The sequence below is a fragment of the Nocardioides sp. Root1257 genome (assembly GCF_001425175.1).
Taxonomy (GTDB): Bacteria; Actinomycetota; Actinomycetes; order Propionibacteriales; family Nocardioidaceae; genus Nocardioides.
The window spans coordinates 230,179-286,313 of the sequence record NZ_LMDV01000012.1 but is presented as its reverse complement, the minus strand read 5'-3'; the positions used below and the strand labels follow the sequence as shown (position 1 = coordinate 286,313).

The 56,135-nt window shown below is 72.4% G+C and carries 52 protein-coding genes and 1 pseudogene (2 of these 53 only partly in view); 30 read left to right on the top strand and 23 right to left on the bottom strand.

The genetic code is table 11. The features are described from left to right. The 3 genes in view from ASC77_RS22920 to deoC are tightly spaced (at most 5 nt apart) and all read right to left on the bottom strand, a layout consistent with a single transcriptional unit that may run on beyond the window. On the bottom strand, nt 1-318 hold the 5' portion of the coding sequence (locus ASC77_RS22920; RefSeq protein ID WP_056158535.1) for an aldehyde dehydrogenase family protein. The gene continues 555 nt to the left of window position 1, outside the view; only the first 318 of its 873 coding nucleotides appear in the window; it begins with the start codon at nt 316-318; the stop codon falls past the left edge of the window. Beyond that, complete coding sequence (locus ASC77_RS22915) at nt 315-1,763, bottom strand: aldehyde dehydrogenase family protein (RefSeq protein WP_056158531.1); 1,449 nt, start codon at nt 1,761-1,763, stop codon at nt 315-317. Before ASC77_RS22915 ends, ASC77_RS22920 begins: the two co-directional genes overlap by 4 nt. Before the next feature lie 5 nt (nt 1,764-1,768). After that, nucleotides 1,769-2,743, bottom strand: a complete 975-nt coding sequence (gene deoC, locus ASC77_RS22910) for a deoxyribose-phosphate aldolase (protein WP_056158529.1) — start codon at nt 2,741-2,743, stop codon at nt 1,769-1,771. Between the two features lie 23 nt (nt 2,744-2,766). Here deoC and ASC77_RS22905 point away from each other — a divergent pair, with 23 nt between their 5' ends. After that, nucleotides 2,767-3,390, top strand: a complete 624-nt coding sequence (locus tag ASC77_RS22905) for a hypothetical protein (RefSeq protein ID WP_056158525.1) — start codon at nt 2,767-2,769, stop codon at nt 3,388-3,390. A 6-nt stretch (nt 3,391-3,396) separates the two neighbouring features. On the opposite strand, the gene ASC77_RS22900 is transcribed toward ASC77_RS22905, so the two are convergent. Continuing rightward, the gene (locus ASC77_RS22900) at nt 3,397-5,034 is read right to left on the bottom strand and encodes a phospho-sugar mutase (RefSeq protein ID WP_056158521.1); all 1,638 of its coding nucleotides are present in this window, start codon (nt 5,032-5,034) and stop codon (nt 3,397-3,399) included. An 18-nt stretch (nt 5,035-5,052) separates the two neighbouring features. Here ASC77_RS22900 and ASC77_RS22895 point away from each other — a divergent pair, with 18 nt between their 5' ends. Beyond that, a complete protein-coding gene (locus ASC77_RS22895; RefSeq protein WP_056158519.1) occupies nt 5,053-5,481 on the top strand; it encodes an SRPBCC family protein in 429 nt (142 codons plus the stop codon). A gap of 67 nt (nt 5,482-5,548) precedes the next feature. Beyond that, nucleotides 5,549-5,992, top strand: coding sequence for a ferritin-like domain-containing protein (locus ASC77_RS22890; RefSeq protein WP_056158515.1), 444 nt, complete (start codon nt 5,549-5,551; stop codon nt 5,990-5,992). Nucleotides 5,993-6,045: 53 nt separating this feature from the next. On the opposite strand, the gene ASC77_RS22885 is transcribed toward ASC77_RS22890, so the two are convergent. Genes ASC77_RS22885 through ASC77_RS22875 form a run of 3 tightly spaced genes read right to left on the bottom strand, consistent with a single transcriptional unit; the run spans nt 6,046 to nt 8,170 of the window. Further along, nucleotides 6,046-7,050, bottom strand: a complete 1,005-nt coding sequence (locus tag ASC77_RS22885; RefSeq protein WP_056158647.1) for an aldo/keto reductase — start codon at nt 7,048-7,050, stop codon at nt 6,046-6,048. 9 nt (nt 7,051-7,059) lie between these two features. After that, a complete protein-coding gene (locus ASC77_RS22880; protein WP_056158512.1) occupies nt 7,060-7,452 on the bottom strand; it encodes a MerR family transcriptional regulator in 393 nt (130 codons plus the stop codon). Between the two features lie 52 nt (nt 7,453-7,504). Continuing rightward, nucleotides 7,505-8,170: a heme oxygenase (biliverdin-producing) gene (locus ASC77_RS22875; protein ID WP_056158509.1), complete on the bottom strand. Its 666-nt coding sequence runs from the start codon at nt 8,168-8,170 to the stop codon at nt 7,505-7,507. A 131-nt stretch (nt 8,171-8,301) separates the two neighbouring features. Here ASC77_RS22875 and ASC77_RS26870 point away from each other — a divergent pair, with 131 nt between their 5' ends. From ASC77_RS26870 to ASC77_RS22845, 6 genes are read left to right on the top strand one after another with little or no spacing between them, the layout of a single operon-like run. Continuing rightward, the gene (locus tag ASC77_RS26870; protein ID WP_156391251.1) at nt 8,302-9,420 is read left to right on the top strand and encodes a heme/hemin ABC transporter substrate-binding protein; all 1,119 of its coding nucleotides are present in this window, start codon (nt 8,302-8,304) and stop codon (nt 9,418-9,420) included. Further along, nucleotides 9,417-10,493, top strand: coding sequence for a FecCD family ABC transporter permease (locus ASC77_RS26865; protein WP_056158503.1), 1,077 nt, complete (start codon nt 9,417-9,419; stop codon nt 10,491-10,493). The genes ASC77_RS26870 and ASC77_RS26865 overlap by 4 nt, the downstream gene beginning before the upstream one ends. After that, the gene (locus tag ASC77_RS22860; RefSeq protein WP_056158500.1) at nt 10,490-11,281 is read left to right on the top strand and encodes a heme ABC transporter ATP-binding protein; all 792 of its coding nucleotides are present in this window, start codon (nt 10,490-10,492) and stop codon (nt 11,279-11,281) included. Before ASC77_RS26865 ends, ASC77_RS22860 begins: the two co-directional genes overlap by 4 nt. Next, a complete protein-coding gene (locus tag ASC77_RS22855; RefSeq protein ID WP_056158498.1) occupies nt 11,266-12,330 on the top strand; it encodes a hypothetical protein in 1,065 nt (354 codons plus the stop codon). Before ASC77_RS22860 ends, ASC77_RS22855 begins: the two co-directional genes overlap by 16 nt. After that, a complete protein-coding gene (locus tag ASC77_RS22850) occupies nt 12,320-13,549 on the top strand; it encodes an HtaA domain-containing protein (protein ID WP_056158495.1) in 1,230 nt (409 codons plus the stop codon). The genes ASC77_RS22855 and ASC77_RS22850 overlap by 11 nt, the downstream gene beginning before the upstream one ends. Then, nucleotides 13,546-14,934, top strand: coding sequence for an HtaA domain-containing protein (locus ASC77_RS22845; protein WP_056158493.1), 1,389 nt, complete (start codon nt 13,546-13,548; stop codon nt 14,932-14,934). Before ASC77_RS22850 ends, ASC77_RS22845 begins: the two co-directional genes overlap by 4 nt. 4 nt (nt 14,935-14,938) lie before the next feature. Here ASC77_RS22845 and ASC77_RS22840 read toward each other — a convergent pair whose 3' ends face one another. Genes ASC77_RS22840 through ASC77_RS22820 form a run of 5 tightly spaced genes read right to left on the bottom strand, consistent with a single transcriptional unit; the run spans nt 14,939 to nt 19,227 of the window. After that, nucleotides 14,939-15,511, bottom strand: coding sequence for a TetR/AcrR family transcriptional regulator (locus ASC77_RS22840; protein ID WP_056158490.1), 573 nt, complete (start codon nt 15,509-15,511; stop codon nt 14,939-14,941). Nucleotides 15,512-15,521: 10 nt separating this feature from the next. Next, a complete protein-coding gene (locus tag ASC77_RS22835; protein WP_056158487.1) occupies nt 15,522-16,697 on the bottom strand; it encodes a sulfotransferase family protein in 1,176 nt (391 codons plus the stop codon). Further along, complete coding sequence (locus ASC77_RS22830; protein ID WP_056158484.1) at nt 16,694-17,728, bottom strand: NADPH:quinone oxidoreductase family protein; 1,035 nt, start codon at nt 17,726-17,728, stop codon at nt 16,694-16,696. The genes ASC77_RS22835 and ASC77_RS22830 overlap by 4 nt, the downstream gene beginning before the upstream one ends. 47 nt (nt 17,729-17,775) lie before the next feature. Beyond that, nucleotides 17,776-18,402: a TetR family transcriptional regulator gene (locus ASC77_RS22825; RefSeq protein WP_056158481.1), complete on the bottom strand. Its 627-nt coding sequence runs from the start codon at nt 18,400-18,402 to the stop codon at nt 17,776-17,778. 12 nt (nt 18,403-18,414) lie between these two features. Further along, complete coding sequence (locus tag ASC77_RS22820; protein WP_056158478.1) at nt 18,415-19,227, bottom strand: purine-nucleoside phosphorylase; 813 nt, start codon at nt 19,225-19,227, stop codon at nt 18,415-18,417. Between the two features lie 31 nt (nt 19,228-19,258). Here ASC77_RS22820 and ASC77_RS22815 point away from each other — a divergent pair, with 31 nt between their 5' ends. Together ASC77_RS22815 and ASC77_RS22810 are read left to right on the top strand one after the other, a co-directional pair. Next, the gene (locus ASC77_RS22815; RefSeq protein WP_056158476.1) at nt 19,259-19,651 is read left to right on the top strand and encodes a VOC family protein; all 393 of its coding nucleotides are present in this window, start codon (nt 19,259-19,261) and stop codon (nt 19,649-19,651) included. 156 nt (nt 19,652-19,807) lie between these two features. Then, nucleotides 19,808-20,776, top strand: coding sequence for a type IV toxin-antitoxin system AbiEi family antitoxin domain-containing protein (locus ASC77_RS22810; protein WP_156391249.1), 969 nt, complete (start codon nt 19,808-19,810; stop codon nt 20,774-20,776). A gap of 95 nt (nt 20,777-20,871) precedes the next feature. Here the strand turns inward: ASC77_RS22810 and ASC77_RS22805 are convergent, their stop codons facing one another. Then, a complete protein-coding gene (locus tag ASC77_RS22805; protein WP_056158467.1) occupies nt 20,872-21,324 on the bottom strand; it encodes a gamma-glutamylcyclotransferase family protein in 453 nt (150 codons plus the stop codon). A 59-nt stretch (nt 21,325-21,383) separates the two neighbouring features. On the opposite strand from ASC77_RS22805, the gene lpdA reads away from it, so the two are divergent. The 4 genes from lpdA to ASC77_RS22785 all read left to right on the top strand — a co-directional run bounded on the left by lpdA (nt 21,384) and on the right by ASC77_RS22785 (nt 26,690). Continuing rightward, a complete protein-coding gene (gene lpdA / locus ASC77_RS22800; RefSeq protein WP_056158462.1) occupies nt 21,384-22,775 on the top strand; it encodes a dihydrolipoyl dehydrogenase in 1,392 nt (463 codons plus the stop codon). A 2-nt stretch (nt 22,776-22,777) separates the two neighbouring features. Then, entirely contained in the window at nt 22,778-24,175 is a 1,398-nt protein-coding gene (locus ASC77_RS22795; protein ID WP_056158459.1) for an NAD(P)H-quinone dehydrogenase, read from the top strand. Between the two features lie 37 nt (nt 24,176-24,212). Beyond that, entirely contained in the window at nt 24,213-25,409 is a 1,197-nt protein-coding gene (locus tag ASC77_RS22790) for a SpoIID/LytB domain-containing protein (protein ID WP_162249854.1), read from the top strand. Between the two features lie 81 nt (nt 25,410-25,490). Continuing rightward, a complete protein-coding gene (locus tag ASC77_RS22785; RefSeq protein WP_056158453.1) occupies nt 25,491-26,690 on the top strand; it encodes a SpoIID/LytB domain-containing protein in 1,200 nt (399 codons plus the stop codon). On the opposite strand, the gene ASC77_RS22780 is transcribed toward ASC77_RS22785, so the two are convergent. Beyond that, nucleotides 26,671-27,870 carry an ATP-binding protein gene (locus ASC77_RS22780; RefSeq protein WP_056158450.1) on the bottom strand — a complete coding sequence of 400 codons (1,200 nt, stop codon included), beginning with the start codon at nt 27,868-27,870 and terminating at the stop codon, nt 26,671-26,673. The two genes, ASC77_RS22785 and ASC77_RS22780, sit on opposite strands and share 20 nt — an antisense overlap. A 94-nt stretch (nt 27,871-27,964) precedes the next feature. Continuing rightward, nucleotides 27,965-29,128, bottom strand: a pseudogene (locus tag ASC77_RS22775) (benzoate/H(+) symporter BenE family transporter); the annotation flags it as partial. Nucleotides 29,129-29,177: 49 nt separating this feature from the next. Here ASC77_RS22775 and ASC77_RS22770 point away from each other — a divergent pair. Further along, entirely contained in the window at nt 29,178-29,702 is a 525-nt protein-coding gene (locus tag ASC77_RS22770) for a helix-turn-helix domain-containing protein (protein WP_082575237.1), read from the top strand. A 15-nt stretch (nt 29,703-29,717) separates the two neighbouring features. Here the strand turns inward: ASC77_RS22770 and ASC77_RS22765 are convergent, their stop codons facing one another. From ASC77_RS22765 to ASC77_RS22755, 3 genes are read right to left on the bottom strand one after another with little or no spacing between them, the layout of a single operon-like run. Then, on the bottom strand, nt 29,718-33,104 hold the full coding sequence (locus ASC77_RS22765; RefSeq protein ID WP_056158441.1) for a pyruvate carboxylase: 3,387 nt from the start codon (nt 33,102-33,104) through the stop codon (nt 29,718-29,720). A 9-nt stretch (nt 33,105-33,113) separates the two neighbouring features. Continuing rightward, nucleotides 33,114-34,634 carry a PH domain-containing protein gene (locus ASC77_RS22760; RefSeq protein ID WP_056158438.1) on the bottom strand — a complete coding sequence of 507 codons (1,521 nt, stop codon included), beginning with the start codon at nt 34,632-34,634 and terminating at the stop codon, nt 33,114-33,116. Next, nucleotides 34,631-35,110, bottom strand: a complete 480-nt coding sequence (locus ASC77_RS22755; RefSeq protein WP_056158435.1) for a PH domain-containing protein — start codon at nt 35,108-35,110, stop codon at nt 34,631-34,633. Before ASC77_RS22755 ends, ASC77_RS22760 begins: the two co-directional genes overlap by 4 nt. Nucleotides 35,111-35,153: 43 nt before the next feature. Between ASC77_RS22755 and ASC77_RS22750 the strand changes: the two genes are divergently transcribed. Then, nucleotides 35,154-35,831, top strand: coding sequence for a response regulator transcription factor (locus tag ASC77_RS22750; RefSeq protein WP_056158433.1), 678 nt, complete (start codon nt 35,154-35,156; stop codon nt 35,829-35,831). An 18-nt stretch (nt 35,832-35,849) separates the two neighbouring features. Beyond that, a complete protein-coding gene (locus ASC77_RS22745) occupies nt 35,850-36,215 on the top strand; it encodes a response regulator transcription factor (RefSeq protein WP_056158430.1) in 366 nt (121 codons plus the stop codon). Here ASC77_RS22745 and ASC77_RS22740 read toward each other — a convergent pair. Continuing rightward, entirely contained in the window at nt 36,186-38,201 is a 2,016-nt protein-coding gene (locus ASC77_RS22740) for a GAF domain-containing protein (RefSeq protein WP_056158426.1), read from the bottom strand. The genes ASC77_RS22745 and ASC77_RS22740 overlap by 30 nt on opposite strands. 1 nt (nt 38,202) lies before the next feature. Then, nucleotides 38,203-39,504, bottom strand: coding sequence for a sensor histidine kinase (locus tag ASC77_RS22735; protein WP_056158423.1), 1,302 nt, complete (start codon nt 39,502-39,504; stop codon nt 38,203-38,205). A 206-nt stretch (nt 39,505-39,710) separates the two neighbouring features. Here ASC77_RS22735 and ASC77_RS22730 point away from each other — a divergent pair, with 206 nt between their 5' ends. Together ASC77_RS22730 and ASC77_RS22725 are read left to right on the top strand one after the other, a co-directional pair. After that, on the top strand, nt 39,711-40,493 hold the full coding sequence (locus tag ASC77_RS22730; protein ID WP_056158420.1) for an ABC transporter ATP-binding protein: 783 nt from the start codon (nt 39,711-39,713) through the stop codon (nt 40,491-40,493). A gap of 3 nt (nt 40,494-40,496) precedes the next feature. Beyond that, on the top strand, nt 40,497-43,043 hold the full coding sequence (locus tag ASC77_RS22725; RefSeq protein WP_082575235.1) for an ABC transporter permease: 2,547 nt from the start codon (nt 40,497-40,499) through the stop codon (nt 43,041-43,043). 58 nt (nt 43,044-43,101) lie between these two features. Here the strand turns inward: ASC77_RS22725 and ASC77_RS22720 are convergent, their stop codons facing one another. Continuing rightward, nucleotides 43,102-44,871 carry a biotin carboxylase N-terminal domain-containing protein gene (locus ASC77_RS22720; protein ID WP_200945112.1) on the bottom strand — a complete coding sequence of 590 codons (1,770 nt, stop codon included), beginning with the start codon at nt 44,869-44,871 and terminating at the stop codon, nt 43,102-43,104. A gap of 258 nt (nt 44,872-45,129) precedes the next feature. On the opposite strand from ASC77_RS22720, the gene ASC77_RS22710 reads away from it, so the two are divergent. The 8 genes from ASC77_RS22710 to ASC77_RS22680 all read left to right on the top strand — a co-directional run bounded on the left by ASC77_RS22710 (nt 45,130) and on the right by ASC77_RS22680 (nt 53,306). After that, complete coding sequence (locus ASC77_RS22710) at nt 45,130-46,821, top strand: PAS domain-containing methyl-accepting chemotaxis protein (RefSeq protein ID WP_056158404.1); 1,692 nt, start codon at nt 45,130-45,132, stop codon at nt 46,819-46,821. Between the two features lie 4 nt (nt 46,822-46,825). Continuing rightward, entirely contained in the window at nt 46,826-48,283 is a 1,458-nt protein-coding gene (locus ASC77_RS22705) for a chemotaxis protein CheW (RefSeq protein WP_056158400.1), read from the top strand. A gap of 22 nt (nt 48,284-48,305) precedes the next feature. Beyond that, on the top strand, nt 48,306-49,199 hold the full coding sequence (locus tag ASC77_RS22700; RefSeq protein WP_056158397.1) for a GAF domain-containing protein: 894 nt from the start codon (nt 48,306-48,308) through the stop codon (nt 49,197-49,199). A gap of 32 nt (nt 49,200-49,231) precedes the next feature. After that, nucleotides 49,232-50,416 carry an acyl-CoA dehydrogenase family protein gene (locus tag ASC77_RS22695; RefSeq protein ID WP_056158645.1) on the top strand — a complete coding sequence of 395 codons (1,185 nt, stop codon included), beginning with the start codon at nt 49,232-49,234 and terminating at the stop codon, nt 50,414-50,416. Between the two features lie 66 nt (nt 50,417-50,482). Further along, entirely contained in the window at nt 50,483-51,880 is a 1,398-nt protein-coding gene (locus ASC77_RS22690) for an OFA family MFS transporter (RefSeq protein ID WP_056158394.1), read from the top strand. Further along, entirely contained in the window at nt 51,877-51,978 is a 102-nt protein-coding gene (locus ASC77_RS27910) for an MFS transporter small subunit (protein WP_414813207.1), read from the top strand. Before ASC77_RS22690 ends, ASC77_RS27910 begins: the two co-directional genes overlap by 4 nt. A gap of 48 nt (nt 51,979-52,026) precedes the next feature. Next, nucleotides 52,027-52,695 (top strand): NADPH-dependent F420 reductase, encoded by a 669-nt coding sequence (locus tag ASC77_RS22685; RefSeq protein WP_056158391.1) that lies wholly within the window; start codon nt 52,027-52,029, stop codon nt 52,693-52,695. 26 nt (nt 52,696-52,721) lie between these two features. Further along, nucleotides 52,722-53,306 (top strand): GtrA family protein, encoded by a 585-nt coding sequence (locus ASC77_RS22680; protein ID WP_056158390.1) that lies wholly within the window; start codon nt 52,722-52,724, stop codon nt 53,304-53,306. Here the strand turns inward: ASC77_RS22680 and ASC77_RS22675 are convergent. Next, nucleotides 53,248-53,862 carry a Maf family protein gene (locus ASC77_RS22675; RefSeq protein ID WP_056158387.1) on the bottom strand — a complete coding sequence of 205 codons (615 nt, stop codon included), beginning with the start codon at nt 53,860-53,862 and terminating at the stop codon, nt 53,248-53,250. The genes ASC77_RS22680 and ASC77_RS22675 overlap by 59 nt on opposite strands. Beyond that, complete coding sequence (locus tag ASC77_RS22670; protein ID WP_082575232.1) at nt 53,859-54,452, bottom strand: TetR/AcrR family transcriptional regulator; 594 nt, start codon at nt 54,450-54,452, stop codon at nt 53,859-53,861. Before ASC77_RS22670 ends, ASC77_RS22675 begins: the two co-directional genes overlap by 4 nt. 77 nt (nt 54,453-54,529) lie before the next feature. Between ASC77_RS22670 and ASC77_RS22665 the strand changes: the two genes are divergently transcribed. Beyond that, nucleotides 54,530-55,957 (top strand): MFS transporter, encoded by a 1,428-nt coding sequence (locus ASC77_RS22665; RefSeq protein WP_056158379.1) that lies wholly within the window; start codon nt 54,530-54,532, stop codon nt 55,955-55,957. 39 nt (nt 55,958-55,996) lie between these two features. After that, nucleotides 55,997-56,135: the 5' portion of a hypothetical protein gene (locus tag ASC77_RS22660; RefSeq protein WP_056158377.1), read on the top strand. It continues 80 nt past the right edge of the window; the window shows 139 of its 219 coding nt (coding positions 1-139); it begins with the start codon at nt 55,997-55,999; the stop codon falls past the right edge of the window.

Here is a 56,135-nt window from a genome sequence, read left to right as displayed (position 1 = left end):
CTTCTCGGCCTTGCTGGCCGACAACCCCTCGGACTGCACGACGGCCTGCACGAACTGCGGGCGCCGGTCCTCCATGACCTCGGCGATCCGGTAGAGGATCTGCGCTCGGTTGTACGCCGTGCGCGAGGACCAGCCGCCGAACGCCTTGCGCGCGGCGATGACGGCGTCGCGCGCGTCCTTGCGGGACGCGAGGGCCGCGTTGGCCACGAACTTCCCCTTGGTGTCGGTGACCTCGTAGGAGTACGCCGACTCCGAGCGCGGGAACGCGCCGCCGATGTAGAGCTTGTAGGTCTTGCGGACGTCGATGCGGTCGCTCACTTGAGATACGCCTCCAGACCGTGGCGGCCGCCCTCGCGGCCGTAGCCCGACTCCTTGAACCCGCCGAACGGGCTGGTCGGGTCGAACTTGTTGAACGTGTTGGCCCAGACCACGCCGGCGCGCAGCTGGTTGGCCATGTGCAGGATCAGCGAACCCTTCTCCGTCCACACCCCGGCCGACAGCCCGTACGGCGTGTTGTTGGCCTTCTCGACCGCCTCGGACGGCGTGCGGAAGGTCAGCACGGAGAGCACCGGCCCGAAGATCTCCTCGCGGGCGATCCGGTGCGCCTGGGTGACGTCGGTGAAGAGCGTCGGCGGGAACCAGAAGCCGTGCGCCGGCAGGTCGCACGGCGGCGACCAGCGCCCGGCACCCTCGGCCTCGCCGATGTCGGAGAGCTCGCGGATGCGGGCCAGCTGCTCGGCGGAGTTGATGGCGCCGATGTCGGTGTTCTTGTCGAGCGGGTCACCGATGCGCAGCGTCGACATCCGGCGCTTGAGCTTGGCGAGCAGCTCGTCGGCGATCGACTCCTGGACCAGCAGCCGCGACCCGGCGCAGCAGACGTGGCCCTGGTTGAAGAAGATGCCCGTGACGATGCCCTCGACGGCCTGGTCGAGCGGGGCGTCGTCGAAGACGATGTTGGCGGCCTTGCCACCGAGCTCGAGGGTCACCTTCTTGTCGGTGCCCGCGACCGTGCGGGCGATCGCCTTGCCGACGTCGGTGGAGCCGGTGAAGGCGACCTTGTCGATGCCCGGGTGGCCGACCAGCGCCTGCCCGGTGCCGCCGGCACCGGTGATGATGTTGACGACGCCCGGCGGCAGCTCGGCCTGCTGGCAGATCTCCGCGAAGAGCAGCGCGGTCAGCGGGGTCGTCTCCGCCGGCTTCAGCACGACGGTGTTGCCGCACGCCAGCGCGGGGGCGATCTTCCAGGCCAGCATGAGCAGCGGGAAGTTCCACGGGATGATCTGGCCCGCGACGCCGAGCGGCTGCGGGTCGTTGCCGCGGCCGGCGTACTCCAGCTTGTCGGCCCAGCCGGCGTAGTAGAAGAAGTGGGCGGCGACGATCGGGACGTCGACGTCGCGCGACTCCTTGATCGGCTTGCCGTTGTCGATCGACTCCAGGACGGCGAGCTCGCGGCTGCGCTCCTGGATGATCCGGGCGATCCGGTAGAGGTACTTGGCGCGCTCGCGCCCGGGCATCTTCGACCAGACCTTGTCGTAGGCCTTGCGCGCGGCCTTGACGGCGGCGTCGACGTCGGCCTCGTCGGCCTCGGCGACCTCGGCGAGGACCTCCTCCGTCGAGGGGCTGATCGTCTTGAACGACTTGCCGTGGCCGTCGACGAACTCGCCGTTGATGAACAGGCCGTACGACGGCTTGATGTCGACGATGCTGCGCGACTCGGGGGCCGGGGCGTACTCGAACGGGTTCTTGGTGTTCTGGGGAGCCATGTCGATCAGTCCAACGTGAAGTAGTCGGGACCGGAGTAGCGGCCGGTCGTCATCTTGGTGCGCTGCATCAGCAGGTCGTTGAGCAGCGTCGAGGCGCCGAAGCGGAACCAGTCGGGGTCGAGCCAGTCGGGACCGGCCACCTCGTTGACCATCACGAGGTACTTGATGGCGTCCTTGCTGGTGCGGATGCCGCCGGCGGGCTTCACGCCGATCATCCGGCCGGTCAGCTCGCGGAAGTCGCGGACCGCCTCGACCATGATCATCGTGACCGGCAGCGTCGCCGCGGGCTGCACCTTGCCGGTGGAGGTCTTGATGAAGTCGGCTCCGGCCAGCATGGCGAGCCAGCTCGCGCGGCGTACGTTGTCGTAGGTCTGCAGCTCGCCGGTCTCGAAGATGACCTTGAGGTGCGCGTCGGTGCCGCCGGGCCGGGCGCAGGCGGCCTTGGTCGCGACGATCTCGTCGAAGACCTGCTGGTAGCGACCGGCGAGGAACGCCCCGCGGTCGATCACCATGTCGATCTCGTCGGCACCCGCCTCGACCGCGTCCGCGGTGTCGGCGAGCTTGATGTCGAGCGCGGCCCGGCCGCTCGGGAACGCCGTGGCGACAGCGGCGACGTGGACGCCGGAGCTGCCCAGCGTCTCCTTCACGGTCGCGACCATGTCGGGGTAGACGCAGACCGCGGCGACGGCGGGGCAGGTCGGGTCGGCGGGGTCGGGGCGCATCGCCTTCGACGCCAGCGCGCGGACCTTGCCGGGGGTGTCCTGGCCCTCGAGCGTCGTGAGGTCGACCATCCGGATCGCGAGGTCGAGCGCGAACTCCTTGGCGGTGGTCTTGATGGAGCGGGTGCCGAGACCGGCGGCTCGGGCCTCGGCGCCGACCTGGTCGACGCCGGGGAGGCCGTGGAGGAACCGTCGGAGCGACGCCTCTGACTTGGTCACGTCGTCGAGCCCGGGGCCGAGGACGGTGGAAGTGGCGGTCACCGACCCAGCATAGGGTTGGCGCCGTGACCTACCCAGTCCCCGCCCCTGACGAGGCCGTCGTCGAGCGGTTCGCGCCGACGAGCGGGCGGATCAGCGGGATCGTCGGCCTCGCGACGGCCGCGGTGATCCTGGTTCTCGCGCTGATCGCCGGCGAGACCGGTACGCCGCTCGGCGTCGCGATCGTGGCGGTCCTCGCCGGTCTGCTGATCTGGGCCGCGCTGCTGCGCCCCGCCCTGTGGGTGACGTCGCGCGACCTGGTGCTGCGTGGCATGTTCAGCACCCAGCGGGTCCCGCTCGCGGCGATCGACTCGGTCGTCGTCACCCAGGTGCTCGTCGCGAAGGCGGGCGAGCACCGCTACGTCTCCCCGGTCATCGGCTACACGGTGCGGCAGACGATCAAGTCCAAGGCCCGCGACGGCCGCGGCCCGACCAGCTCGGCGCCGTCGGCGACCAACGACCACCAGGCGTTCGTCGAGGCCCGGATCGCGTTCCTCGCGCAGGACGCCCGGGACCGCCTGGGCATCCGCAAGGGCTCGCCGGAGCAGCAGGCCCTCGCCGCCGACGTACGCCGCTCCTGGGCGTGGCCCGAGCTCGGGGGCTGCGTGGTGCTGGTGCTGGCGTTCCTGGTCTGGCTCGTCGTCGACTGAGGGTCCTCAGATGCCCGCCGCGGCCTTGATGCCGTTGCGGAGCGCGTCGAGGCGCCCGACGGCGGCGATCCGGGCGGCGTCGACCCCGTCCGCCGGGTCCACGGGCACGACGACCTCCAGGTAGCACTTGATCTTGGGCTCCGTGCCGCTCGGGCGCACGATCACGCGGGCGCCGTCCGCGAGGTGGTAGCGCAGCCCGTCGGTCGGCGGCAGGTCCGGGCTCCCGAGGTCGAGGTCGTCGACCGCCTCGACGGCCAGGCCGCCGAGCTCGGTCGGGGGAGTGGCGCGCAGCCGCGCCATCGCGGCGCCGATCTCGGCGAGGTCGGTGACGCGCGCGGACAGCTGGTCGGTGGCGTGCAGGCCGTGGGCCAGCGCGATGTCGTCGAGGAGGTCGACCAGGCCGCGGCCGGCGGCCTTGGCCTCGGCGGCGAGCTCGCAGAGCAGGAGCAGCGCGGACACGCCGTCCTTGTCCTTCACGTTCTCCGGGTCGACGCAGTAGCCCAGGGCCTCCTCGTAGCCGAAGGCCAGGTCGTCGACCTTGCTGATCCACTTGAAGCCGGTCAGCGTCTCCGCGTACGGCTGGCCCGCCGCGGCAGCGAGCTTCCCGAGCAGGCTGGAGGACACGATGCTGCAGGCGTAGGTGCCCTGCTTGCCCTTCTGGATCAGCGCGTGCGCCAGCAGCGCCCCGACCTCGTCGCCGCGCAGCATCCGCCAGCCGTGCGGGCCCGGGACCGCGGCCGCGCACCGGTCGGCGTCGGGGTCGTTGGCGACCACCAGGTCGGCGCCGTTGCGCTCGGCCAGGGCCATCGCCAGGTCCATCGCGCCCGGCTCCTCGGGGTTGGGGAACGCGACGGTCGGGAAGTCCGGGTCCGGCTGCTCCTGCTGCTCGACGACCGACGGCGCGTCGAAGCCGGCGGCCTCGAGGACGCGCTCGACGGGGACGCCGCCCACGCCGTGCAGCGGGGTGTAGACGATCTCCAGGTCGCGCGGACCGTCCTCGACGAGCCCGGCGACCGTGTCGAGATAGCTGTCGACGATCTCCTCCTCGAGCACCGTGCCCGGCCGTCCGCGCGGGACGTCGGCCATCGCGCCGACGGCGGCGATCCGGTCCGCGATCTCGGTGTCCGACGGCGGCACGATCTGGCTGCCGTCGCCGAGGTAGACCTTGTAGCCGTTGTCGCGCGGCGGGTTGTGGCTGGCCGTGACCATCACGCCGGCCGCGCAGCCGAGCTCGCGGATCGCGAACGCGAGGATCGGGGTCGGCAGCGGTCGCGGCAGCACGTACGCCGTGAACCCGGCGCCCGTCATCACCTCGGCGGTGTCGCGGGCGAAGACGTCGGAGTTGTGGCGCGCGTCGTAGCCGATGACGACCGAGCCGCCCCGGTGACCGGTGTCGACCAGGTAGGAGGCGAGGCCGGCCGCGGCGCGGGTGACGACGACGCGGTTCATCCGGTTCGGGCCGGCGCCGAGCTCGCCGCGCAGGCCCGCCGTACCGAACTCCAGCGTCCCGTCGAAGCGGTCCGCCAGGTCGGCGGTGTCGCCGCCGGCCTCGACCGCGGCGATCGCCGACTCGAGCTCGGCGCGGGTCTGGGGGTCGGGGTCGTCGGCTGCCCAGGCACGGGCGGCGGCGAGGAGGTCGCTCATGGAGGGCACGATACGAGGGTGAGCCCCACCTTCGCCTTCCGGGACGGCTGGGAGGTCGCGGCGCCCCCGGCCGCCGTCCACGACCTCCTCGTCGACCTCGAGCACTACCCCGCGTGGTGGCCGCAGGTCGTCGCCGTCGCCTCCCTCGGCCCGGACGACGCGCGGGTGCTCTGCCGCTCGACCCTGCCGTACACGCTCGACCTGGTCCTGCACGCCGTGAACCGCTCGCCGGGGGTGCTCGAGGTGGGCGTCTCCGGCCACCTGGTCGGGACGGTGCGCTTCGACCTCAGCCCGGTCGACGGCGGCACCCGGCTCGACTTCGCGCAGGAGGTCAGGGTGCCGGGGTGGCTGGGGGTGCTGTCGTCCGTCGCGGGTCCGGTGCTGCGCTGGAACCACGACCGGATGATGGCGGGCTGCCGGCAGGGGCTGCGTGCGCGCCTCGAGTGAGTACGGGGAGTCAGATCGGGTCGGTCGGGTACCGCCGGATCACCACCCATCGCACAGAGGAGTGAACGTGTCGGACGACAACAACGCCGCCAAGGAACTGGTCGAGACGCTCAAGGACGGTGAACGTGGCTTGGCCAACGCCGCCGACAAGCTGCGCGACGGGGACCACGCGGAGTGGGCCAGCACGCTGCAGCGCCTGTCGGAGCAGCGCGCCGGCTTCCACCGCGAGATCGTCGCGCTGGGCCACGACTACGGCGAGGACGTCGACGAGAGCGGCAGCCTCGCGGGGACCCTGCACCGCGGCTGGATCTCGCTGAAGGACGCCCTGACGGGCGACGACGCCTCCGCCGTGCTGACGGCGGCGGTGACCGGCGAGGACCACGCGGTGTCGGAGTACGAGAAGGCGCTCGGGCAGGACCTCAGTGCCGGCTTCCGGCAGGTCGTGACCCAGCAGCACGCCGCGGTCGTCGCTGCTCGCGACGAGATCAAGGCGCTGCAGACCCGCGCCTGACCGCAGTGCTCGCGCGCGGTGTCCGGCAGTCCGGCCGGACACCGCGCACCGGCTCAGCTGTCGATGCTGCTCAGGTCGCCGTACCGGTCACCGACGACGGCGTCGCGGGGGACCGCCTGGTCGAGTGCGGCGAGGTCGTCGTAGGTGAGGGTGACGTCGGCGGCACCGACGTTCTCCTCCAGGTACTTCACCCGCTTGGTGCCGGGGATCGGCGCGACGCCGAGCTCGTCGTCGCCCTGGGCCAGCACCCACGCGAGCGCGAGCTGGCCCGGCGTGCAGCCCTTGGTGTCCGCGATCGCGCGGACCCGGTCGACCAGCTCGAGGTTGGCGCGCAGCCCCTCGCCGTTGAGGCGGGGGAAGTACGCCGAGCGGCGGGAGTCGCCCTCCTCCATCGCGGACTCCGACGTGATGGCGCCGGTGAGGATCCCGCGGCCGAGCGGCGAGTAGGGCACCAGGCCGATCCCGAGCTCGCGCAGCACGGGCAGGATCTCGTCCTCGAGGTCGCGGGTGAAGAGGGAGTACTCCGTCTGGAGCGCGGTGATCGGGTGGGTCTCGTGCGCCCGCCGGATCGTGGTCGCCGAGGCCTCCGACAGGCCGAGGTGGCGGACCTTGCCGGCCGCGACGAGCTCCGCCATCGCGCCGACGGTCTCCTCGATCGGGACCGTCTGGTCGACGCGGTGCTGGTAGTAGAGGTCGATGTGGTCGACCCCGAGCCGCTGCAGGGAGGCGTCGCAGGCCGCGCGGACGTACTCGGGGCGGCCGTTGATGCCGACCCGGCTGCCGTCGGCGCGGCGTTCGTTGCCGAACTTGGTGGCGAGCTGCACCTCGTCGCGGCGTCCGGCGATCGCCTTGCCGACCAGCTGCTCGTTGGTGAACGGCCCGTACATGTCGGCGGTGTCGAGGAAGGTGACGCCGAGGTCGAGTGCCCGGTGGATGGTCTCCAGGCCGGCCGCCTCGTCCGGGCTGCCGTAGAACTCGGACATGCCCATGCAACCGAGGCCGAGGGTGGAGACGTCGAGCGAGGAGGTGGTGCCGAGGGTGCGCTTCTGGATGGTCATGCGCTCCACTCAAGCGGTTCGAGTGCGCTCCAGGTCAAGTGCGTCGAGCTTCGAGCTGTAGACGCCGATCTTCCGGTCGATCGCGCCCAGGTGCTCCTGCACCTCCGCGAGCTGCGCCAGCACCTGCACGCGGTGCGCGCGCAGCAGGTCCAGGCGGCTCTGCTCGGTGCCGTCGCCCAGGCGGACCAGCTCGGCGTACCGGCGTACGTCGCGGATCGGCATGCCCGTGCCGCGCAGGCAGTTGAGCAGGTCGATCCACCCGAGGTCGGAGTCGGTGTAGCGACGGTGGCCGGTCGCGGACCGTGCGACCGGGCGCAGCATCAGCCCGTCCCGCTCGTAGTAGCGCAGGGTGTCGGGGGTCAGTCCGGTCGCGTCAGCGGCTTCGGCGATGGAGTAGGGCACGCCCCAGTGTCACTCCTGGAGTGCGCTCCAGGTCAAGCGCGGTCCGGGGCGGTCAGCGCGCGTACGCCGGCAGCCGCTCGCCGAGCTCGGCGAAGAGCGCCTGGTTCAGGCGGAACGCCGTCCTGACCTCGTCGACGACCCGCTCCTGCTCCTCGGCGGTCAGGTCGAGCGCGTCGAGGCGGGCCCGGTAGCCGTCCTTGTAGATCTTCGGCTTGGCGATCTCCGGGAAGTCGTAGAACGCGATGCCGGCGCCGTCGAGCCCGAAGGTGCGGTCGAGGATGCGGCCGATCGCCTGGCCGCCCGAGAGGTCGCCGAGGTAGCGGGTGTAGTGGTGCGCGACCAGCAGCGTCGGCCACTCGGCGGCGGCGTCCACCAGACGCTGGCGGTAGGCGTCGGCGGCGGGGGAGTCGACGGACCGGTCGCCCGTCCCGCCGACCCAGTGGTCGAGGTCGGCGTCGATCGCCGCCAGGCGCTCGAGGGTCGCGTCGTGGACGGCCGCCACCCCGGCGTCGTCGCGGTGGGCCCGGACCAGCTGCTCCATCGTGTCGTAGGCGACGCGCAGGCGGAGCAGGTAGTCGGCGTACCCCTGCTCGTTGACCCGGCCGCCGAGCAGCTCCGACATGAACGACGAGTCCTCCGCCGCCTGGTGCTCGGCGAGGGAGCCTTCGCGCATGGCCGCCGACAGCGCGAGGTCGGTGGTCTGTCCGAGGACGGTCATGGGTGCTCCCGATCGGTGGGTGAACTGAGGTGACAGATTGTCAGCACGATAGTGACAGGTTGTCGAATCCGTCCAGACATTTAGGTAAGGCATGCCTTATTTAGTGTTACCTTACCTCCATGGGTGGGGTGATGAGAACGGCTGCCGTCCCGACGGTGGTCCTCCTGGTGGCGGGCGCGCTCGCCTCGTGCGGCCTGTCCGCGAAGGCCGGGTCGGAGAGCGGCGCCGGGGGCGGGTCGTCCACGACGGCGGTCGCCCGGCAGGACGCACCGCCGCTCGCCGACGTGACGCCGCTGTCGGACGTCCGGGACTGGGACGGCGAGGTCGACGCCGTGGCCGACGCGCCGATCGACCCCGTCGCCGACGACCCCGAGCCCGCACTCCCGACCACCGTCACCGACGCCCAGGGCACGAAGGTGACCGTCGAGGACACCAGCCGGATCCTCGCGCTCGACGTCTACGGCACCCTGTCGCGCACCGTCTTCGAGCTCGGCCTCGGCGACCGCCTCGTCGGGCGCGACGTGTCGACCGAGTTCGACGAGGCGAAGGGCCTGCCGCTCGTCACCCAGAACGGTCACGACCTCAACGCCGAGGCGATCCTCGGGCTCGACCCGACGGTGATCATCACCGACACCTCGCTCGGCCCGTGGGACGTCGTCCTGCAGATGCGCGACGCGGGCATCCCGGTCGTCGTGGTCGACTCCGACCGGACCCTCGACAACGTCGCGGAGCTGATCCACCAGGTCGCCGACCCCCTCGGCGTACCGCAGGCCGGCGACGCGCTCGCCCAGCGGACCCAGCGGCAGATCGACCAGGTCACCGCGCAGATCGCGAACGTCGCGCCGAGCGACTCGGGCGACAAGCTGCGGATGGTCTTCCTCTACGTGCGCGGCCAGTCGGGCATCTACTACATGTTCGGCGAGGGCTCCGGAGCGGACTCGCTCATCGACGCGATCGGCGGGTACGACGTCGCCGACGAGATCGGCTGGAACGGGATGAAGCCCCTGACCGACGAGGGCCTCGTCGCCGCCCAGCCCGACCTGGTGCTGATGATGAGCGCCGGCCTCGAGTCGGCCGGTGGCGTCGACGGGCTGCTGGACCGGCTGCCCGCGCTGGCCAACACCCCGGCCGGCCAGCACCGTCGCTTCGTCACCATGGACGACTCGCAGATCCTCGGCTTCGGCCCGATCACCGCCAGCGTGCTGAACGCCCTCGCGGTGGCGGCGTACGCCCCGGAGGAAGTCCGGTGACGGCCGCCGTCGTCGAGCACCAGCGCGCCGGCATCCGGGCCCTCGCCGGGCGGATCGGCCTGCTCGGCGGCCTCACGGTCGCACTGCTGGTCTCGCTGGTGCTCGCGGCCGGCCACGGCCAGCTCGACGTGCCGCCCGCGGAGGTGCTCGGCTCGCTGATGCACAAGATCGGCCTCGACATCGGGCCGGTGCCGCACCACCCGCAGGGCGAGAACACCCTGTGGCAGGTGCGGTTCCCGCGCGTCGTGATGGCCGCGCTGGCCGGCGCCAGCCTCGCCACCGCCGGTGCCCTCATGCAGGGCGTCTTCGGCAACCCGCTCGCCGAGCCCGGTGTCGTCGGCGTCTCTGCCGGCGCCGCGGTGGCCGCCGCGGCCGCGATCGTCTTCGAGCTGACCTTCGCCGGCACCTGGACGATCGCCATCTGCGCCTTCGTCGGCGGCCTGGTCACCACGACGCTCGTCTACGCGATGTCCCGCGACGGCGGCCGCACCGAGGTCGTCACGCTGGTGCTGACCGGCATCGCGATCAACGCGATGACCAGCGCCGGCCTCGCCTTCCTGATGTTCCTCGGTGACACCCAGGCGCGCGAGGAGATCGTCTTCTGGACACTGGGCAGCCTCAACGGCTCGCGCTGGCAGTACGTCGGCGTCGTCCTCCCCATGGCCGTCGTCGGCATCGCGGCCGCCATGTTCCTCGCTCCGAAGCTCGACCTGCTCGCCCTCGGCGACCGTGCCGCCCGCCACGTCGGCGTCGACGTCGAGCGGCTGCGGATGTCGACGATCGTCGTGGTCGCCGTGCTCACCGCCGCGGCCGTCGCCTTCTGCGGGATCATCTCCTTCGTCGGGCTGATCGTGCCCCACCTGATACGGATGGTCGCCGGGCCGGGCCACCGGCTGCTGGTGCCGGCGAGCGCCCTCGGCGGTGCGGTGCTCCTGGTGCTCGCCGACCTCTGGGCCCGCACGCTCGTCGCCTACGCCGACCTGCCGATCGGGATGCTCACCGCGCTCGTCGGCGGCCCGTTCTTCTTCTGGCTGATCCGTCGCGCCCGTCGTACGGCAGGAGGCTGGGCATGACGACCCTCGGCACCCGTGGCCTCGGTGTCAGCTTCGACGGCCACCCGATCCTCGCCGACGTCGACCTGGACGTCCGCGGTGGCGAGCTCGTCGCCCTGGTCGGACCCAACGGGGCCGGCAAGACCACGCTGCTCGGGGTCCTCTCCGGCGACGTCGACCCGACCTCGGGTCGTGTCACCCTCGACGACAAGCCGCTCGCGTCGTACGCCGCCCGCGAGCTGGCGCGGCAGCGGGCGATGCAGCTCCAGAAGCAGGGCCTGGCCTTCGGGTTCCGGGTGCACGAGGTGGTCCGGATGGGCCGTTCGCCGTGGCACCGCACCGCGCGCGAGGACGACGACGACCGCGTGGTCGCGGAGTCGATGGAGCGCGCAGACGTGACCGACCTGGCCGACCGGCTCTACCCGACCCTGTCGGGCGGCGAGCAGGCGCGCACCTCCTTCGCCCGGCTGCTCGCGCAGGAGACCCCGGTGCTGCTGCTCGACGAGCCGACAGCGGCGCTCGACATCCGCCACCAGGAGTCGCTGCTCGCCGTCGCGCGCTCGGCGGCGGAGGCGGGCGCCGCCGTGGTCGTCGTGCTGCACGACCTGTCGCTCGCGGCGGCGTACGCCGACCGGATCTGCGTGCTCTCGCGCGGCCGGGTGCGGGCCAACGGCACGCCGGCCGACGTCCTCACCTCGGCGCTGCTCACCGAGGTCTACGAGCACCCGGTCGAGGTGATCGCCCACGACGGCAACCTGCTCGTCGTCCCGGTCCGGGTGAAGGGAGTGGTCCCGTGGCCCGCAGGCTGATCCTCGCCGCGCTCGTCGCGGCCGCCCTCCTCGTCCCGGCCCCGGCGTTCGCCGACGCGCGCGTCTCGGTCACCCCGGGCTCCGTCGACCCGACGTACGCGACCACGGTGCAGGTCTCCGGCTCGGGCTTCCAGTCGATCAAGGGCGGTCACGGCGGCGTCTACGTCTTCTTCGGCACCGTCGACCCCGGCTGGCAGCCCAGCAAGGGCGGCGTCACCGGGCAGGACTACTACTACGTGCCCGACAGCGAGTCGAAGGACAACCAGGGCTTCCAGCGGTTCGTCGCCTTCCCCGGCTCGGACACGGCGTCCTCGGCCAACGGTGGCTCGATGTCGGCGTCCGGTGCGTGGTCGACGCAGATCGTGGTGCCGGGCGCGACCTTCCAGACCTACGACCGCGCGGGTGCCGTGCACACCGTCGACTGCCGCAAGGTCACCTGCGGCGTCATCACGGTCGGCGCTCACGGGATCACCAACGCCCACAACGAGACCTTCACCCCGGTCACCATCGGATCGAGCACCTCCGGCGCGACGTCGAGCCCGAGCGCCACCCCGACCGGCGGCTCGACCGCGGCCGCGGACCCGACCGCCCCGGCGACCGCCGAGCCCGGCGCCGGCGCCACCGCGAAGCCCGCCGGACCGGCCACCCTCGAGGTCGACCGCGGCTCCGCCGTCGCCGGCAACGTCCTCGCGTTCCACGCCACCGGCCTGCCGTCCGGCACCCAGGTCTCGGCGGTCTTCGACGACGGGGCCGCCGGCGCGGGGCCGTTCGTGGCCGGCACCGACGGATCGCTCGCCGGGGTCATCACGCTGCCGGCCGGGACCGGGCCCGGCACCCACGAGCTGCGCCTGTACGGCGTGGACGCCCCGCCCTCGGTGAGCTTCGCGGTGCAACCGGCCGAGACGACCACCGAGGGCGTCGAGACGCAGGCCGCCGACGAGGACGACACCCGGGCGGCGTGGCTCTTCGCGGGCGCCGCGGCCCTGGTGCTGCTGGTCGCATCGGTCCGGCTCGGCCTCGGGCTGCGGAGGAGACGTCGTGCGGCGTAGCCGGGTCGCGGGCCTGCTGCTCGCGGTGGTCGGGAGCGCGCTGCTCGCCGTACCCGCCCTCGCGGACGACCCGGGCGCAGCACCCACCACGGGGCCGACCGAGCTCGACGGGGTGTCCCTGCGGTGGGGTCTCAACGACGAGTCGAGCAACCGCGCCTTCGCGCCACGGACCTACAACTTCTTCTCCGCGGGGCGGGTGCCCGACCCGGGCAAGGGCGGGACGACGCTGCCCCGCGACCGCTGGCACCAGAGCACCGGCGACGTGGAGATCGAGAAGTGGAGCGGCTCCGCCTGGAAGCCGGCCACGTGGGCCGGGCTGACCACCGACAGCAACGGTGCCGCACTCGGGTCGCCCACCGCCGGGACCTTCAGCAAGCACCGGTTCGTCTTCGGCGCCGGCGCCGGCACAGCTGACGTCGCTGCCGGCACCGCCCACGTCGCCTGGGACGGCGACGTCACGGTCCTCTACTACTCGGGGATGTCGTTCTTCACGATCTCCGACCCGGTCCTCGACGTGGCCGACGGACGCGGCACCGTCACCGCGACGGTGTCCGGCTACGCCTCGTCGGTCGACGACCCGACCTCGTGGGCGCCGGTGCCGGCAGCCCAGGTGACGCTCGCAGACCTCCCCGACGTGACTCTCGACGAGGACGGGCTGACGGCCGCGCCGGCGTACCTCGGCGTGACGGTCTCGGGGGCCGGCCAAGCCGCTGGGGGTGCGTCGTTCGGCTCGTTCCCGCAGACGTTCGTCGACTACATGAAGCGGTTGGGTACGGCGGCGTTCTGGCTGTCGAGCGGCGCGTCGACCGATGCGTTCAAGGTCCCGCTGCCGCTCACGGTCGCGTTCACCTCCGCCGAGGAGGAGGTCGAGCCGACCCCGAGCGTCGCGCCGACCAAGCAGCCGATCGACAACCCGGTCGTCCCGCCGCCGGTGACGGTGACGGTCACGGCCGCGCCGGTCCCCGTGGCCCCGATCGCACCTCCGGTCGCACCGACCCTCCCGGCGGTGCCGACCTCGTCGGCCGCTGCGCTCGGCGCCACCCTCCCCTCGGCGGCGCAGCTGGTGGCCGCCCCCCTGACTTCGACCGACGCGGTCGAACCCGAGTCCGACGCCACCTGGATCTGGTGGCTCGGCGGCGGCCTGCTTCTCGTGGCCGCACTCACCCTGCTCGTCCCCGTCGGCCGACCGCGCCGACCCCGACTGAAGGAAACCGCATGACTCAGCACACCCGGACTCGCACGCTGGCGGTGGCCGCAGCCACCGCGCTGGCGGCGACCTCGTTGGCGGCCGTCGGCGTCGCCGCCACGACGACCTCCGCCTCCGCGGCGACCCCGGCGCCGGCGACGTTCACCTGGGCGTTCTCGGAGTACATCAAGCGGCCCGCGCCGTCCGGCCAGTTCGCCGCCCCGGCCGTCAGCGACCACGCGACCTACGACGCCTCGACCGGCAAGGTGACCTTCGTCGACGGCCAGGGGCGCACGGACACCGGCACCCACGTCACCAGCGTCACCTACGACGGCACCGCCGCGTTCAGCGACAGCCACGGCGGCACCAGCTACACGATCACGTTCAGCGACCCGACGGTCACCATCGCGGCCGACGGCAACGGCACCCTGACGGCCGACGTCTCGTGGGCCGCGCTCGGCGAGACCCCGGGCTCCGCCCAGGACGTCCAGCTGACGTCGTTCACCGGTGCCGAGACCGCGTGGGCCAACCCCCTCGCCCTCACCGCGACCGCCGACTGGACCGGCGAGGTCCCGGCGGACACCTACGGCGCAGGCAAGCCCACCGACGGCAAGTCGTGGGCGCAGGCGTACGTGACCGCGATCCCGGCCTCGGTGCGCGCGTTCTTCTACGCGTCGGGCTCCGGCAGCGACGCGCTCAAGGCCCCGGCGCCGTTCGACGCGGTCCTCCCGGCTCCGCGGGTCACGGCGGCCACCACGGCCCAGAGCCCGGCCGGTGTCTCGTTCAGCGTCGCCGGCTCCGGCTTCAGCGCCGTCACCAACCCCGGCGACGCAGGCGTGTACGTCGGCCTCGCGCCGGCCGGCGGCCTGCCGGACGTCAGCACGATGGACGCCATGGACAAGTTCGCCGACGCGAAGTACGTCACCCCCGGGATGATCGTCGACGGGGCGTTCGCCACGTCGCTGAGCGCGACGCCGGACCTGCTGACCAAGGACACGGCGTACTCGGTCTACACCTGGCAGGCGCACAGCCACTCCAACACCACCCAGGACACCGAGACCCCGGTGACCATCGACTGGTCCGAGCTCACCGCGACGCCGGTGACGCCGGCCAAGGCTGCGACGAAGGCGACCGCCAAGGTCACCAAGGTGCCCACCACCACGAAGGCCGGCAGGCTGGCGGTCATCCTGAAGGCGACCGGTGGCAAGCCCGCGGGCAAGGTCACCGTCAAGCTGACCAGCAAGGGCAAGAAGGCCGTCAAGCGGACCGCGAAGGCCACGAACGGCAAGGCGGTCGTCACGCTGCCGAAGCTGAAGGCCGGCAGCTGGAGGGCCACGGTCGTCTACGCCGGGTCGGCTGCCTTCACGTCGGCCACGAAGGTCGTGGCCTTCAAGGTCAAGCGGAGCAAGCGGAAGTAGCGCATCACCCTGGGCCCGCGACACCCACCGCGCGCAGCACGAACGACTCGATCGTCTGCGCCGGGAGGTGTCGCGGGCTCAGGCACGCGTGGATGAGTGACATCGTCGGCTCGAGGTCCTCGATGGTGAACGACCCGTCGGCGGTGCCGGCCGCGAGGATGCCGCGCAGCACGTCCTCGACGGCGACCACGTGCTGGCGGATCGCCATCCGCGAGTCCGGGCCGAGGACGCCGTACAGCTGCGGGCCGAGGCCCATGTGGAACCGCTCGCCCTCGGCGAGGTGGTGGCGCACGTAGAGGCGCAGCCGGGTGGCCGGGTCGTCCGCCCCGGCGAGGACGTCGCGGAGACGGTGCAGGTACTCCTCCGTCTCGTGCGACGCGAAGGCCACCACGACCGACTCCTTGTCGGGGAAGTGGTGATAGATCGCGGTCCGGCCGACATCGGCCCGCTCGGCGATGGCGGCCATCGTGATCGCGTCGAAGCTGCGCTCTGCCATCAGGTCGGCGAACGCCTCGAAGACGCGCCGCTGCAGCTGCTCGCGGTGCTGCTGCAGGGTCTCGCCGGAGATGCGGGGCACGAGGGCGAGATTAGCCCGCGGGGGAGGTGAGCCGCTCGCTCTCGACGTCGTAGCGCTCGACGTACTCGGAGAACCGGTCGCGCACGGCCGCCTCGGTGAGGCCGAACTCGGCGACGTCGTAGCGGTGGCCGCCGAACTCGCCGCGCGGGTGGGCGGAGAGGAAGTCGGACATGGCGTCGAACGCACCGGCTCCGGGCTCGAGGCCGAGCGAGTCGTAGACGCCGCGGACGGTGTCCACGGGATCGCGGGCCAGGTCGGCGTAGCGGACGTCGAGGATCGGGTGCTCGGGGCGCCGGGCGCGGAAGTCCTCGACGCGGTGGATCGACTCCTCGAGGGTGTCGCTCCAGTGCTCGGCGATGTAGGAGCAGTGGTCGGCGTCGGAGAACGTGCTCGACATGACGTTGATCAGGCTGCACACCGACCCGGTGAGCGCGACCGGGTCGCGGTGGAGAAGCACCAGGCGGGCGTCGGGGTAGGTGTCGACGAGTGCGTCGAGGGCGAGTGCGTGGTGCGGGCTCTTCAGCGTCCAGCGGCCGCGGACCCCGGCGCTCTGCAGGGTCTGCAGGACCAGGCGGTGGTAGTCGTAGGCGCCGCGGTTGTCGCCGGCCCGCCACCAGGCACCGTACGACGGCACGTTGGCGATCGCCTCCCACGAGATGCTCTGGAACGCCTGCCCCATCACGGCGATGCACTCCGTCGGGTCGGCGGCGGCCTCGTGGTGGATCGCACTGATCGCCGGGTTGAGCATCTCGAGCATGTCGACGCCGCCCTGCGCCGCATCGACGCGGGCGCCGGTCTTGCGCTCGCCGGGGAGCGGCGGCGGGACCGAGTCCTGCGACTCCCAGCCGAGCAGCGCACGGTTGGCGGGGTCCATGTCGAGCAGGTGCGAGAAGAAGGTCGTGCCGGCCCGGAACATCCCGATGACCACGACCGGCGCCTCGATCCGCTCGTCGGCGACGCCCGGGTGCTGCTTGGCGTGGTCGACGACCTTGAGCCGGTTGACGAGCGCGGCCACCAGCGACGGCGGGAGCGCGACGTTGCCGAGGTCGTTGAGCCGGGCCTCGTCGACCAGCGCCGCGCAGTAGCGCTCGAGCCCCTCGCGATAGCTGGGGTCGCCGAAGTCGTCGAGGCCGGTCTGCTCGGTGGCCTGGGCCTGCAGGTCGTCGGGGTTCATGACGGTGCTCATTCCCGGTCTCCGATCTGGACGACGGTGCGGCCCGACGTACGACGGGCCGCGTGGTCCTCGAGGGCGGCCGCGACGTCGTCGAGGCCGATCCGGCGCCCGATGACCGGCCGGATGCTGCCGGCGGCGACCAGGTCGAGGAGCGCCGCGTGCACGCGCTGCCCGTCGGCCGGTGAGAAGGCGTTGATGCCGAAGCGGCGGAAGTCGCGGGGCGTGTCGAGGTAGGCGAGCAGCACCCCGAGCACCGACATGTTGGCCATCGACAGCTTGCGCAGCGGACGGCCGGTGAGCCCGGACTCCGGGTCGTCGTTGAAGCCGACCGCGAGGTAGCGGCCGCCGAGCGCGCCGCAGGTCCACATCGTCTCCGTCAGTCCGCCGCCGATCGGGTCGAAGATCACCTCGGCGCCGCGGTCGCCCGTCGCGTCCATGACCGCGTCGAAGACGTCCTCGGACGTGTGGTCGATGGCGACTTCGGCACCGAGGTCGCGGCAGAGCCGGGCCTTCTCCGCGCCGCCGGCGATCGCGAGCACGCGGGCGCCGGCCGCGACAGCGAGCTGGATCGCCGCCGTACCGACCGCGCTGGCGCCGCCGCGGACGACGACGGTCTCGCCGGGCTGGAGCCGGGCACGCTCGTGCAGGGCGAGGTAGCCGACGTGGAAGGGGAGCGTGAACGCGGCGGCCTCCGCGTCGTCGAGCTCGGGGGGCGCCTCGAAGACGCTCCCGGCGAGTGCCTGCTCGGCCAGGCCGCCGAGCGACTGGGGTGCGATGCCGACGACGCGGCGGCCGATCCACTCCTCGGCACCCTCCCCGGCGGCCTCGACGACGCCGGCGAGGTCCATGCCGAGGGTGAACGGCGGCTGGGCCATCACGGCGGCGACGCCACCGCGGCAGCGGGCGATGTCGCCGAAGTTGAGGGAGGCGGCCGAGACCGCCACCCGGACCTGGCCGGGACCCGGCTCGGGGACCTCGACGTCGTCGCGGACCTCGATGGCCGCGGTCGGCTCGCCGTGGCGGACCACGCGGACTGCCCTCATGTGACCCCCATCACTCGGTGATGCCGGGACCGTACTAAGAGGGGGTTTTAGCCGTCAAGGGGTGGCGCCGTCGCCATGCCCGCCGCCATCGCGACCAGGTTGCGCACGAAGCGTTCGGTGGGCAGCTGCGCGCGACCGGGCGTCCCGGTCTGCTGGGCGCGGGCCCGCGCGGCGACGGTGCGGAGGATGAACTCGGTGACCAGGGCCATCCGCTCGTTGTGGAGCGGCTCGTCGAGGGCGGGGAGGCGCTCGGCGAGCAGCGCGTAGACGTCGTACCCGCCGGTGGCGGTCAGCGCGGCGCGGACGGTCGGGTCGAGGCGGTCGTACTCCTCGACGAGCTGACCGACGATGACCAGGTAGTCGCGCCCGGACGGGCCGGTCTCGGCCAGCTCGATCGCCGGTCGCACGATCGCCTCGAGCACCGCGGCGAGGTCATCCGGGGGCGTCGCCCGCGCGATCTCGAGGAGCTCGCCCTCGCGGGCCGCGAGGAAGGCGGTGTGCTGCTCGAGCACCGCCACGACGAGGGCCTCGCGGGAGCCGAAGTGGTAGTGCACGGCGCCCCGGTTGCGCTGCCCGGCGCGACGGGTGACCTCGACGAGGGACGCGGTGAGCACGCCGTCCTCGGCGAAGGTGCGGGTGGCGGCCTCGACGAGCGCGGCGCGGGTGTCGCCCATGTCGTCTCCTGGCTAGATGCGGGGGACGATCCGCCCCAGCAGGTCGCCCATCCGGGAGGCGGCGGCCCGGCCGGCCTCGAGCACCTCCGAGTGGTCGAGCGGCTGGTCGCTGATGCCGGCCGCCAGGTTGGTGACCAGGCTGATGCCGAGGACCTCCATGCCGGCCTCGCGGGCGGCGATCGCCTCGAGCGTGGTGCTCATGCCGACCAGGTGGCCGCCGAGGATGCCGGCCATCCGCACCTCTGCCGGGGTCTCGTAGTGGGGGCCGGGGAACTGCACGTAGACGCCCTCGTCCAGGCTCGGGTCGACCTCACGGCACATGGTCCGCAGGCGGGAGCTGTAGAGGTCGGTGAGGTCGACGAAGTTGGCGCCCTCGATCGGGCTCCTGCCGGTGAGGTTGATGTGGTCGCTGATCAGCACCGGCGTACCCGGCGTCCAGCTCGGCTTCAGCCCGCCGCAGCCGTTGGTCAGCACGATCGCGCGGCAGCCCGCCTGGGCCGCCGTACGCACCCCGTGGACGACGGCGGCGACACCCTTGCCCTCGTAGTAGTGCGTGCGGCTGAGGAAGACGAGCAGCTGCTTGTCGCCGGCGCGGACCGAGCGGATCTTCCCGGAGTGGCCGGCGACCGCGGCGGCCGAGAAGCCGGGGAGGTCGGTCGTGCTGATCTCGGCCGTCGCCTCGCCGAGGGCGTCGACCGCGGGCAGCCAGCCCGACCCGAGCACCAGTGCGACGTCGTGCCGCTCGACGCCGGTCAGCTCGGCCAGCCGCTCGGCGGCGTGGGCGGCGAGCTCGTGCGGGGAATCCGGGATGGCTGCGTGACTCACCCGGAGGACTCTAGTCGGGCACGATGTGGTGATGATCGACCACTTCGGCATCAACTGCTCCGACCTCGCCGCGTCGGCGGCGTTCTACGACAAGGTCCTCGGGGTCCTCGGCTTCGAGCGGATCCTCGACTTCGAGGTCGCGATCGGCTACGGCACCCCCGGCAAGCCCGACTTCTGGATCGGCACCCAGCCCGACGGCTCCGGCCCCTCGTCCCAGCCCAACCGCGAGGTCCACATCGCGTTCGCGGCGACCTCGGCCGACGCCGTGCGCGCCTTCTTCGACGCCGCCGTCTCCCTCGACGCGGAGGTCCTGCACGAGCCGAGGCACTGGCCCGAGTACCACGACCACTACTTCGGTGCGTTCGTCCGCGACCCCGACGGCAACAACGTCGAGGCGGTCTGCCACACGGTGGCGCCGGGCTAGCCAGGGATCCCCGGTTGTCCGGGTATCCCTGAACAGGGAGGGCACTGCAAGGGCCGTCAAGTTGCGGAAGTGCCCTCCCAGTACGTCGGCGGCGGGTTGTCCACAGGCGCCAGATGGGTGGCATGCGGACCGTCGGAACCCGGGCAGAACCCGGGCATGATCAAGCCGGCAGGACGTCCCGACGACGACCCCCGCAATACTCCCGTGCGGCTGCGAGGGGAGCTGCTCGCCGAGGGGTACGACGACTATGGGATCGCGCGCCTGGTGGCGGACGGCACGCTGGTCCGAGTGCGTCGCGGTGCTTATGTCGCCAAGGCCGATCACGACAGGCTGGACGTCTCCGGACGCCACGCACTGCGGGCGCGCGCGGCTGTCAAGCAGGCGAAGACCGATGTTGTCCTGTCGCACGTGTCGGGTCTGCCGGAGTACGACGCCCCGATCTGGCGGATCGACCTCGACGAGGTCCACCTGACCCGTCTCGACGGCAAGGTCGGTCGACGGGAGGCCGGCGTACGGCAGCATCGCGGCCGTGTGCTCCCCGGCGACATCGTGACGCGCAATGGGGTGAGGGTGATGAGCGGGACGCGGACCGCCCTCGAGACCACTACGCTCGTGGGCGTCGAACCAGCGTTGTGCGTGGTCAACCACCTGCTGCACCACGGTCACACGACCCTCGAGCAGCTGGCCGAGCGCTACCGCAGCATGGATCACTGGCCGAACACGCTGAGCACCGACATCGTGCTCCGACTCGCCGATCCCCGGATCGAGACGGTCGGCGAGTCGCGGTGCTTCTACCTCTTCTCCCGCCACGGCATTCCTGCGCCCGTGCCGCAGTACGAGGTCCACGACGAGGACGGCGAGCTGATCGGTCGCGTCGACTTCGCCTGGCCGGATCTCGGGGTGTTCTTGGAGTTCGACGGGAAGGTGAAGTACGAGAAGCCGTTCAAACCGGGACAGACGCCGTCCGAGGTCGTGATCGCCGAGAAGCGACGTGAGGACCGGATCCGCCGCCGTACCGGGTGGCGTTGCATCCGCCTGACCTGGGACGACCTCGAGCACCCCGAGCGGACCGTCGCGATGCTCCGCCGCGAGGTCGGCCCGACCCGGCTGCCGGCCGCTGGTTGAGGACTGGGAGGGCACTTCACCAGGTTGTAGGCCTTTGCAATGCCCTCGGAGTTCAGGAACACCCGGTCGACCGGGTATCCCTGGGAGCCGGCCAGCTACTGCCCGATCGACCGGCAGGGCCGCATGCGGAGCGCGGCGACGTAGTCGGCGGGGGCGTCGGCGGCCTCGGCGGCGTCGGCGAGGACGCCGAGGTACGACGCGGAGGGCAGGCCGCCCTCGTAGGCGTCCAGGACGTAGGTCCAGGCGACGACCGAGCCGGTGAGCGTCGCGACCCGCACGCGCGTCTTGCGGTAGAGGCCGGAGTCGGCCGCCTCCCAGCCGTCGAGCTGCGACTCGTCCTCGCGGGAGACGTCGTAGACCGCCACGAAGACCTGGTCGATCGGGTCCTCGACGAGGGTCGAGAGCGCGCCGTCCCAGCCGTGCTCCTCGCCGCCGAAGGTGAGGCGCCACCCCTGCACCCACCCCGTCGTCGACAGCGGTGAGTGCGGGCACCGCTCGCTCATCCGGGCGGGATCGAGGTTGGTCCCGTAGGCGGCGTAGAGCGTCACCGCCGAAGAGTAACCAACCGGAGGCGAGTGGGCTGCCTCACGTCAGTAGGCTGGCCTGCGTGAGCACGCACTTCAACGTCCTTGTCCTCGGTGCCGGCCCCGGTGGGTACGTCGCCGCGATCCGCGCCGCCCAGCTCGGCCAGTCCGTGGCCGTGATCGAGGAGAAGTACTGGGGAGGTGTCTGTCTCAACGTCGGCTGCATCCCGTCGAAGGCGCTGCTGCGCAACGCGGAGATCGCGCACATCATCACCAAGGAGAAGGACGTCTTCGGCATCACCGGCGACGCGTCCATGGACTTCGGTACGACGCACAAGCGCAGCCGCGGCGTCGCCGAGGCCAGCGCCAAGGGCGTGCACTACCTGATGAAGAAGAACAAGATCACCGAGCTCGACGGCTGGGGCACCATCAAGGGCACCAACGAGGTCGAGGTCGACAAGGACGGCAACAAGCAGACCTACACGTTCGACAACCTCATCATCGGCACCGGCGCCAAGGTCCGGATGCTGCCGGGCATGAGCGCGAGCAAGAACGTCGTGACCTACGAGGAGCAGATCCTCGACAGCACCCTCCCGGGCAGCATCATCATCGGCGGCTCGGGCGCCATCGGCGTCGAGTTCGCCTACGTGCTCACCAACTTCGGCGTCGACGTCACGATCGTGGAGTTCCTCGACCGGATGGTCCCGACCGAGGACGCCGACGTCTCGAAGGAGCTGCTCAAGCAGTACAAGAAGCTCGGCGTGAAGGTGCTGCTCTCCACCAAGGTCGAGAACGTCGAGGACACCGGCTCCGGCGTCAAGGTCACGGTGAGCAAGGACGGCGGCACCGAGGTGCTCGAGGCCGACAAGATGCTCGCCGCGTTCGGCTTCGCGCCGCGCGTCGAGGGCTACGGCCTGGAGAACGCCGGCATCGAGCTGACCGACCGCGGCGCGATCGCGGTCGACGGCCGCGGCCGCACCAACGTCCCGCACATCTACGCGATCGGCGACGTGACCGGCAAGCTCATGCTCGCCCACACCGCCGAGGCGATGGGCGTCGTCGCCGCCGAGACGATCGCCGGCGCGGAGACGATGGAGATCAACTTCGACATGATCCCGCGGGCGACCTTCTGCCAGCCGCAGATCGCGTCGTTCGGCTACACCGAGGCCCAGGCCACCGAGAAGGGGTACGACGTGAAGACGTCGTCGTTCCCGTTCTCGGCCAACGGCAAGGCCCGCGGCATGGCCGAGGGCGTCGGGTTCGTGAAGATCGTCGCCGACGCCGAGCACAACGAGATCATCGGCGCCCACATGATCGGGCCCGAGGTCACCGAGCTGCTGCCGGCGCTGACGCTGGCCCAGCAGTGGGACCTCACCGCCGACGAGGTGGCCCGCAACGTCTTCGCCCACCCGACGCTGTCCGAGGCGATGAAGGAAGCGATCGAGGGCATCGCCGGCCACATGATCAACCTCTGAGCATGAGCACCGAACGCGTCGTCATCATCGGCGGCGGCCCCGGAGGCTACGAGGCGGCGCACGTCGCGGCCCAGCTCGGCGCCGAGGTGACGATCGTCGACACCGACGGCGTCGGCGGCTCGGCCGTGCTCACCGACTGTGTGCCGAGCAAGACCCTGATCGCGACCGCCGAGGTGATGAGCGAGCTGTCGGGCGCGGCCGAGCTCGGCGTCGAGTTCCAGGACGCCGAGGGCGACGCCGCGACCTCGATCCGGGTCGACCTGGCCCGGGTCAACGCCCGGGTGAAGGCCCTCGCCGCCAGCCAGTCCCAGGACATCGAGCGCCGGCTCACCCGCGACGGGGTCACCCTCGTCCACGGCCGGGGCCGGCTCGACGGACCCGGCCGGGTCGTCGCGCAGCTCGCGGACGGCACGGAGCAGACCCTCGAGGCCGACGCCATCCTGCTGGCGACCGGTGCCGCACCCCGCACGCTCCCGACCGCGCAGCCCGACGGTGAGCGGATCCTGACCTGGGAGCAGGTCTACGACCTCACCGAGGTCCCGACCAACCTGATCGTCGTCGGCTCGGGCGTCACCGGCGCCGAGTTCGCGAGCGCCTACCTCAACCTCGGCATCCCGGTCACCCTCGTCTCCAGCCGCGACCGGGTGCTGCCCGGTGAGGACGCCGACGCCGCGAAGGTGCTCGAGGACGTGCTCACCCGGCGTGGCATGAACGTCCTGTCCAAGTCGCGCATGGAGTCCGTGACCCGCGACGGCGACGTCGTCACCGTGACCCTCACCGACGGCCGCGCCGTCCAGGGCTCGCACTGCATCCTGGCGCTCGGCTCGGTGCCCAACACCGGCGACATGGGCCTCGAGGAGGCGGGCGTCATCCTCAAGGACGGCGGCTTCGTCAACGTCGACCGGGTCTCGCGCACGTCGGCGCGCGGCGTCTACTCAGCCGGCGACTGCACCGGTGTCCTGATGCTCGCCAGCGTCGCGGCGATGCAGGGCCGGATCGCGATGTGGCACTTCCTCGGCGACACGGTGCACCCGCTCGACCTGAAGAAGGTCTCCTCGAACGTCTTCACCGCCCCCGAGATCGCCACCGTCGGCTGGTCCCAGCAGGCCGTCGACGCCGGCGAGATGCAGGCCGAGATCGTGACCCTGCCGCTGTCGGGCAACCCGCGCGCCAAGATGCAGGGCGTCCGGGACGGCTTCGTGAAGCTGCTCTGTCGTCCCGGCACCGGCATCGTCGTCGGGGGAGTGGTCGTCGGGCCGCGCGCCAGCGAGCTCATCCACCCGGTCTCGATCGCGGTCGCGGAGTCGCTGACGGCCGACCAGCTCGCGCAGGCGTTCACGGTCTACCCGTCCATGAGCGGGTCGCTCGCCGAGGCCGCGCGCCGCTTGCACCACGTGTAGCCTCACTGGCTCGACTGCTTCTCGGGGGGTACCGATGATGATCCGACGTGCCATCGCGTCCATCGCCACTGTCGCTCTGCTGCCGGCTCTTGCCGCCGTCGCGCCCGCCCAGGCGGCGCCCGAGCACCCGGCCAACGAACGACGCGCCCTGTCGACCGTCACGTTCGAGACGACCGGCTGGGGGCACGGCAAGGGTCTGTCGCAGTACGGCGCCCGCAACCGGGCCGCGGCCGGGCAGACCTGGCGGTCGATCGTCCGGCACTACTACCCCGGCACCCGGTGGGGGAAGGGCGGCGACATGATCCGCGTCCAGCTCACCTCCGACACGTCCCGGGACGTCGTCGTCCGCGCCCGTCCCGGCCTCAAGGCCCACTCGCTGGGTGCTCGCAAGACCTGGCGGCTGCCGGCCAAGGTCCGTGGCAAGCAGGTCCGCACCTGGCGGATCACGCCGGCCCGCGACCGGTCGACGATCTCCTACCGGACCAACCGGTGGCACGTCCTGCGCGTCGCGAAGGGCGACGCGGAGTTCACGGCCGGGGGTCAGCCGATCGTGCTGCTCACGCCGTCCGGCCCGGCGCCGTACCGCGGCAGCCTCCGGTCGACGTCCGTCAACGCGTCCGGCTCGCAGCGCGACACCGTCAACGTGCTCCCGCTCGACGCCTACCTGCGCGGCGTCGTCGCCCAGGAGGTGCCGGCCTCCTGGCCGACCCACGCGGTCCGCGCGCAGGCGGTCGCCGCGCGGACGTACGCCGCCTTCGAGCGCCGCGCGCACAAGCGCTCGGCGTACGACCTCTGCGACACCTCGTCGTGCCAGGTCTACGGCGGCTACGCGGCGGAGAACCCGCTCTCCGACACCGCGATCAAGGCGACGTCGCGCACCATCGTGACGTACGCCGGCCGGCCCGCGTTCACGCAGTTCACGTCCAGCAACGGCGGGTGGAGCAACGCGGGCGACTTCCCTTACCTGCGCTCGCGCGAGGACACCTTCGACCACGGCACCGCCGGCGACCCGACGAGGACGACGTTCAACGCCGAGCAGATCACCCGCAACTGGCCGGGCATGGGCGACCTGGTGTCGATCGAGGTCACCGGGCGCGACGGCAAGGGGCCCTACGGCGGCCGCGCCACCGAAGTCACGGTCACCGGCACCGGCTCGACGCAGACGGTGTCCGGGGCGACCCTGAAGACGTGGCTCGGCCTGCGCGAGACGCTGTTCCGAATTACGACGTCGTAGTTCTCAGGTTCCCGTTGCGGGGCCGATGAGACGCATGGTGCGATTGCTCGTCACACCTGCACCACCGACCCCGAGGACACCATGCGTCGCGCCCTGCTGCTCGCCTGCACGACGCTGGCGCTCGTGGCCACGACGGCCGTCCCGGCGGGTGCCGCGGCGCGCGGCGTCCGGGCCTGGGACGTCGCCGGCAACGCGCGGATCACGATCAGCGGTCACGGCTACGGGCACGGCCACGGGATGTCGCAGTACGGCGCCGAGGGCGCCGCGCGCCAGGGCCTGACCGCCCGGCAGATCGCGGAGTTCTACTACCCGGGCACGGCATGGGGGACCGGCGGCGGCCGGGTGTCCGTGCAGCTCACCGGCGACACCACGCCCCAGGACCTGGTGGTGCTGGCCCGCCCCGGGCTCACGCTGCGCGACACGGCCGTTCCCGGCCGCACGGCGCTCCCCAACAACGGCGCGAGCCAGTGGCGGGTCGCGACCGGGCCGCGCGGCGTCACCCGGGTGTCCTACCTGGCCACGCGGTGGCGGTCGTGGGCGACCTTGAAGGGCCCGGGAGAGTTCTACGCCGGCGGCGCCCCGATCACGCTGGTCACGCCGTCGGGCGAGCGCGCCTACCGCGGGCGCCTCCGGACCGCGGTCACGACGTCCGGCACCCGCGTCACCGTCAACGACCTCAACCTCGAGAGCTACCTCCGCGGCGTCGTGCCCCTCGAGATCCCGGCGCTATGGAGCCCGGCGGCGGTGCAGGCCCAGGCGGTCGCCGCCCGCACCTACGCGGCGTACGAGCGGGCGCACCCGCGCTCCTCGGCGTACCAGATCTGCGACACGTCGTCCTGCCAGGTCTACGGCGGGTACGACGCCGAGCACCCCGCCGCCAACGCGGCGGTCGACGCCACTCGGCGGCAGGTCCTGACGAGTGGCGGGGAGCCGGCGTTCACGCAGTTCGGCTCCAGCAGCGGCGGCTGGACGTCGGCCGGATCGGTCTCCTACCTGCCCGCGCGGCAGGACCCGTACGACGGCTGGTCGGGCAACCCCGTGCACGACTGGAAGGTGCGGCTGAGCGATGCGGCCCTGGAGAAGGCGTGGCCGGCCATCGGCGACCTCACCCGGATCGCCGTCACGAGCCGCGACGGCAACGGCGCCTGGGGCGGCCGGGTCCGGTCGATCACCCTCACCGGCTCCGCCGGTCGCGTGGTCGTCAGCGGCGACACGTTCCGCTCCGTGCTGGGGCTGCGCTCGACCTGGCTGACCTTCGCGGTCAGCGCTTCGGCAGGCTGAAGAAGATGGTGGCGCCCGCGTCGCGCTGACCCTGGCCGCTCACGCTGCCGCCGTGGCGCTCGACGATCCGGGCGACGGAGGCCAGCCCGAGTCCGGTGCCGGGGAACTCCGACTCCGCGTGCAGCCGGGCCATCGGCCGGAAGAGCCGGTCGGTCTCCGCGGGGTCGAAGCCGGCGCCGTTGTCGCGCACGAAGAAGGTCGTCAGGTCCGGACCGGACTCGCTCCGACCGACCTCGATGACGGCCTCGTCGACCCGCCCGGTGTACTTCACGGCGTTGCCGACCAGGTTCTCGAGCACCATCCGGGTCAGTGTCGGGTCGGCGACCGCGCGCAGCCCGTCCTCGACCCGGAGGCGGATGACGCGCTCCGGCTCCCGGGCGACCAGCCCGCCGCCGACCTCGCGGGCCAGTGCGCTGAGGTCGACCTCGTCGGGCTCCAGGTCGCGGTTGGTGACCCGGTAGAGGGCGAGCATCCGCTCGATCTGGTCACCCATCCGCTGACCGGCGTCGACGAGCGTCCGCGCGAAGGCGCGTCGCTTGCCCTCGTCGAGGTCCTCCTCGGCGATCAGTTCGGCGTACCCCATCATGGCGCCGAGCGGGCTGCGGAGGTCGTGCACCAGCGTCTGGATCGCGGCCTCGAGCTCGCGGGTGCGCTGGGCGAGGTCGTCGCGCTCGTCGATGCGGCGCTCGATCGCGCTGCGCAGCTCGAGATTCTCCAGGGCGACCGCGGTGCTGTTCGCCAGCACCTGGAGCTGCCGGACCTCCTGGCGGGTGGGCTCGTGCTGCTCACTCCAGTACGCGCCGAGGGCGCCGACCGGGTCGGACGCGCGGATCGGGGCCATGCACAGGCTCTTCACGAAGGTCGGCCGGTAGGCGTCCAGCGGGACCCGGGGGTCGACGTAGATGTCGGGGATCGCCACGGCCTCGCGGTGCAGCATCGCCCATCCGCTCACGCAGGTCTCGAGCGGGAAGCGCTTGCCCTTCCAGAGCGGTTCGATCGCGTTCTCGTCGGCGTAGAAGCAGTGGCCGTCCTCACGCAGGACGAACGTCGCGCCCTGGGCGCCGGTCAGGCTGCGCACCGCGCTCGCGACGATCTCGGTGACCCGCTCGAGGCTGGTCGCGCTGGACAGCTGGGTCACGGTGCGCGCCAGCACCTCGTCGGTCTCCGGCACGGCCGTCATCGCTCCCCATGTCTGTCGGGCAGGCCCCCCACGTGACCCGTCAGATCGATTATCCCGACGGGGGGAAGGGCCAACCCTCCGGTCTGGACCAGAGTCAGCGGGTGGGTCGCAGGAGCGGTCGCAGGACCAGGCCCGAGACCAGTGCCCAGAACGCAGCGCCGATGCCCAGGATGGTGACGCCGGAGGCGGCGACCACGAAGCAGACCACGGCGGCCTCGCGACCGTCCTCGTCGCCGAGCGCGCCGGCCAGGGAGGCGGCGAGCGTGCCCAGGAGGGCGAGACCGGCCGCCGCCTGCATGACGTCGCCCGGGGCGGCCGCGACCAGGGCGGTCAGGGCGCCGCAGGCGAGCGCGAGCGTCAGGTAGGTGACCGAGGCGGAGACGGCTGCGATCCAGCGACGGGTCCGGTCGGGGCCGGCCATCGGTCCGGCCGTCATCGCCGCGGTGATCGCGGCGAGGTTGATCGCGTGCCCGCCGAACGGGGCGCCGAGCACCGTGCCGATCCCGGTCACCGTCATCGTCTCGCGCCACGGCACCTGGTAGCCGTAGCTCGACGTCACCGCGACGCCGGGCACGTTCTGCGAGGCCATCGTCACGATGTAGAGCGGGACCGCGATGCTGACGACCGCCGCGACCGTCCAGTGCGGCGTCGTCCAGGCGAGCGTCGGCACCAGGTCGCCGGCGGCCACGTCGGAGCCGGCGGTCACGATGACCACGAGCAGGGCGACCGCCAGCGAGACCGGCACCGCCCAGCGCCGCGAGATGCGGTGCATGACCACCCAGGCGAGCACGACGGGCCCGACGTACGCCGGGGAGTCGGCGAGCCCGATCACCGGCTCGAGGCAGATCGGCAGCAGCACCCCGGCGAGCATCGCCCGGGCCAGCGAGGTGGGGATCCGGGCGATCAGGTCACCGAGGGCCGGCACCAGCCCGGTGAGCAGGATGAGCAGGCCGGTGACCACGAACGCGCCGACCGCCGCCGACCAGCCGCCGGCGACCGCGCCGGTCGAGAGCAGCAGGGCGGCCCCGGGCGTCGACCAGGCGAGCGTGATCGGGGTGCGGTGCCGGACCGCCAGCCAGAGCATGCCGAGCGCCTGCGTGACCAGGAGGGTGAGCAGGCCCGAGGCGGCCTGCTCGTGCGTGGCGCCGACCGCCGTCAGGCCGGCGAGGACGACCACGAACGAGCTGCTCGACCCGACGACCGCGGTGACGATCCCGGCGACGACGGGTGTCCCCTCGTGCTCGCTCATGGCAGACTCCGTGGTGAGAGAGTTCTGTAAACAGAACGCACGCTAGCGGGAGGTCGCCGTGGCGAGTCAACCGGGTATCGCCGTGGGCGCCCGGATCCGGGCCCTGCGCGCCGAGCGCGGGATCTCCCTCTCGGCCCTCGCCTCCGCGGCCGGCATCGGCAAGGGATCGCTCTCCGAGCTCGAGACCGGCCGGCGCAACCCCACCCTGGACACGCTCTACGCCCTCGCCGGGCCGCTCGGGGTCCCGCTGGCCTCGCTGGTCGACTTCCGCGACGGGTCGGTGGTGGCGGACGAGGGATTCGAGACGGTGCTGCTGCACACCGAGCGCACGTCGGAGACGACCTCCGAGGTGTGGCTGCTCCGCGTGGGCGCCGGGGTCACCCGGTCGTCACCAGCGCACACGCCAGGCGTGGTCGAGCAGCTGGTGGTGCTGGCCGGCTCGTGTCGCGTGGAGTACGCCGAGGAGTCGGTCGAGATCGCCACGGGCGGTCACGCCGCATGGCCGGCCGACGTACCTCATCGCTACACCGCGCTCGGCGACACGGACCTGCGCGCGATCAACGTGATCCTGACGCCGTCGTGAGGACCGTCCGGCGAACTAGGACAGCACCAGCACCAGGTCGCCGCCGTCGACGGCCTGGGTGCCGGGGAGCGCGATCCGCTCCACGGTGCCCGCGACCGGCGCGGTGATCGAGGCCTCCATCTTCATGGCCTCGATGGTCGCGACGGTGTCGCCGGCCTGGACCGACGCGCCCTTCTCGACGACGACCGTGACCACGCCCTGGAACGGCGCGGCGACGTGACCGGGCTGGCTCGTGTCGGCCTTCTCCGCGACGGCCACGTCCGAGGCGACGTTGCGGTCGCGGACGTTGACCGGGCGCAGCTGGCCGTTGATGGTCGCGAGCACCGTGCGGAAGCCGCGCTCGTCGGGCTCGCTGATCGCCTGCAGCCCGAGGATGAGGGTCTTGCCCTCCTGGAGCTCGACCTCGTGCTCGACCCCGGTGCGCAGGCCGTAGAGGTAGTCGATCGTGTTGAGCACCGAGACGTCGCCGTACCGGGCTCGCGACTCGGTGAACTCGCGCGTCGGGCCCGGGAACAGCAGCTCGTTGAGCGTACGGCGGCGGGTGGGGCTCTCGCCGGCGAGTCCCGCCTGCTGCTCCTCGGTGAGCGTCTCCATCGGCGGCTTGTGGGTGCGGCCCTCGAGCGCCTTGGTGCGGAACGGCTCGGGCCAGCCGCCGGGCGGGTCGCCGAGCTCGCCGTTGAGGAAGCCCACGACCGAGTCGGGGATGTCGAACCTGCCGGGCTCCTCGGCGAACTCCGCCGGGTCGGCACCGGCGCCGACGAGCGCCAGCGCCAGGTCGCCGATCACCTTCGACGACGGTGTGACCTTGGGGATCCGGCCGAGGATGTCGTTGGCCGCGGCGTACATGTCCTCGATCTGCTCGAACTTCTCGCCGAGGCCGAGCGCGATCGCCTGCTGGCGCAGGTTGGAGAGCTGGCCGCCGGGGATCTCGTGGCGGTAGACGCGCCCCGTCGGGGCCGGCAGGCCGGACTCGAACGGCGCGTAGACCCGGCGGGTCGCCTCCCAGTAGGGCTCGAGCGCGTTGATCGCCGCGAGCGACAGCCCGGTCTCGCGAGCCCCGTGGTCGGTCGCCGACACGAGCGACGAGATCGGCGGCTGCGAGGTGGTGCCCGCCATCGAGGCGGTGGCCGCGTCGACCGCGTCGACGCCGGCGTCGATCGCCGCGAGCAGGGTCGCGAGCTGGCCGCCGGGGGTGTCGTGGGTGTGCAGGTGCACCGGCAGGTCGAAGCGCTCGCGCAGCGCGGTGACCAGGGTGTGCGCGGCCGGCACCCGGAGCAGACCGGCCATGTCCTTGATCGCGAGCACGTGCGCGCCGGCCGCGACGATCCGGTCGGCGAGGCGCAGGTAGTAGTCGAGCGTGTAGAGGTCCTCGTCGGGGTTCGACAGGTCGCCGGTGTAGCAGAGCGCGACCTCGGCCACCGACGTACCGGTGGCGCGCACCGCCTCGATCGCCGGGCGCATCTGCTCGACGTCGTTGAGGGCGTCGAAGATCCGGAAGACGTCGATGCCGGTGGCCGCCGCCTCCTCGACGAAGGCGTTCGTCACGTCGGTCGGGTACGGCGTGTAGCCGACCGTGTTGCGGCCGCGGAGCAGCATCTGGAGGCAGATGTTCGGCACGGCCTGGCGCAGCGACGCGAGCCGCTCCCAGGGGTCCTCGGAGAGGAAGCGCAGCGCCACGTCGTACGTCGCACCGCCCCAGGCCTCGAGCGACCACAGCTCCGGCGTCGTGCGCGCGACGTGGCCGGCCACGTTGAGCAGGTCACGGGTGCGGACCCGGGTGGCGAGCAGCGACTGGTGCGCGTCGCGGAAGGTGGTGTCGGTGACCGCGACGTTCTTCTGGGCGCGCAGCCGACGCGCGAACTCCTCCGGTCCGACCTCGAGCAGCAGCTGGCGGGTGCCGTCGGGCGCGGGGACCTCGAGGTTGACGGCGGGCAGCTTGGTGGCCGGGTCGAGGGTGACCGGCGCCGGCCCGTGCGGCTGGTTGACGGTGACGTCGGCGAGGTAGCCGAGCAGCTTGCTGCCGCGGTCGCCCGAGCCGCGCGCCTGCATCAGCTGTGGATGGGTCTCGATGAAGGACGTCGTGACGTGACCGGCGGCGAAGTCCTGGTCGGCCAGCACGGCCTGGAGGAAGGGGATGTTCGTGGAGACGCCGCGGATCCGGAACTCCGCGACCGCGCGGCGCGCCTTCTCGACGGCCTTCTCGAAGGTGCGGCCGCGACAGGTGAGCTTCGCGAGCATCGAGTCGAAGTGCGCGGAGACCTCGGCGCCGGTGTAGACAGTGCCGCCGTCGACGCGCACGCCGCCGCCGCCGGGGGAGCGGTAGGTCGTGATCACGCCGGTGTCCGGGCGGAAGTTGTTGGCCGGGTCCTCGGTGGTGATCCGGCACTGCAGGGCGGCGCCGCGCAGCCGGACGGTGTCCTGGGAGAGGCCGAGGTCGTCGAGCGTCTCGCCGGACGCGATTCGCATCTGCGACTGCACGAGGTCGACGTCGGTGACCTCCTCGGTCACCGTGTGCTCGACCTGGATCCGCGGGTTCATCTCGATGAAGACGTAGTTGCCGTGGGGGTCGAGGAGGAACTCGACGGTGCCGGCGTTGCGGTAGCCGATCTCCTTCGCGAACCGCACCGCGTCGGCACACATCCGGTCCCGCAGCTCGGGGTCGAGGTTGGGCGCCGGCGCGATCTCGACGACCTTCTGGTGGCGCCGCTGGACCGAGCAGTCCCGCTCGAAGAGATGGATCACGTTGCCCTCGCCGTCGGCGAGGATCTGCACCTCGATGTGCCGCGGCTCGACCACGGCCTGCTCGATGAAGACGGTCGGGTCGCCGAACGCGGCCTCGCCCTCGCGCATGCAGGTCTCGACCGCCTCGCGGAGCTGGGCGGGGTCGTCGACGCGACGCATGCCGCGCCCGCCGCCGCCCGCGACGGCCTTCACGAAGAGCGGGTAGGGCAGCTCCGAGGCGGCCTCGACGAGGTCATCGACGTCGGTGGACGGCTCCACGCTCGCCAGGGTCGGGACGCCGGCGGCCTTGGCCGCGGCGATCGCCCGGGCCTTGTTGCCGGTCAGCTCGAGGACGTCGGAGGTCGGCCCGATGAAGGTGATGCCCGCGTTGGCGCACGCCTCGGCGAGCGCGGGGTTCTCCGAGAGGAAGCCGTAGCCGGGGTAGACGGCGTCCGCGCCCGCGCGCACGGCGACGGCGACGATCGCGTCGGGGTCGAGGTAGGCCCGGACGGGGTGCCCACGCTCGCCGATCTCGTAGGCCTCGTCCGCCTTGAGCCGGTGCTCGGACCAGCGGTCCTCGTACGGGAAGACGGCCACGGTCTTGGCGTCGAGCTCGTACGCCGCGCGGAAGGCACGGATCGCGATCTCGCCGCGGTTGGCTACGAGGATCTTGGAGAACATGCGGTCACCCTATGAGTCCGGCCGATCGCGCGCTGTGGCACTCGTCTCCGGCGAGACGAGGAACTGGTCGACGAGGAACTGGCCGACGAGGTCCGGCAGGGCCGCGTGGGCGAGGCCCAGCGCCGCCTCCTCCGGTACGTCGAGCACGGTCACCGCCTGCCGTCCGCCGGCGGTCGTCGCGACCAGGGTGGTGAGGCCGGCCCGGCGCTGGAACCAGCTCGAGCGCAGGTTCCAGCCGATCACGCCGCGGACCGCCAGGGCGTCGCGGCGGCGGTCCAGGCTGCCGGAGCGGGCCACGACGTGCCCGGCGAGCAGCGCGTGTCCCAGCGAGGCGGCCCGGTCGCGCGCCACGAGAGCCGCGACGGGGAGCGCGAGGGCGACGGCGAGCCACCACGTCGACCACTCCTCGACGCCGACGAGCAGCACCGCCGCGACCACGACGACGGCCGTCGGCACCAGCGCCCGGGTGTAGCGGCGGCGACGGGCGCGCGGCCCGTGGCCGACCAGAGCGGCGACCACCGGCTCGGGGTGGCCGAGCACCTCGCCCGCCACCCCGTCGACGACACCGCGGGGCGCAGGGGGCGCCAGCAGCGAGCTGCCGGCGGAGTCGCCGCCGAGACCGGTGACGATCGCCGAGACGCGAGCCCCGCGGGCCAGGCGCAGGCCGAGCGGCGCGGCGACGGTGACGCCGCTGACCCGCTCGTCGTCGAGGGTGGTCTCCCGGGTCGTCAGCAGGCCGCGACGCAGGTGCCACGCCCCGCGCCCGGCGGGTCCGGTGTGCGTGAGGGTGAAGCCCCAGTTGGTCACGACGTACCCGCCGATCGCGAGCGCCGAGACCGCGACGAGCAGGAGCACCAGCCCGATCGGCACCGCCAGCGCGACCGACCAGCCGGCGGTGCTGTCGGCGAGGTCGTCGGGGTCGACCCGGTTGAAGCCGCCGAAGGTGTTGATCGTCTGCGCCAGCACGCCCAGCGCCGCTCCGGCCAGCACCAGCCCGGTGGTCGTCAGCGGCGCGAACCGCACCCACGTGGGGTCGAGCCGGACCACGACGCGGTCGTCGGTCGCCGCCTCCGTCGGGCCGGTGGCGCCCAGGTGCAGCAGCTCGCCGCGGAGCGCCCGGGCCCGGGCGGCGGGCAGCCCGTCGAGGTCGAGGTGGTCCTCGTCGTCCTTGGACGCCGTACCCGTGCCGATCCGGACCGTCGTCAGGCCGAGCACCCGGTGGGTGAGGGAGGCGGAGACGTCGACGGTCCGCACCCGGTCCAACGGCGTCGACAGGCGGTGCCGGTTGACCAGCCCGCGCCGCAGCTCGACCCGGGTCTCGGTGATCCGGAAGTACGTCGTGAAGTAGCGCAGCACGCCGAGTGCCATCGGGATCGCGATGCCGAGCCCGTGCCACCAGTCGGTGCGGCCCGACGCGGTGCCGGCGACGAAGATGCCGAGCAGCACCGGCAGGAACCGGACCAGCTCGCGGAACGGGTAGACCAGCAGCATGCGTGGGTCGAGCCGCTGCCAGTCCTCCTCGGGTGTCACGTCGCGTCGCCGGGGACGGTGTCGGCCTGGATCGTCAGCTGGGCGACGAGGGCCAGGGCCCGCTGCCGCTCGAGCCCCACGATCTCGAGCGCGCCGGCGGCCGACGCGGTCGTGACGGTCACGGTGGCCAGCCCGAAGACCTGCGCGAGGAAGCCCTCGGCGTGGTCGACCGTCTGGATCCGCGACATCGGCGCGATCCGGCGCTCCCGCACCCACCAGCCGGTCTGGGTGTAGACGGCCGTGTCGGTGACCTCCCAGCGGTGCACGCGGTAACGCCACACCGGCATCCCGACGGCGTACGCCGCGGCCACGAGGCCGACCAGGACGACCGCCCAGACGTGGATGGGCAGCCAGTCGGTGACCGGTCCGACCACGACGAGCAGCGCGACCAGCATCGCGCCCTCGAGCGCCGCCGCCGTCCCCCACATCAGCCGCGCCCGCGGACTCACCCGCTCGCTGGGCTCACGCAGCTGCATGCTGTGAGGCTAGCGGGGCCGTGCGCAGCCCTACAGTGAGCCCATGACCGTGCGCGTCGTCTTCGCAGACGACAACTACCTGGTGCGCGAGGGTGTCGCCGGGCTGCTGGCCGAGGCCGCCGAGGTCGACCTGGTCGAGACGGCGTCCGACCCCGACTCGCTGATGCGCGCCGTGGCCACGCACCGGCCGGACGCCGTGCTGACCGACATCCGGATGCCGCCGACGTTCACGACCGAGGGCATCGACGCGGCGAAGCGGATCCGGGCCAGCTACCCGGGCACGGGCGTGGTGGTGCTCTCGCAGTACGTCGAGGAGGACTACGCGCTCGAGCTGCTGTCGGAGGGGGTGGAAGGGCTCGGCTACCTGCTCAAGGAGCGCGTCTCCGAGGTGGACGAGCTGGTGCGGGCACTGCACGACGTGGCGCGGGGTGGCTCTGCGCTCGACCCGAAGGTCGTCGAGGGCCTGCTGCTGCGCAAGAACCAGGACGGCGGCTCCGCCCTGCGTGGCCTGACCGAGCGCGAGCTGGAGGTGCTCCGCGAGCTAGCCACCGGCCGGAGCAACGCCGCCACGGCGAAGGCGCTCTACATGAGCGAGCGGGCCGTCGAGAAGCACGTCGGATCGGTCTTCCAGAAGCTCGGGCTCGTCAGCGAGTCCGACACCAACCGCCGCGTGATGGCCGTCCTCGCCTACCTCGAGGCCACCGGCGGCTCGTCGCGATGAGGGGGAGGAGCTGACGCCGTGGCCGACGTCCGGGTGCTGATCGTCGACGACCAGGAGCCCTACCGGCGGGCGATGGCCTCGGTCGTCGCGGCGACCGACGGCTTCGCCGTCGTCGGGACGGCCACCACCGGCGAGGAGTCGCTGGTCGCCGTGACGGAGCAGCGGCCCGACCTCGTGCTGATGGACGTCAACCTGCCGGGGATGGACGGCATCGAGGCCGCGCAGCGCCTGACCGCCGACCCGGACGGACCCGTGGTGGTGCTGCTCTCGACCTACGACGCCGACCAGGTGGACCTGGCGGGCAGCGGCGCTGCGGCGTACATCGCGAAGGCCGACCTCGGGCCGGACCGGCTCTCAGCCGCGTGGAGCGACGCCCGCGGGTGACGCCGGGACCGACACGAGGAGGACACCGTCCTCCGCCGTCGCTGTCCCACCGGCCGCACCCACCCGGTCGGCGATCGCCTCGAGGTCGAGCCCGCCGGTGTCCAGGCCCTCGACCCGGAGCCGCACCTCGTCGCCGTCGAGACCGAGCTGCAGCGCGCTGCCGCCCCGCCGCGCCGCCTCCGCGCAGCAGAAGTACAGCGCCGCCTCGACCCGCGGCGAGAACCGGAGCCCGGCCACGCCGTCGACGCTCAGCGCCGGCGCGCGGTCGGTCCGCGCCAGCGTCGTCCGCAGGGCCGGCTCCAGACCAGCCCGGGCCAGCTGGGAGGGGAAGACGCCGCGGCTCAGCTCACGCAGCCCCTCGAGCGCCCGGTTGGTGTCGGTGACCAGCCCGTCGATGCCCGTCGCGGCGCCCCCGGTCGCGACGTCGGTGCGCACCGCCGCGATCCGGGTCGGCAGGTCTGCGATGAGGGGGAGCACCTCCCGGCCGATGGTCGCCTCCAGGCTCCGGCGCGCCGCGTCGTCCGCCTCGACCAGCCGGAGCCGCGACCGGGTGAGCCGGTGGGTGGTGTGCTCGAGCTCGTCGACGTGGGCCGCGAGCTGTCCGGCGAGCACGGTGTTGCCGAACGCGACCGCGGCCTGCTGGGCGACGGCCTCCAGCAGCCGCCGGTCGGCGTCGCCGAGGTCCCGGCCGCGGGGGAGCGCGACGCCGATGGTCCCGAGGACGCGGCCGTCGAGGCGCACCGGGATCGTGTGGCCCCACCCCGCGGTGCCGTCGCCCCACGTGCCGGTCAGCGGCTCCCCGCCCGGTACGTCGAGCCAGGCGACCGCGCCGGGCGCCGACACCGCCCGGCCCGCTGTCTCGGCGACGGCCGGCATCAGGGCGCCCGGTGGTGGTGCCGCGGCCAGCCGCCGGCTGAAGTCGGCGAGGGCCTCGTACGGCTGCGCCCGCTGCCCGTAGGCGAGCCGGTTCGCCAGCCGGACCACGCCGCGGCGCAGCGGCTGGAAGGCGAGCGCGACGACCGCCGTGCCGACCAGCGACAGCCAGAAGCCGCGTCCGGTGCCCTCCACCACCCGGCCGAGCGTGACGACCACCGCCGTGTAGCCGACCGCCGCGAACACCACGCCCGCGACCACCACGGCGGTGCGGTTGATGATGACGTCGAGCTCGTAGAGCCGGTGCCGCAGGGCGGCGACCGCGAACAGGACCGGCATCAGGAAGTACGACACGAAGAGCGGCAGCGCCGCGGCCCAGGTCTGGCGATCGCCGTTGAGGCTCTGCACCACCAGCAGGCAGACCACGCCGATGGCCGGGAACGCGGCGGCGAGCGCGATCAGCCGGAGCGCGCGGCGCTGGTCGCCGCTGCTGCGGCGCCACCGCACCAGCATCGAGGCGACGGACGCGATGAGCCCGGCGATGATCGCCAGGAAGCCGACGGAGAGCGCGAGGCGACGCGTCGGCCCCATCTGCGCCTCGTCGGTGAGCAGGTGGTAGCCGATCGGCGACATGGTGAGGACGGCGAGGAGGCACAGCGCCGCGCCGACGACGATGACCCAGGCGGCGTACCTCCAGCGGCGCGAGAGCAGGTGGCCGTCCGGCGCGAGCAGGAACATCAGGGCCAGGCCGGCGATCGACACCTGGCCGCCGGTGAGGGTCGAGAGCCAGGCGGCGATGTCGCCGAGTGCGGCCGGGCCCGGCCCGTCGTTCTCCTGGACCCAGAAGGCGTACGCCTCGGTCACGAGCGAGACCGCACCCGTCACCCCCACGATGGTCAGCAGCCACCCGATCAGGTGGCGCGGGTAGCGGGCGACGATCAGCGCGCCCAGCACGGCGGAGCCGACCACCGCGAGCTCGACGAAGGGGAACCCGTGCACGGCGATCGCGGTCTCGGAGGTGAGCGGGACGGCCTGGGCCGCCACGACCACGTCGGCCACCGCCAGCACGACCGTGGTCCACGCGAGGGCGCGGGTGACGCGGGCGGCGTCCACGTCACACCGCCGACCGGCTGGGCAGGGTCGCCGGCAGCAGGACGTGCACGCGCGTGCCGCGCCCGGGTGCGGAGACCACCACGAGCCGGCCGCCCACGGACTCCACCCGCTCGCGCATGTTGGTCAGGCCCGACCCGCTCACGGCCGCGGAGTCGAACCCGCGTCCGTCGTCGACGACGCTGAGCTCGAGCACCTCCGGCGTCCCGATCAGCTCGACCCGGGTGGTCGAGGCCGCCGCGTGCTTGACCACGTTCTGCACGGCCTCGAGGCAGCAGAAGTACGCCGTCGCCTCGACCGGCGACGGGTAGCGGCGGACGCCGGTCGCGACCAGCTCGACCGCGGGGTCGGCGCCGAGTGCGGCCCGGAGCGCCCCGGCGACCCCGCCCTCCTCGAGCCCGGGCGGGAAGATGCCGCGGGCCAGCCGCACCAGCGTCTCCAGGGCATCCACGGCGGCCTGCTCCTGCTCGGCGAGCAGGGTCGCCGCACGCTCCGGCGACCTCGTCGCGAGCGTGCCCGCCAGGCGCAGGTTGACCGCGAGCGCGACGAGGTGCTGCTGGGCGCCGTCGTGGATGTCGCGCTCCAGCCTCCGGCGCTCGGCGTCGTGGGCGTCGACCAGCCGCTCGCGGGAGACCCGCAGCTCCTCGGCGCGGGTCGAGAGCTGGTCGAGCCGGTCCTGGAGCTCGGCGCGCAGTCGCGCTCCGCGCAGCACCAGGGCGGCCTGGTCGGCGAGCCCGGCGAAGAGTCGCTCCTCGACCGTCGTGAGGGTGACGTCCGGCGGATGGAAGACGACGAGCGCCCCCAGGTCGTCGCCACCGTGCCGCACCGGCATCCGGCGGGCGTGGGCGCCCGGGCCGACGACGTGGCCGGGCGGCCAGGTGGCCGCGAGGACGCCGCGGTCCACCATGTCGACCCACACCTGCGCGGACTCGGCGCCCGTCCCGTCCCGCAGCACGCGCGCCAGCCGCTCCGGCAGCTCGCTGTCGGGGTGCTGGTCGGCCAGCGTGGTCGTGAACCTGCGCACCACGTCGTACGGCGAGGCGCGGCCACCGAGCACGGTCCGGGTCGTCCAGCGCTCCAGTCGCCGCTGCACGGGGTCGAAGGCGACCGCGACGACCGCGGTCGCCAGGACGGACAGCGCGAGGCTCGGCGAGGACGTCCTCCCGAGGAGGACACCGCCGCCGAGGACGACCACCACGTAGGTGAGCACGACGAAGGCGGTCAGCCCGGCGCCGACCAGGGCGGCCGCGAGCAGCTCGCGCCGGGTGTGCCGGCGCCACCTCTGACCGGGGCGAATCGCGCTCATGCCAGCAGTGTGCGCGCGTCCGCGCTCGCCGGGGAGGGAGGAAACCGAACTCCGGGGGTGGGGAAAGCCGCACGCACAGCCCCCCGCAGCGCGCGGTCAGCGCCCCCGGCCCGGCGCCCAGCCCCATCCCGTCGGGGCACCTCGGAGCGGTGTGCTCGTCCTACGCCCTCCGACCGGCGGGCGACACGACAAGGAGAACCACCACCATGACCCCCACCATCACCGCCACGACCATCCCCGGCCACCCCGGCGCGGCCGTCGGTGCCAGCATCGCCGCCCGCGCCGAGCACCTCACGAAGGTGTACGGCGTGGGCGAGGCGACCGTCGCCGCGCTCGACGACGTCAGTGTCGAGCTGGACCGAGGTCGCTTCACCGCGATCATGGGCCCGTCCGGCTCCGGCAAGTCGACGCTGCTCCACCTCCTCGCGGGCCTCGACCGGCCGACCTCGGGGACGGTGCACCTCGGCGACACCGAGATCACCTCGCTCCGGGACAAGGCGCTCACCACCCTGCGCCGCGACCGGATCGGCTTCATCTTCCAGTCGTTCAACCTGCTGCCGACGATGACGGCCGCGGAGAACATCGTGCTGCCGATGAAGATCGCCGGACGCAAGCCGGACCCGCACTGGGTGGCCTCGATCGTCGAGACGGTCGGCCTCGCCGGCCGGCTCGGCCACCGTCCCTCGGAGCTGTCCGGCGGCCAGCAGCAGCGCGTCGCCGCGGCCCGGGCCCTGGCCTCGCGCCCCGAGATCGTCTTCGCCGACGAGCCGACGGGCGCGCTGGACTCCCGGTCCGGGACCGAGCTGCTCCGCTTCCTGCGCACCGCCGTCGACGACCTCGGCCAGACCGTCGTCATGGTCACCCACGACCCGGCGGCGGCCTGCTACGCCGATCGCGTGCTCTTCCTCGCCGACGGCCACGTCGTCGACGAGATGTTCGCGCCGTCGGCCGATGCCGTTCTCGACCAGCTCAAGCACCTGGGGGACTGACCGATGTTGACCGCAACCCTCCGCGGCATGCTGGCGCACAAGCTGCGCCTGCTGCTCACGACCTCCTCGATCGCCCTGGGCGTCGCGCTGCTCGCCGGCACCCTGATCCTCACGAACACGATGGGGATCGCCTTCGACATGCTGTTCGGCAAGATCTCCTCCGGCACCGACGCGGTCGTGCGCACGCACGCGCCGTACACCTCCTCCGAGGGCGTCGGCACCGACCGGGGACCGATCTCTGCCGATGTCCTCGACCAGGTCCGGGGCGTCGACGGCGTCCGCGCCGCCGCCGGCTCGGTCAGCGGCTACGCCCTGCTGACCGACAACGACGGACGCGCGATCACCACCAACGGCGGCGCACCGACGAACGGGTACTCCATGCCCGCCGACGAGGCGCTGCGCGGCCAGGTCGAGCTGCTGTCCGGCCACGAGCCGCACGGCGCGCACGAGGTCGCCATCGACGCCACCAGCGCCGAGGACCACGACATCGCGCTCGGCTCCACCATCAAGGTGCTGTTCCAGGGCCCGACCCAGGAGTTCACCGTGGTCGGCACCGTCGGCTACGGCGACGGGATCAAGGATCTCGGCGGCACGACGTCGGCGTACTTCGACACCGCGACCGCCCAGCAGGTGCTCGGCTCGCCGGGCGAGTTCGACGCCATCGACGTCAGCGCCGACCCGGGCGTCTCCCAGCAGGAGCTCGCCGACCGGCTGTCCGAGGTGATCCCTGCGGGCACCGAGGCCGTCACCGGCGCCGCCGTCGCCCAGGAGAACGCCGACGCGACCAAGGCGAACTTCAAGATCGTGGGCATCCTGTTCGGGATCTTCGCCGCGATCGCCCTGTTCGTCGGCTCCTTCATCATCTGGAACACCTTCACGATGACCGTGACCCAGCGGTCCCGGGAGATCGCGCTGCTCCGGGCGCTGGGCGCCCGCCGCCGCCAGGTCCTCGGCAACCTCCTGCTCGAGGCGCTGGTCCTCGGCCTGGCCGCGTCCGCGGCCGGCATCGGGCTCGGCGTCCTGGTCGCCAAGGGGCTGAAGATGCTGATGGACGGCGTCGGGCTCGCCCTGCCGTTCACCGCGCTGCAGGTCCCGTCCTCGGCGATCTGGGCCTCGCTCCTGGTCGGCACCGGCGTCACGGTGGTCGCGGCCCTGGTGCCGGCCCGCCGCGCGACCAAGGTGCTGCCGATCGAGGCGCTGCGCGAGTCGACTCCTGGCGCGGAGAGGCCGTCCGTGGTCCGGGCCGTGGTCGGCATCGTCGTCGCCGCGGCCGGCGCCGGGGCCATGCTCTGGTCGCTGTACGGCGGCGCGTCGTTCAAGGTGTTCGGCCTGGGTCTCCTGGCCCTGATGATCGGCGTCCTGGTCACCCTGCCGCTCGCGGTGCGACCGCTGGCCGCCGCCATCGCTGCTCCGCTCAAGCTGCGCGGCATGCCCGGCGAGCTGGCCCGGCAGAACGCGACGCGCAACCCGCGTCGTACCTCCGCCACCGCCGCTGCCCTGATGATCGGCCTGACCCTGGTCGTCAGCATGGGCGTGTTCGCCTCGTCCCTGAAGACGTCCTTCGGTGACGTGCTCGACGACCGGACCGACGCGGACCTGTACGTCGCCACGACGAGCACCCAGGCACCGGGCTTCAGCCCGGCCGCCGTGGAGGCCGTCAAGGCGGTCGACGGGGTCGCCGAGGTCTCGGCCAACGGCTGGGGTGAGGCGCGCTTCGCCGGTGGGCCGTCGAGCTACTCGGCCGTCGACCCGAGCAACGCCGACGACGTCATGAACCTCGACGTCTCGCAGGGCTCCTTCGCGGACCTCGGCAAGGACGGCGTGGTGGTGTCGAGGTCGGCAGCGACCGCGCACGGCTGGACGCTGGGCGACACCGTCCCGGCCCAGTTCGCGCAGAGCGGCGACCACACGCTCCGGATCGTCGGGGTGTACGACGCCAAGGGCTGGATCGGCGACGACTACGTCATCAGCGTGGCCGAGCAGAACGCCTTCGCCGGGGCGCAGCTGGTGTCGTCGGCGCTGGTCACCGTCGACCAGGGTGCCGACGTGGGGCAGGTCCAGGACGCGATCGACGCGGCCCTGGCCGACCACCCGGACGCCCAGGTGCTCGACAAGGAGGGCTACCAGAAGGTCGCCACCGGGTTCATCGACGGCCTGCTGACCTTCGTCACCGTGATGCTGGCCCTGGCCGTCGTGATCGCCCTGCTGGGCATCGTCAACACCCTGGCCCTGTCGGTCTTCGAGCGCACCCGGGAGCTCGGCCTCCTGCGTGCGGTCGGCATGACCCGCGGCCAGGTCCGGGCGATGGTCCGGTGGGAGTCCGCCGTCATCTCGCTGATCGGCGCGGTGAGCGGTGCGGTCCTCGGCACCGGCATCGGTCTGGCGCTCTCCCAGGTCCTCAAGGACGAGGGCATCAAGTCGGTCTCGGTCCCGGTCGCGCAGATCGTGGTCTACCTGGCCGTCGCCGCCGCGGCGGGCGTGCTCGCCGCAGTCGGTCCCGCCCGGTCCGCCGCCAAGGTGGACGTGCTGAAGGCGGTGGTCACCGACTGAGCTGTCGACGACGACGGCCCCCGGGACATCCCGGGGGCCGTCGTCGTACGTGCGTCTGTCAGTCCTTGATCTCGCAGACGACCGCGCCGTTGCCGATGGTGGCGCCGACCTCGGCCTGCAGGCCGGTGACGGTGCCGGCCTTGTGGGCCTTGAGCGGCTGCTCCATCTTCATCGCCTCGATGACCACGATGGTGTCGCCCTCGGCGACCTCCTGGCCCTCCTCGACGACGACCTTGACGACGGTGCCCTGCATCGGGCTGGCCACGGCGTCGCCGCTGACCTTGGCGCCGGCCTTCTTGCCGCCGGCGCGCTTGGCCTTCTTCGCGCCCGCTGCCGGACCCGCGGCGAGGCCGCCCAGACCGCCGGGGATGACGACCTCGAGCCGCTTGCCGCCGACCTCGACGACCACGGTCTGGCGCTCCCCGGCCTCCTCGGCCTCCGCGCTCTCGCCGCCGTACGGCGTGATCTGGTTGTCGAAGTCCGTCTCGATCCACTGCGTGTAGACGTCGAACGAGCCCTCGCCGGTCGGGTTCGAGGGGCCGACGTACGCCGGGTCGCGCACGACCGCCTGGTGGAAGGGGATGACGGTCGGCATGCCGTCGACGACGAACTCGTCCAGGGCCCGGCGCGAGCGCTCCAGCGCCTGCGTGCGGTCGCGGCCGGTGACGACCAGCTTGGCGATGAGGGAGTCGAACGAGCCGGGGATGGTCTCGCCGTTCTCGTAGCCGCCGTCGAGGCGGACGCCGGGGCCGCTCGGCGGGCTCCACGAGGAGAGGGTGCCGGGGGCCGGCATGAAGTTGCGGCCGCCGTCCTCGGCGTTGATGCGGTACTCGATCGAGTGGCCGCGGATCTCCGGGTCGCCGTAGCCGAGCTCCTCACCGGCCGCGATCCGGAACATTTCGCGGACCAGGTCGATGCCGGTGACCTCCTCGGAGACGCAGTGCTCGACCTGGAGGCGGGTGTTGACCTCGAGGAACGAGATCGAGCCGTCCTGGGCGACCAGGAACTCGCAGGTGCCGGCGCCGTAGTAGCCGGCCTCCTTGAGGATCCGCTTCGACGACTCGTAGAGCTCGGTGAGCTGCTCCTCGGAGAGGAACGGCGCGGGCGCCTCCTCCACGAGCTTCTGGTTGCGACGCTGCAGCGAGCAGTCGCGGGTGGACACCACGACGACGTTGCCGTGCTGGTCGGCGAGGCACTGGGTCTCGACGTGGCGCGGCTTGTCGAGGAACTTCTCGACCAGGCACTCGCCGCGACCGAAGGCGGAGACCGCCTCGCGGACGGCCGACTCGAAGGCGTCGGGGATCTCCTCGAGGGTGCGGGCGACCTTGAGGCCGCGGCCGCCGCCGCCGAAGACGGCCTTGATCGCGATGGGGAGACCGTTCTCCTCCGCGAACCGCACGGCCTCGTCGGCGTCCTTCAGCGGGTCCTTGGTGCCGGGCGCGAGCGGGGCGTCCGCCTTGACGGCGATGTGCTTCGCCTTGGCCTTGTCGCCCAGCGCCTCGATGGCGGCCGGCGGGGGACCGATCCAGGTCAGCCCGGCGTCGATGACGGCCTGGGCGAACTCGGCGTTCTCCGCGAGGAACCCGTAGCCCGGGTGCACCGAGTCGGCGCCGGACCTCTCGGCGACCGCGATGATCTTGGCGATGTCCAGGTAGGAGTCGGCCGGCGTCGCGCCGCCGAGCGAGTGCGCCTCGTCGGCGATCCGGACGAACAGCGCGTCCCGGTCTGGCTCGGCGTACACGGCGACGCTGCCGATGCCGGCGTCCTTGCACGCTCGGATGACGCGGACCGCGATCTCGCCGCGGTTCGCGATCAGGACCTTCTGCAACGGCTTGCTCTCGGGCACTACCCCTCCTGCTTCCAGACATGGCGGATCTTTCACGACCCGCCCGGCAGGGTATCGCCAGCCGGGCCCGACGGGGCCCCGGTGTCCGTGTGGCCCATCTCGCACCAAGCAGAAGTTTGGTCGGATCGGCCGACTCGTCCGGTCTCGGCAATTTCGCTCATGGACGCGTCCGTCGCGCCGATCACCGGGATGGACAGCCGGAGGACTGAACCGGCGACGACCCCGAGGAGCACCCTCACCATGCCCGACCCCGATCGCGATCTCACGGGGCTCGTCGCGGCCCTGGACCGCTCGCTGGCCGTCATCGAGTTCGACCTCGACGGCACCGTCATCACCGCCAACCAGAACTTCCTCGACCTGATGGGCTACGCCCTCCCCGCCATCAAGGGCAACCACCACCGGATGTTCTGCACGCCCGAGCACGCCGAGACGCCGGCGTACGCCGACTTCTGGGCGCGGCTGCGGGCCGGCACCTTCGTCCAGGACGTGTTCCTGCGGCTGACGCGCGACGGTCGCGAGATCTGGCTGCAGGCGACGTACAACCCGGTCCTCGACGAGGAGGGTCATCCGACGCGGATCGTCAAGATCGCCCAGGACGTCACGGAGGCCAAGCGCGTCGCTGCCGACCACCTCGGCAAGGTCGCGGCCATCGACCGGGCGCAGGCCGTCATCGAGTTCGACCTCGAGGGCCGGATCCTGAACGCCAACCGCAACTTCCTCGACGTCGTCGGCTACGCGCTGCCCGACATCCAGGGCAAGCACCACCGGCTCTTCGTCGAGCCCGAGCACGCGCAGAGCCAGGAGTACGCCGACTTCTGGGAGCGGCTCGCCGCCGGCCAGTACGAGGCGGGGGAGTACCGCCGCTTCGGCAAGGGTGCCCGTGAGGTGTGGCTGCAGGCGACGTACAACCCGGTCCTCGACGCCAAGGGCGCCCCGATGAAGGTCGTGAAGTTCGCGACCGACATCACGGCCGCCAAGCAGGCGAACGCCGAGATCGTGGCCCGCGCCGACGCGGTCGACCGCGCTCAGGCGGTCATCGAGTTCGACCTCGAGGGCATCGTCCTGGACGCGAACGAGAACTTCCTGCGCACGATCGGCTACTCGCTGCGCGAGATCGTCGGTCAGCACCACAGCCTCTTCTGCTCCGAGGACTACACGCGCTCCACGGAGTACCGCGACTTCTGGCTGCGCCTGGGCAAGGGCGAGATCATCGCCGGCCGGTTCCACCGCAAGGGCAAGTACGGCCGCGACGTCTACATCCAGGCGACGTACAACCCCGTCCTCGACCTGCGTGGCAACGTCGCCAAGGTCATCAAGTACGCGTACGACGTCACGCCCGAGGTCGAGCGCGAGCAGCGCATCGACGACGGCACCCGGCAGATGACCGGCTCGGTCCGGGAGCTCGCGGGCTCGATCACGGAGATCGCGACGCAGTCGCGCACGGCGACCGAGCTCGCCGCCGAGACCCACGCGAACGCCGAGCAGGGCGTCGAGGCGCTGCGTGCGTCGATCGAGGCGATCTCGCTGATCCAGAAGTCGTCGACGGCGATCAGCGACATCGTCAAGGTGATCGGTGAGATCGCCGGCCAGACCAACCTGCTGGCGTTCAACGCGTCCATCGAGGCCGCGCGGGCCGGTGAGCACGGCGTCGGCTTCTCGATCGTCGCGGGCGAGGTCCGCAAGCTCGCGGAGCGGTCCTTCGAGGCGGCCCAGCAGATCGGGCGGCTGATCGAGGAGTCCGCCGACCGGGTCAACCAGGGCTCGGCGGTCTCGCAGCGCGCGGAGGTCGCCTTCGAGCGCATCGTGACGAGCGTGACCCGCACCAACGAGGCGATCCGCACGATCTCGGCGTCCACCCGGGTCCAGCAGGAGGCGTCGGAGCAGGTCAACAGCCTGATCGACCAGCTCGCCTCGGTGACCCAGGACGCCTGAGCGGATGACCGTCGATCCCGTCTACGGGCTGCTCCAGCTCGGCGACCTCGACCTGGCGCTCCCGCTCTCTGCGTTGCGCGAGGTCGTGGCGCGACCCGCCACGCTCGCGGCGCTGCCGGCGGTCGCTCCCGGCCTGGTCGGCGCGATGAGCCTGCGCACGACCGTGCTCCCCGTCGTCGACCTCCGGCCGCTGCTGGGGCGCACGGACGCGGCGCCCGGCGAGCAGGTCGTGGTCGTCGTCGCGCACGAGCGCCGGGTCGTCGGCCTGGTCGTCGACCGGGTGTGCGGCGTGACCCGGGTCGCCGAGACGGAGCTGCTGCCGCTGACGGCCGCCTCGGGCGCGCTGCTGGTCTCGCACGCCTTCCAGCACGACGAGGAGGCACGGCCGGTCGGCGTGCTCGACGCGGCGCAGCTGCTCGCGCTGCCGGGGGTCCCGACCGTGGCGGAGCAGGTCGCGACCGAGACGACCGCGGCCGCTGGCCCGGAGCACGGCGAGAGCCTGACGCTCGTGCGCTGCGGCTCGCAGCTGCTCGCGGTCGAGGTCGGCGCGATCCACACCACGATCCCCCTCACCGAGGTCCGGAAGGGCCTGCTGACCGGTGGCGACTGCCTGGGCGTCACGACGTACGCCGGGCGCGAGGTGCCGGTCGTCGACCCGCTCCGGTTGGTCGGCCTGGCTCCGATGGGCGAGGACGACGTCCGCGCCGGGGTCGTCCTCGACCTCGGCCGCGGCCTGGTCGTGCTGGCCGTCACGGACCTGGTCGCGCTGCGGAGCCGGGAGACAGGCGTGCTGCTCGTGCCCGGGTTCGCGAACGCACGCCCGGAGCTGGTGCGCGGTGTCCTGGAGCTGGACGACGGTGCCTGCCTGGTGCTCGACGGCACCGGCCTGCGTCGCGACCCCGACCTGGGCGCTCTCGCCACCGTCAACGTCGACGTCGCCGGAGCCACGGCGGCCGGCGGCGACCTCGCAGACGTGCTCGCGGGCGGCGCCACCGCCGGCCCGGCGTACGTCACCTACACCTCGGGCGGCAGCACGCTCGCCACGCCGCTGGACCAGGTCGCCGAGATCCTGCCGCTCCCGGGCGCGCTGACCCCGTCGCCGGTCGACCTGGTCGAGGGGCTGGTCGTGCACCGCGGCCGGGCCGTCCCGGTCCTGTCGCTGGCGCGGCTGCTCGGCCGCGAGGCCGCCGAGAGGGGTCCCTCCTCCTGCCTGCTCCTGGTCGACCACGCCGCCGAGCAGGTGGCGTTCGCGGTCGACGGGCTCGGCAGCATCGAGCCGCTCGTGTGGACGGACCCGGACCACCGTGGCCGACCCCTCGAGGACCCCACGAGGGCCGTCCACGACGCACCCCTGGTGCGCCTGGACGGCGACGCGCGGCTCCTCCCCGCACTCGACCTCCGGGGCCTCGCGGCCTCGCTGGGCCCCACCCACGCCCCGGCGACCGCGCCGGTGGCGGCATGACCTCCACCGGATAGGCAGACACATGACCGTCAGTTGCTCGGGACTGACCAGCGACACGACCGGATCACCCGGCAAGCTGCGCAGCCACGGCCTGCGCGCGCCGACGGGTGACGACCTCCGCCAGGCCCTGCGGGTCGGCACGACCGAGCCGGTCGAGCTGACCTGGGAGGCGGCCTGCGAGCGGGCCGGCCTGGGCCACCCCCTCGACGACCCGTCGCTCGACGAGCTCGAGCAGCTGACCGAGGCCCTCCGCGGCATCGGTGGCCCGGCAGGGCTGGTGGGGCGGGCGATGGGCGTCCGGCTCGCGACGTACCGGTCGATCCGGGCCCGGGGCGGCGACGCGCGCCCGCCCGCGTGGGACTGGGCGAGGTCCGCGATGGACACCCTGCTGCAGACCCGGACGCCCGGCCCGGCCGTCATCGAGGAGATCCTGTCGCTGGACCCCTTCGCGGACACGGTGCGGGTCGAGCTGGACCAGGCCGCCGCCCGGGTCGCCCAGCGCCTCGGGACCGCGCTCGGTGGCGTCAGCGTGGTGCTCGGCGGCGCGCTCTGCCTCGTCGGCGCGTACGGCGGCCGGGGCACCTGGATCGCGGAGGCGCGTGGGAACCCGCTGGAGTGGTCGTTCTGCGCGACGAGCGTGCGGACCCGGGAGCCGTACGTCGTCCCGGACGTCCAGGACGACGTGATCCACCGCCACAACCCGACCACCGTCCACGACGGCGTACGCAGTTACGCCGGTGCCCCGCTCCTCACCTCGCGCGGCGAGGTGCTCGGCAGCTGCTGCGTCATCGACGTCGTCCCGCGCGCGTTCACGGCCGAGGACGTCGCCGTGCTCCAGGAGGAGGCGGCCGCGATCGTCGCCGAGCTGGAGCGTCGCCGCGAGGCGCGGGCCGCGGGGCAGACCACCGCAGGTTAACAATCGCTAACCAAACGGCTAGGGTGCGGCTCATGACCACTCAGTCGTCCTACGAGCTGTCCCGCGAGCACGAGGAGTTCCGCCGCAGCGTCCGCGACTTCGCGGAGGCCGAGATCGCCCCGCACGCCGCCCAGTGGGACCGGGAGCACCACTTCCCGGTCGACGTCGTGCAGAAGATGGGCGCGCTGGGCCTCTTCGGGCTCACCGCCCCGGAGGAGTACGGCGGCGCCGGCGAGGACGGCGACTTCACCAGCCTGTGCGTCGCGATCGAGGAGATCGGCCGGGTCGACCAGTCGATGGGCATCACCCTCGAGGCCGCGGTCGGGCTCGGCATCAACCCGATCCTGACCTACGGCACCGACGAGCAGAAGCAGACCTGGCTGCCCGACCTGGTGTCGGGCGAGCGGCTCGCGGGCTTCGGCCTGACCGAGCCCGGCGCCGGCTCCGACGCGGGTGCCACCAGGACCAAGGCGGTCGTCGAGAACGGCGAGTGGGTCGTCAACGGCGCCAAGCAGTTCATCACCAACTCCGGCTCCGACATCACGAGCCTGGTCACGGTCACGGCCCGCACCGGCGAGCGGGAGAACGGCAAGCCGGAGATCAGCACGATCATGGTGCCGAGCGGCACGCCCGGCTTCACCGCCGAGAAGGCGTACGACAAGCTCGGCTGGCACGCCTCCGACACGCACCCGCTCACGTTCGTGGACGCCCGCGTCCCCGAGGCCAACCTGCTCGGCGAGCGCGGCCGCGGTTACGCCCAGTTCCTCGCGACCCTCGACGACGGCCGGGTCGCGATCGCGGCGCTCGCGGTCGGCTGCATCCAGGCCTGCCTCGACATGAGCCTCGAGTACGCCGGCGAGCGGCAGACGTTCGGTGGCCCGATCGGGCGCAAGCAGGGGGTGGCCTTCCAGGTCGCCGACCTCGAGGTGATGCTGCACGCGAGCCGGCTGCTGACCTACAAGGCGGCGGCCATGAAGGACGGCGGCGCTCCGGTGAAGGAGTTCAAGCAGGCGGCCGCCGTCGCGAAGCTCTACGCCACGGAGTCGGCGGTGACCGCGACCCGGATCGCGACGCAGGTCTTCGGTGGCTACGGCTTCATGGAGGAGTACCCCGTCGCCCGGTTCTACCGCGACGCCAAGGTGCTCGAGATCGGCGAGGGCACCTCGGAGGTGCAGCGGATGCTGATCGCGCGGGGGCTCGGCCTGCCGGTCGAGTAGCCCACGCGTGACGGGCGTCACCACTGGGTACGGAGGTCGTCGACCCCTACTCGGAGGAGTTATCCCGTGGTTCCGTCGTTCCTCGCTCGCGACCGCATCGTCGCCGGGCCCGGCTACAGCCGATGGCTGGTCCCTCCCGCGGCGCTCGCCGTCCACCTGTGCATCGGTCAGGTGTACGCGACCAGCGTCTACAAGACCGCGCTGGTCCAGCACTTCGACTCCAACCTGACCCGCATCGGGCTGGTCTTCTCCATCGCGATCGTGATGCTGGGGCTCTCGGCAGCCGTCTGCGGCACGTGGGTGGACCGCAACGGCCCGCGCGCCGCGATGTTCACGGCCGCCTGCTTCTGGGCCACCGGGTTCCTGGTCGCCGCGCTCGGCGTCGGCACCGACCAGCTGTGGCTGGTCTACCTCGGGTACGGCGTGATCGGCGGCATCGGACTCGGCATCGGCTACATCTCGCCGGTCTCGACCCTGATCAAGTGGTTCCCCGACCGGCCCGGCCTCGCGACCGGGCTGGCGATCATGGGCTTCGGTGGCGGCGCGCTGATCGCCAGCCCGCTGAGCGCGCGGCTGCTGTCGCTCTACGACAGCGGGTACGACGCCACGGACCCGGCCTCGGTCGCCAGCGGCCACGCCGTGATGCTGCTCTTCGTCACGCTCGGCATCGTCTACTTCGCCTTCATGATGTTCGGCGCCTTCACGATCCGGGTGCCCGCCGAGGACTGGCGGCCTGAGGGCTGGGACCCGGCCGAGGTCGCGGAGAAGAAGCTGGTCACCACCGCCAGCGTGTCGGCGGCGACCTCGATCCGCACCCCGCAGTTCTGGCTGCTCTGGCTCGTCCTCTTCTGCAACGTGACGGCCGGCATCGGCATCCTCGAGCAGGCCGCGCCGATGATCCAGGACTTCTTCCGCGACGACAGCGGGACCTCGTCCGTCACCGCGACGGCGGCGGCGGGCTTCGTCGGGCTGCTCTCGCTGGCCAACATGGCCGGGCGGTTCGTGTGGTCGTCGACCTCCGACGTGGTCGGCCGCAAGCCGATCTACTTCCTCTACCTGGGCGGGGGGATGGTGCTCTACCTGCTCCTCGCCACCGTCGGTGACAGCACGGTCGCGCTGTTCGTGCTGCTCGCGGCGATCATCCTGTCGTTCTACGGCGGGGGGTTCGCCACCGTGCCGGCCTACCTGCGCGACCTCTTCGGCACCTTCCAGGTCGGCGCGATCCACGGTCGGCTGCTGACCGCCTGGTCGGCGGCCGGGGTCGCCGGGCCGCTCATCGTCAACCGCTTCCTCGACGCGAAGGGGACGCCGGGAGAGCTGACGGCGTCGGCCTACCAGCCCGCGCTGCTGACGATGGTGGGCGTCCTTGCCGTCGGCTTCGTCGCCAACCTGCTGATCCGGCCGGTCGACCCGCGCCACCACGAACCCGACCGTTCCCCGGAGCTCGAGAGGAGTGCGGCATGACCGCCCGGATCGTCCTCGCCTGGACCCTCGTCGGTGTCCCGCTGGCCTACGGCCTGGTCGAGACGCTGCGCAAGGCGTCCGACCTGTTCACCGGCTGAGCGCCACTCCTTGACCTCATCCGCGCTTGAGGTTCTAGCGTCGGCGTCATGAAGATCTCCGTGCTGGGCACCGGGGCGGTCGGTCGCGCCGTCGCCGGCCGCCTCGACGACCTGGGCCACGCCGTCACCATGGCCACCCGCGACCCGGCGGCGACGGCCGGCCGTGAGGACCACGTCGACTGGGCGGCCGCGCACCCCGGCGTACGCCTGGTCGTGTTCGGGGAGGCGGCGGCTGAGGCCGACCTCGTCGTCAACGCCCTGGGCGGGGACGTGGCGCTGGGGGTGCTCGCCGAGGTCGGCGACGACCTCGCCGGCCGGGTGCTGGTCGACCTCTCGAACCCGCTCGACCACAGCCACGGCTTCCCGCCGCGCCTGTTCGTCAAGGACGACGACTCGCTCGCCGAGCAGGTGCAGCGGGCGCACCCGGGCGCCCGGGTGGTGAAGACGCTCAACACGATGAACAACGCGGTGATGGTCGACCCGGCCCGGCTGGGGGAGGAGACGACGGTCTTCGTGTCGGGGGACGACGCCGACGCCAAGGCGACCGTGTCCGCGCTGCTGCGCGAGCTCGGGCACACCGACGTGATCGACCTCGGCGCCCTCGAGACGGCCCGCGGACCGGAGATGTTCCTGGCACTGTGGGTTCGTACGGCGGTCGTGCTCGGCGGCTCGGACTTCAACATCAAGGTGGTGCGAGGGCCGTCGCTGCGGGCCTGAGCGTGGCGAGCGGTTAGCCTTTCGGTATGGGAAGCCGCTGGCATCGGATCTTCACCGAGGCCTACCGCTTCCTCGCGGTGGGTGGTCTCGCGACGATCGTGGCGATCCTGATCTTCAACTTCCTCGTCCACGGCTTCCACACCGGCTGGGACGCCCCGCTCTCCGGTCAGCCCTACCTGGCGTTCGTGATCGCCAACCTGGTCGGCATGGTCGTGAGCTACCGCGGCAGCCGCACCTGGGTGTTCAAGGACCGTCCGCCGCGCACCGCCGACGGCGGCCGCCTGCTCTTCGTCATCATCAACCTGGTGACGATGCTGATCCCGATCGCCTGCCTGTGGATCAGCCGCAACGTCCTCGACCTCGACGACCCGTTCTCCGACAACGTGGCCGCGAACATGATCGGGCTGTTCCTCGGCATGGCGGCCCGCTTCTACCTGTTCCGCACCCTCGTCTTCCAGCGGCCCGTGCACCTCGCCGACCTCAAGCAGCACCCGCTGCAGGTCTTCGAGCTGGCCGAGCTGGACATCGAGCCGCTGGACGCACCGGTCGACGTCAGCGAGGAGCCCACAGCTCCGTCCACGAGTGACCCAGCTCGGCGACCAGCTCCCTGACCAGCGGCAGGCTCACCCCGACCACGTTGTGGTGATCGCCCTCGATGCCGGTGACGAACGCGCCGCCGAGGCCGTCGACGGTGAACGCGCCGGCCACGACCAGCGGCTCCCCGGTCGCGACGTACGCCGCGATCTCGTCGTCGGTCACGTCGGCGAAGTGGACCGTCGTGGACGCGGTGGCCGCTGCGACCCGACCGGTCGCCGTGTCGCGCAGGCAGTGGCCCGTCTGCAGGACGCCGGAGCGGCCGCGCATCGCCTGCCAGCGCCGGGTCGCGGTCGCGGCGTCGCCGGGCTTGCCGAGCGCCTCGCCGTCGAGCTCGAGGACGGAGTCGCAGCCGAGGACCAGGGCGCCGTCCGGCACGTCGTCGCGCGCGGCGACCGCGGCGCACTTCAGCTCGGCGAGCTGGAGCGCGAGCTCGGCGGGCGGCAGGTCCGCCAGCTGGTCCTCGTCGACGCCGGAGACGATCACCACCGGCTCGATCCCCGCGCTGCGCAGGGTGGCGAGGCGCGCGGGGGACTGGGAGGCCAGGACGAGGCTGAGGGCGGGAGTGGTCACGCCGGCGATTGAAGCACCTCGAGGTCGTCGCCGAACGCGCAGGTGGCGAGCGTGGTGAGCGGGTCGCCGGGCTCGAGGTGCTCGGGCGCCCGCATCGAGATCATCACGTTGAGGAGCATCCCGTACGCGACGAAGTCGCGGACCTGCTCGTCGTCCCACCCCGTGCGCTGGATGGTCGCGAACACCGCCCCCATGCACCGACGCGCGGCGGCGGCGATCTCCGGGACGTCGCCGTTCGAGAAGCCGTGCATCATCACCTGCAGGAAGTCGTGGTCACGCAGCAGCTCGGTGTAGGCGAGCCCCATCCGGGCCTTGTCGTCCTCGCTCGCGGGGTCGAACGGGCCGTCGGCCAGGACCGCCTCGAACGCCGCCTTGATCCGGCCGACCGAGCCCTCGAACACCTCGAGGAAGAGGTCGAGCTTGGTGCCGAAGATGCGCACGACGTACGGCTGGGAGACACCGGCCTCCTTGGCGACCGCGTCGGTGCTGGTGCCGTGGTAGCCGCCGTGGGCGAAGGCCCGGGTGGCGGCCTCCAGGACCAGGGCCCGACGGGCCTCGGCGGACATCCGGCTGGATTTCTCGGCGTTCATGGTTGACATGTTATCAGTCGATTACTTACTGTCAGGACATAAGTAATCATTCAATGCCTTCTTCGACGGAGAACCTGATGACCACTCTCGACGAACCCCGGGTCGTAGGCCCGGACCAGCCCGCGGTCCGACGACGCCACATCCCGGTGTGGGTCGCGATCGTCGCCGCCTCGCTCCCGATGTTCATGGCCACGCTCGACAACCTCGTGATGACCAGCGCGCTGCCGGTCATCCAGGGCGACCTCGGCTCCTCGGTCGGTCAGCTGTCGTGGTTCATGAACGCCTACACGCTCACCTTCGCGACGTTCATGCTCCCGGCCGCGACGCTCGGCGACCGGATCGGACGGCGCCGGGTGATGCTCGCCGGCATCACCGTCTTCACCCTCGCGTCGATCGCCTCGGCGCTGAGCACCACCTCCGAGGCGCTGATCGCCGCCCGTGCCGTCCAGGGCCTCGGTGCCGCGGCGATCATGCCGCTGTCGCTGACCCTGCTGGCCGCGGCGGTGCCGCCGGCCATGCGAGCCGCCGCCATCGGCATCTGGGGCGGCGTCTCCGGCCTCGGCGTCGCGCTCGGCCCCGTCATCGGCGGCGCGGTCGTCGAGGGCGTCAGCTGGCAGGCGATCTTCTGGCTGAACGTGCCGGTCGCGATCGTGGCGCTGCCGCTCATCGTGGTCGCGATCTCGGAGTCGAAGGGCGCGTGGCAGCGGCTGGACCCGGCCGGGGTCCTGCTGCTCGGTGGCGCGGTCTTCCTCGGCATCTGGGGCATCGTGCACGGCAACGACGACGGCTGGAGCGACCCCCGCGTGCTCGGGCCGCTGGTCCTCGCCGGGCTGCTGCTGCCGGCGTACGTGCTGTGGGCGCGGGGCCGGTCGTACGCCGTCCTCCCGCTGCGGCTCTTCGCCGAGCGCAAGTTCGCCGTCGCCAACGTCATCTTCCTGATGTTCACGCTCGGCATGTTCGGGACCGTCTTCCTGCTGGCGCAGTACCTCCAGGTGGTCCAGGGCTACACGCCGCTGCAGGCCGGCCTCCGCACGCTGCCGTGGACCGCGGCCCCGATGGTGGTCGCCCCGATCGCCGGCGCGCTGGTGGGGAGGCTGGGCTACCGGGCGCTGCTGTTCACCGGCCTGGTGCTGCAGACGACCTCGCTGGTCTGGTTCGCCGTCATCACGGAGAACGGGTCGTCGTACTCGTCCTTCCTGGTGCCGCTGGTCCTCGCCGGCGTCGGCATGGGCCTGGTGTTCGCCCCGGGCGCCTCGATGGTGCTCGACGGCCTGCCGGACAGCGACTTCGCGATCGCCAGCTCGGCCAACTCCACGATCCGTGAGTTCGGCGTGGCGCTGGGCATCGCGGTCCTGGTCGCGGTCTTCCTCGGCAACGGCGGCGAGATCACTCCGACCGGCTACGACGGCGCGATCGGGCCCGCCCTGCTGACGGGTGCCGGGGCGGTCGCGGTCGCCGCGGTCGCCAGCCTGTTCGCTCCTGGTCGCAGCCGCGGCCGGGCCTGAGATCGACAGCACGATCCCGAAACCGACAAGGAGTCCCTCATGTTGAGCTACGACACCACCACGATCACGATCCTCCTCGCGGTCTTCCTCACCATCGCCGCGCTCGCCGCTCTCGTCGCGGTCGCCACCGTCGGCAGCCTCGTCGTCGGTCACCGTCGCACCGTCGCAGCCCGACGCG

What these genes read in the sequence shown, in the direction of transcription:
- ASC77_RS22915 (WP_056158531.1), bottom strand. Translation starts at nt 1,763, where the DNA reads ATGGCTCCCCAGAACACCAAGAACCCGTTCGAGTACGCCCCGGCCCCC.
- ASC77_RS22900 (WP_056158521.1), bottom strand. Translation starts at nt 5,034, where the DNA reads ATGAGCGACCTCCTCGCCGCCGCCCGTGCCTGGGCAGCCGACGACCCC.
- ASC77_RS22885 (WP_056158647.1), bottom strand. Translation starts at nt 7,050, where the DNA reads ATGACCATCCAGAAGCGCACCCTCGGCACCACCTCCTCGCTCGACGTC.
- ASC77_RS22875 (WP_056158509.1), bottom strand. Translation starts at nt 8,170, where the DNA reads ATGACCGTCCTCGGACAGACCACCGACCTCGCGCTGTCGGCGGCCATG.
- ASC77_RS26870 (WP_156391251.1), top strand. Translation starts at nt 8,302, where the DNA reads ATGAGAACGGCTGCCGTCCCGACGGTGGTCCTCCTGGTGGCGGGCGCG.
- ASC77_RS22860 (WP_056158500.1), top strand. Translation starts at nt 10,490, where the DNA reads ATGACGACCCTCGGCACCCGTGGCCTCGGTGTCAGCTTCGACGGCCAC.
- ASC77_RS22845 (WP_056158493.1), top strand. Translation starts at nt 13,546, where the DNA reads ATGACTCAGCACACCCGGACTCGCACGCTGGCGGTGGCCGCAGCCACC.
- ASC77_RS22835 (WP_056158487.1), bottom strand. Translation starts at nt 16,697, where the DNA reads ATGAGCACCGTCATGAACCCCGACGACCTGCAGGCCCAGGCCACCGAG.
- ASC77_RS22830 (WP_056158484.1), bottom strand. Translation starts at nt 17,728, where the DNA reads ATGAGGGCAGTCCGCGTGGTCCGCCACGGCGAGCCGACCGCGGCCATC.
- ASC77_RS22825 (WP_056158481.1), bottom strand. Translation starts at nt 18,402, where the DNA reads ATGGGCGACACCCGCGCCGCGCTCGTCGAGGCCGCCACCCGCACCTTC.
- ASC77_RS22815 (WP_056158476.1), top strand. Translation starts at nt 19,259, where the DNA reads ATGATCGACCACTTCGGCATCAACTGCTCCGACCTCGCCGCGTCGGCG.
- ASC77_RS22810 (WP_156391249.1), top strand. Translation starts at nt 19,808, where the DNA reads ATGATCAAGCCGGCAGGACGTCCCGACGACGACCCCCGCAATACTCCC.
- ASC77_RS22795 (WP_056158459.1), top strand. Translation starts at nt 22,778, where the DNA reads ATGAGCACCGAACGCGTCGTCATCATCGGCGGCGGCCCCGGAGGCTAC.
- ASC77_RS22790 (WP_162249854.1), top strand. Translation starts at nt 24,213, where the DNA reads ATGATCCGACGTGCCATCGCGTCCATCGCCACTGTCGCTCTGCTGCCG.
- ASC77_RS22785 (WP_056158453.1), top strand. Translation starts at nt 25,491, where the DNA reads ATGCGTCGCGCCCTGCTGCTCGCCTGCACGACGCTGGCGCTCGTGGCC.
- ASC77_RS22780 (WP_056158450.1), bottom strand. Translation starts at nt 27,870, where the DNA reads ATGACGGCCGTGCCGGAGACCGACGAGGTGCTGGCGCGCACCGTGACC.
- ASC77_RS22765 (WP_056158441.1), bottom strand. Translation starts at nt 33,104, where the DNA reads ATGTTCTCCAAGATCCTCGTAGCCAACCGCGGCGAGATCGCGATCCGT.
- ASC77_RS22755 (WP_056158435.1), bottom strand. Translation starts at nt 35,110, where the DNA reads ATGCAGCTGCGTGAGCCCAGCGAGCGGGTGAGTCCGCGGGCGCGGCTG.
- ASC77_RS22750 (WP_056158433.1), top strand. Translation starts at nt 35,154, where the DNA reads ATGACCGTGCGCGTCGTCTTCGCAGACGACAACTACCTGGTGCGCGAG.
- ASC77_RS22735 (WP_056158423.1), bottom strand. Translation starts at nt 39,504, where the DNA reads ATGAGCGCGATTCGCCCCGGTCAGAGGTGGCGCCGGCACACCCGGCGC.
- ASC77_RS22730 (WP_056158420.1), top strand. Translation starts at nt 39,711, where the DNA reads ATGACCCCCACCATCACCGCCACGACCATCCCCGGCCACCCCGGCGCG.
- ASC77_RS22725 (WP_082575235.1), top strand. Translation starts at nt 40,497, where the DNA reads ATGTTGACCGCAACCCTCCGCGGCATGCTGGCGCACAAGCTGCGCCTG.
- ASC77_RS22710 (WP_056158404.1), top strand. Translation starts at nt 45,130, where the DNA reads ATGCCCGACCCCGATCGCGATCTCACGGGGCTCGTCGCGGCCCTGGAC.
- ASC77_RS22705 (WP_056158400.1), top strand. Translation starts at nt 46,826, where the DNA reads ATGACCGTCGATCCCGTCTACGGGCTGCTCCAGCTCGGCGACCTCGAC.
- ASC77_RS22700 (WP_056158397.1), top strand. Translation starts at nt 48,306, where the DNA reads ATGACCGTCAGTTGCTCGGGACTGACCAGCGACACGACCGGATCACCC.
- ASC77_RS22695 (WP_056158645.1), top strand. Translation starts at nt 49,232, where the DNA reads ATGACCACTCAGTCGTCCTACGAGCTGTCCCGCGAGCACGAGGAGTTC.
- ASC77_RS27910 (WP_414813207.1), top strand. Translation starts at nt 51,877, where the DNA reads ATGACCGCCCGGATCGTCCTCGCCTGGACCCTCGTCGGTGTCCCGCTG.
- ASC77_RS22685 (WP_056158391.1), top strand. Translation starts at nt 52,027, where the DNA reads ATGAAGATCTCCGTGCTGGGCACCGGGGCGGTCGGTCGCGCCGTCGCC.
- ASC77_RS22680 (WP_056158390.1), top strand. Translation starts at nt 52,722, where the DNA reads ATGGGAAGCCGCTGGCATCGGATCTTCACCGAGGCCTACCGCTTCCTC.
- ASC77_RS22670 (WP_082575232.1), bottom strand. Translation starts at nt 54,452, where the DNA reads ATGAACGCCGAGAAATCCAGCCGGATGTCCGCCGAGGCCCGTCGGGCC.
- ASC77_RS22665 (WP_056158379.1), top strand. Translation starts at nt 54,530, where the DNA reads ATGACCACTCTCGACGAACCCCGGGTCGTAGGCCCGGACCAGCCCGCG.